The organism is bacterium, from assembly GCA_030018315.1.
GTDB lineage: Bacteria > Hydrothermota > UBA3073 > JACQXS01 > JAGMCI01 > JASEGA01.
The window spans coordinates 1-57,671 of the sequence record JASEGA010000006.1; the positions used below are offsets into that span (position 1 = coordinate 1).

General features: G+C 38.2%; 61 protein-coding genes and 3 pseudogenes (1 of these 64 running past the window's edge). 21 read left to right on the top strand and 43 right to left on the bottom strand.

Features of this window, described 5'->3' with window-relative positions; genetic code table 11:
* Nucleotides 1-234: 234 nt before the first annotated feature.
* The 19 genes and pseudogenes from QMD71_03155 to QMD71_03245 all read right to left on the bottom strand — a co-directional run bounded on the left by QMD71_03155 (nucleotide 235) and on the right by QMD71_03245 (nucleotide 10,782).
* Entirely contained in the window at nucleotides 235-447 is a 213-nt protein-coding gene (locus tag QMD71_03155) for a hypothetical protein (GenBank protein MDI6839846.1), read from the bottom strand.
* A gap of 149 nt (nucleotides 448-596) precedes the next feature.
* Nucleotides 597-761, bottom strand: coding sequence for a hypothetical protein (locus tag QMD71_03160; protein ID MDI6839847.1), 165 nt, complete (start codon nucleotides 759-761; stop codon nucleotides 597-599).
* Nucleotides 762-829: 68 nt separating this feature from the next.
* Nucleotides 830-1,756: a hypothetical protein gene (locus QMD71_03165; protein MDI6839848.1), complete on the bottom strand. Its 927-nt coding sequence runs from the start codon at nucleotides 1,754-1,756 to the stop codon at nucleotides 830-832.
* A gap of 200 nt (nucleotides 1,757-1,956) precedes the next feature.
* Nucleotides 1,957-2,514 (bottom strand): nitroreductase family protein, encoded by a 558-nt coding sequence (locus QMD71_03170; GenBank protein MDI6839849.1) that lies wholly within the window; start codon nucleotides 2,512-2,514, stop codon nucleotides 1,957-1,959.
* 34 nt (nucleotides 2,515-2,548) lie between these two features.
* Entirely contained in the window at nucleotides 2,549-3,334 is a 786-nt protein-coding gene (locus QMD71_03175; GenBank protein MDI6839850.1) for an enoyl-CoA hydratase/isomerase family protein, read from the bottom strand.
* A 3-nt stretch (nucleotides 3,335-3,337) separates the two neighbouring features.
* On the bottom strand, nucleotides 3,338-3,805 hold the full coding sequence (locus tag QMD71_03180; GenBank protein MDI6839851.1) for a hypothetical protein: 468 nt from the start codon (nucleotides 3,803-3,805) through the stop codon (nucleotides 3,338-3,340).
* Entirely contained in the window at nucleotides 3,802-4,029 is a 228-nt protein-coding gene (locus tag QMD71_03185) for a hypothetical protein (GenBank protein ID MDI6839852.1), read from the bottom strand. The genes QMD71_03180 and QMD71_03185 overlap by 4 nt, the downstream gene beginning before the upstream one ends.
* Before the next feature lie 12 nt (nucleotides 4,030-4,041).
* Nucleotides 4,042-4,512, bottom strand: a complete 471-nt coding sequence (locus tag QMD71_03190; protein MDI6839853.1) for a DUF3795 domain-containing protein — start codon at nucleotides 4,510-4,512, stop codon at nucleotides 4,042-4,044.
* Nucleotides 4,513-4,649: 137 nt separating this feature from the next.
* Nucleotides 4,650-6,000 (bottom strand): annotated as a pseudogene (locus QMD71_03195) (carboxyl transferase domain-containing protein).
* A 217-nt stretch (nucleotides 6,001-6,217) separates the two neighbouring features.
* On the bottom strand, nucleotides 6,218-6,550 hold the full coding sequence (locus QMD71_03200) for a nucleotidyltransferase domain-containing protein (protein ID MDI6839854.1): 333 nt from the start codon (nucleotides 6,548-6,550) through the stop codon (nucleotides 6,218-6,220).
* Entirely contained in the window at nucleotides 6,523-6,918 is a 396-nt protein-coding gene (locus QMD71_03205; GenBank protein MDI6839855.1) for a HEPN domain-containing protein, read from the bottom strand. The genes QMD71_03200 and QMD71_03205 overlap by 28 nt, the downstream gene beginning before the upstream one ends.
* A gap of 24 nt (nucleotides 6,919-6,942) precedes the next feature.
* Nucleotides 6,943-7,332 (bottom strand): Zn-ribbon domain-containing OB-fold protein, encoded by a 390-nt coding sequence (locus tag QMD71_03210; protein ID MDI6839856.1) that lies wholly within the window; start codon nucleotides 7,330-7,332, stop codon nucleotides 6,943-6,945.
* A gap of 1 nt (nucleotide 7,333) precedes the next feature.
* Nucleotides 7,334-8,481: pseudogene (locus tag QMD71_03215) on the bottom strand (thiolase domain-containing protein).
* A gap of 2 nt (nucleotides 8,482-8,483) precedes the next feature.
* A complete protein-coding gene (locus tag QMD71_03220; protein ID MDI6839857.1) occupies nucleotides 8,484-8,816 on the bottom strand; it encodes a HEPN domain-containing protein in 333 nt (110 codons plus the stop codon).
* Nucleotides 8,813-9,001 carry a nucleotidyltransferase domain-containing protein gene (locus QMD71_03225; GenBank protein ID MDI6839858.1) on the bottom strand — a complete coding sequence of 63 codons (189 nt, stop codon included), beginning with the start codon at nucleotides 8,999-9,001 and terminating at the stop codon, nucleotides 8,813-8,815. The genes QMD71_03220 and QMD71_03225 overlap by 4 nt, the downstream gene beginning before the upstream one ends.
* Before the next feature lie 21 nt (nucleotides 9,002-9,022).
* Nucleotides 9,023-10,069 (bottom strand): hydroxymethylglutaryl-CoA synthase, encoded by a 1,047-nt coding sequence (locus QMD71_03230; protein MDI6839859.1) that lies wholly within the window; start codon nucleotides 10,067-10,069, stop codon nucleotides 9,023-9,025.
* A 10-nt stretch (nucleotides 10,070-10,079) separates the two neighbouring features.
* Nucleotides 10,080-10,367, bottom strand: coding sequence for a HEPN domain-containing protein (locus tag QMD71_03235; protein ID MDI6839860.1), 288 nt, complete (start codon nucleotides 10,365-10,367; stop codon nucleotides 10,080-10,082).
* Complete coding sequence (locus tag QMD71_03240; protein MDI6839861.1) at nucleotides 10,313-10,465, bottom strand: HEPN domain-containing protein; 153 nt, start codon at nucleotides 10,463-10,465, stop codon at nucleotides 10,313-10,315. Before QMD71_03240 ends, QMD71_03235 begins: the two co-directional genes overlap by 55 nt.
* Nucleotides 10,462-10,782 carry a nucleotidyltransferase domain-containing protein gene (locus QMD71_03245; GenBank protein MDI6839862.1) on the bottom strand — a complete coding sequence of 107 codons (321 nt, stop codon included), beginning with the start codon at nucleotides 10,780-10,782 and terminating at the stop codon, nucleotides 10,462-10,464. Before QMD71_03245 ends, QMD71_03240 begins: the two co-directional genes overlap by 4 nt.
* A 119-nt stretch (nucleotides 10,783-10,901) precedes the next feature.
* Between QMD71_03245 and QMD71_03250 the strand changes: the two genes are divergently transcribed.
* Complete coding sequence (locus QMD71_03250; protein ID MDI6839863.1) at nucleotides 10,902-12,140, top strand: kelch repeat-containing protein; 1,239 nt, start codon at nucleotides 10,902-10,904, stop codon at nucleotides 12,138-12,140.
* A 105-nt stretch (nucleotides 12,141-12,245) separates the two neighbouring features.
* Here QMD71_03250 and QMD71_03255 read toward each other — a convergent pair whose 3' ends face one another.
* The 12 genes from QMD71_03255 to accC all read right to left on the bottom strand — a co-directional run bounded on the left by QMD71_03255 (nucleotide 12,246) and on the right by accC (nucleotide 26,280).
* Complete coding sequence (locus QMD71_03255; GenBank protein ID MDI6839864.1) at nucleotides 12,246-12,833, bottom strand: nitroreductase family protein; 588 nt, start codon at nucleotides 12,831-12,833, stop codon at nucleotides 12,246-12,248.
* Between the two features lie 46 nt (nucleotides 12,834-12,879).
* Complete coding sequence (gene mce / locus QMD71_03260; protein MDI6839865.1) at nucleotides 12,880-13,287, bottom strand: methylmalonyl-CoA epimerase; 408 nt, start codon at nucleotides 13,285-13,287, stop codon at nucleotides 12,880-12,882.
* A gap of 109 nt (nucleotides 13,288-13,396) precedes the next feature.
* Nucleotides 13,397-14,707 (bottom strand): acetyl-CoA hydrolase/transferase C-terminal domain-containing protein, encoded by a 1,311-nt coding sequence (locus QMD71_03265; protein MDI6839866.1) that lies wholly within the window; start codon nucleotides 14,705-14,707, stop codon nucleotides 13,397-13,399.
* A complete protein-coding gene (locus tag QMD71_03270; GenBank protein MDI6839867.1) occupies nucleotides 14,704-15,825 on the bottom strand; it encodes an alanine dehydrogenase in 1,122 nt (373 codons plus the stop codon). The genes QMD71_03265 and QMD71_03270 overlap by 4 nt, the downstream gene beginning before the upstream one ends.
* Nucleotides 15,826-15,917: 92 nt before the next feature.
* Nucleotides 15,918-18,881, bottom strand: a complete 2,964-nt coding sequence (locus tag QMD71_03275) for a DEAD/DEAH box helicase family protein (GenBank protein ID MDI6839868.1) — start codon at nucleotides 18,879-18,881, stop codon at nucleotides 15,918-15,920.
* A 2-nt stretch (nucleotides 18,882-18,883) separates the two neighbouring features.
* Nucleotides 18,884-19,306, bottom strand: a complete 423-nt coding sequence (locus QMD71_03280) for a hypothetical protein (protein ID MDI6839869.1) — start codon at nucleotides 19,304-19,306, stop codon at nucleotides 18,884-18,886.
* The gene (locus QMD71_03285) at nucleotides 19,303-21,480 is read right to left on the bottom strand and encodes a DNA methyltransferase (GenBank protein MDI6839870.1); all 2,178 of its coding nucleotides are present in this window, start codon (nucleotides 21,478-21,480) and stop codon (nucleotides 19,303-19,305) included. Before QMD71_03285 ends, QMD71_03280 begins: the two co-directional genes overlap by 4 nt.
* A gap of 531 nt (nucleotides 21,481-22,011) precedes the next feature.
* Nucleotides 22,012-22,227, bottom strand: a complete 216-nt coding sequence (locus tag QMD71_03290; protein MDI6839871.1) for a hypothetical protein — start codon at nucleotides 22,225-22,227, stop codon at nucleotides 22,012-22,014.
* 35 nt (nucleotides 22,228-22,262) lie between these two features.
* Nucleotides 22,263-23,846 (bottom strand): methylmalonyl-CoA mutase family protein, encoded by a 1,584-nt coding sequence (locus QMD71_03295; protein ID MDI6839872.1) that lies wholly within the window; start codon nucleotides 23,844-23,846, stop codon nucleotides 22,263-22,265.
* A gap of 7 nt (nucleotides 23,847-23,853) precedes the next feature.
* Nucleotides 23,854-24,174, bottom strand: a complete 321-nt coding sequence (locus tag QMD71_03300) for a four helix bundle protein (protein MDI6839873.1) — start codon at nucleotides 24,172-24,174, stop codon at nucleotides 23,854-23,856.
* 68 nt (nucleotides 24,175-24,242) lie between these two features.
* Entirely contained in the window at nucleotides 24,243-24,737 is a 495-nt protein-coding gene (locus tag QMD71_03305; protein ID MDI6839874.1) for a biotin/lipoyl-binding protein, read from the bottom strand.
* Between the two features lie 43 nt (nucleotides 24,738-24,780).
* Entirely contained in the window at nucleotides 24,781-26,280 is a 1,500-nt protein-coding gene (gene accC / locus QMD71_03310) for an acetyl-CoA carboxylase biotin carboxylase subunit (protein MDI6839875.1), read from the bottom strand.
* A 378-nt stretch (nucleotides 26,281-26,658) separates the two neighbouring features.
* Here accC and QMD71_03315 point away from each other — a divergent pair, with 378 nt between their 5' ends.
* Nucleotides 26,659-26,940: a hypothetical protein gene (locus tag QMD71_03315; protein ID MDI6839876.1), complete on the top strand. Its 282-nt coding sequence runs from the start codon at nucleotides 26,659-26,661 to the stop codon at nucleotides 26,938-26,940.
* Between the two features lie 98 nt (nucleotides 26,941-27,038).
* On the opposite strand, the gene QMD71_03320 is transcribed toward QMD71_03315, so the two are convergent.
* From QMD71_03320 to QMD71_03355, 8 genes and pseudogenes are all read right to left on the bottom strand, one after another.
* Nucleotides 27,039-28,589, bottom strand: coding sequence for an acyl-CoA carboxylase subunit beta (locus tag QMD71_03320; GenBank protein MDI6839877.1), 1,551 nt, complete (start codon nucleotides 28,587-28,589; stop codon nucleotides 27,039-27,041).
* A gap of 62 nt (nucleotides 28,590-28,651) precedes the next feature.
* Nucleotides 28,652-28,756: pseudogene (locus tag QMD71_03325) on the bottom strand (transposase).
* 83 nt (nucleotides 28,757-28,839) lie between these two features.
* Nucleotides 28,840-29,391: a T9SS type A sorting domain-containing protein gene (locus tag QMD71_03330; GenBank protein MDI6839878.1), complete on the bottom strand. Its 552-nt coding sequence runs from the start codon at nucleotides 29,389-29,391 to the stop codon at nucleotides 28,840-28,842.
* A 49-nt stretch (nucleotides 29,392-29,440) separates the two neighbouring features.
* A complete protein-coding gene (locus QMD71_03335; GenBank protein ID MDI6839879.1) occupies nucleotides 29,441-30,292 on the bottom strand; it encodes an MBL fold metallo-hydrolase in 852 nt (283 codons plus the stop codon).
* Nucleotides 30,289-30,684 (bottom strand): cobalamin B12-binding domain-containing protein, encoded by a 396-nt coding sequence (locus QMD71_03340; protein MDI6839880.1) that lies wholly within the window; start codon nucleotides 30,682-30,684, stop codon nucleotides 30,289-30,291. The genes QMD71_03335 and QMD71_03340 overlap by 4 nt, the downstream gene beginning before the upstream one ends.
* Before the next feature lie 56 nt (nucleotides 30,685-30,740).
* Nucleotides 30,741-31,034 carry an OB-fold nucleic acid binding domain-containing protein gene (locus QMD71_03345; GenBank protein MDI6839881.1) on the bottom strand — a complete coding sequence of 98 codons (294 nt, stop codon included), beginning with the start codon at nucleotides 31,032-31,034 and terminating at the stop codon, nucleotides 30,741-30,743.
* Nucleotides 31,035-31,078: 44 nt separating this feature from the next.
* Entirely contained in the window at nucleotides 31,079-31,357 is a 279-nt protein-coding gene (locus QMD71_03350) for a hypothetical protein (GenBank protein ID MDI6839882.1), read from the bottom strand.
* 84 nt (nucleotides 31,358-31,441) lie between these two features.
* Entirely contained in the window at nucleotides 31,442-33,055 is a 1,614-nt protein-coding gene (locus tag QMD71_03355; GenBank protein ID MDI6839883.1) for a methylmalonyl-CoA mutase family protein, read from the bottom strand.
* A 370-nt stretch (nucleotides 33,056-33,425) separates the two neighbouring features.
* Between QMD71_03355 and QMD71_03360 the strand changes: the two genes are divergently transcribed.
* From QMD71_03360 to QMD71_03385, 6 genes are all read left to right on the top strand, one after another.
* Nucleotides 33,426-34,673 (top strand): ATP-binding protein, encoded by a 1,248-nt coding sequence (locus tag QMD71_03360; GenBank protein MDI6839884.1) that lies wholly within the window; start codon nucleotides 33,426-33,428, stop codon nucleotides 34,671-34,673.
* A gap of 4 nt (nucleotides 34,674-34,677) precedes the next feature.
* On the top strand, nucleotides 34,678-36,051 hold the full coding sequence (locus QMD71_03365; protein MDI6839885.1) for a sigma-54 dependent transcriptional regulator: 1,374 nt from the start codon (nucleotides 34,678-34,680) through the stop codon (nucleotides 36,049-36,051).
* Nucleotides 36,052-36,365: 314 nt separating this feature from the next.
* Nucleotides 36,366-36,656: a hypothetical protein gene (locus QMD71_03370; GenBank protein ID MDI6839886.1), complete on the top strand. Its 291-nt coding sequence runs from the start codon at nucleotides 36,366-36,368 to the stop codon at nucleotides 36,654-36,656.
* Between the two features lie 34 nt (nucleotides 36,657-36,690).
* Complete coding sequence (locus QMD71_03375; protein MDI6839887.1) at nucleotides 36,691-38,883, top strand: POTRA domain-containing protein; 2,193 nt, start codon at nucleotides 36,691-36,693, stop codon at nucleotides 38,881-38,883.
* Nucleotides 38,884-38,894: 11 nt separating this feature from the next.
* The gene (locus QMD71_03380) at nucleotides 38,895-40,661 is read left to right on the top strand and encodes a sialidase family protein (GenBank protein ID MDI6839888.1); all 1,767 of its coding nucleotides are present in this window, start codon (nucleotides 38,895-38,897) and stop codon (nucleotides 40,659-40,661) included.
* An 84-nt stretch (nucleotides 40,662-40,745) separates the two neighbouring features.
* Nucleotides 40,746-41,381, top strand: coding sequence for a DUF4390 domain-containing protein (locus QMD71_03385; GenBank protein MDI6839889.1), 636 nt, complete (start codon nucleotides 40,746-40,748; stop codon nucleotides 41,379-41,381).
* Between the two features lie 308 nt (nucleotides 41,382-41,689).
* On the opposite strand, the gene QMD71_03390 is transcribed toward QMD71_03385, so the two are convergent.
* On the bottom strand, nucleotides 41,690-41,920 hold the full coding sequence (locus tag QMD71_03390) for an Lrp/AsnC ligand binding domain-containing protein (GenBank protein MDI6839890.1): 231 nt from the start codon (nucleotides 41,918-41,920) through the stop codon (nucleotides 41,690-41,692).
* 106 nt (nucleotides 41,921-42,026) lie between these two features.
* Between QMD71_03390 and QMD71_03395 the strand changes: the two genes are divergently transcribed.
* From QMD71_03395 to QMD71_03425, 7 genes are all read left to right on the top strand, one after another.
* Nucleotides 42,027-43,142 (top strand): acyl-CoA dehydrogenase family protein, encoded by a 1,116-nt coding sequence (locus QMD71_03395; GenBank protein ID MDI6839891.1) that lies wholly within the window; start codon nucleotides 42,027-42,029, stop codon nucleotides 43,140-43,142.
* Between the two features lie 45 nt (nucleotides 43,143-43,187).
* Nucleotides 43,188-44,348 (top strand): acyl-CoA dehydrogenase family protein, encoded by a 1,161-nt coding sequence (locus tag QMD71_03400; GenBank protein ID MDI6839892.1) that lies wholly within the window; start codon nucleotides 43,188-43,190, stop codon nucleotides 44,346-44,348.
* A gap of 12 nt (nucleotides 44,349-44,360) precedes the next feature.
* Nucleotides 44,361-45,503, top strand: a complete 1,143-nt coding sequence (locus QMD71_03405; GenBank protein ID MDI6839893.1) for an acyl-CoA dehydrogenase — start codon at nucleotides 44,361-44,363, stop codon at nucleotides 45,501-45,503.
* Nucleotides 45,504-45,749: 246 nt separating this feature from the next.
* Entirely contained in the window at nucleotides 45,750-46,061 is a 312-nt protein-coding gene (locus tag QMD71_03410; protein ID MDI6839894.1) for a hypothetical protein, read from the top strand.
* Nucleotides 46,025-47,044 (top strand): hypothetical protein, encoded by a 1,020-nt coding sequence (locus QMD71_03415; GenBank protein ID MDI6839895.1) that lies wholly within the window; start codon nucleotides 46,025-46,027, stop codon nucleotides 47,042-47,044. The genes QMD71_03410 and QMD71_03415 overlap by 37 nt, the downstream gene beginning before the upstream one ends.
* Before the next feature lie 51 nt (nucleotides 47,045-47,095).
* Nucleotides 47,096-47,440 (top strand): FlgD immunoglobulin-like domain containing protein, encoded by a 345-nt coding sequence (locus QMD71_03420; protein MDI6839896.1) that lies wholly within the window; start codon nucleotides 47,096-47,098, stop codon nucleotides 47,438-47,440.
* A 146-nt stretch (nucleotides 47,441-47,586) separates the two neighbouring features.
* Nucleotides 47,587-48,078, top strand: coding sequence for an MGMT family protein (locus QMD71_03425; GenBank protein ID MDI6839897.1), 492 nt, complete (start codon nucleotides 47,587-47,589; stop codon nucleotides 48,076-48,078).
* A 32-nt stretch (nucleotides 48,079-48,110) separates the two neighbouring features.
* Here the strand turns inward: QMD71_03425 and QMD71_03430 are convergent, their stop codons facing one another.
* The gene (locus tag QMD71_03430; GenBank protein ID MDI6839898.1) at nucleotides 48,111-48,308 is read right to left on the bottom strand and encodes a hypothetical protein; all 198 of its coding nucleotides are present in this window, start codon (nucleotides 48,306-48,308) and stop codon (nucleotides 48,111-48,113) included.
* A 100-nt stretch (nucleotides 48,309-48,408) separates the two neighbouring features.
* On the opposite strand from QMD71_03430, the gene QMD71_03435 reads away from it, so the two are divergent.
* Together QMD71_03435 and QMD71_03440 are read left to right on the top strand one after the other, a co-directional pair.
* A complete protein-coding gene (locus tag QMD71_03435; GenBank protein ID MDI6839899.1) occupies nucleotides 48,409-49,191 on the top strand; it encodes an electron transfer flavoprotein subunit beta/FixA family protein in 783 nt (260 codons plus the stop codon).
* A gap of 1 nt (nucleotide 49,192) precedes the next feature.
* A complete protein-coding gene (locus tag QMD71_03440; GenBank protein ID MDI6839900.1) occupies nucleotides 49,193-50,188 on the top strand; it encodes an electron transfer flavoprotein subunit alpha/FixB family protein in 996 nt (331 codons plus the stop codon).
* 47 nt (nucleotides 50,189-50,235) lie between these two features.
* Here the strand turns inward: QMD71_03440 and QMD71_03445 are convergent, their stop codons facing one another.
* Nucleotides 50,236-51,381, bottom strand: coding sequence for a T9SS type A sorting domain-containing protein (locus QMD71_03445; GenBank protein ID MDI6839901.1), 1,146 nt, complete (start codon nucleotides 51,379-51,381; stop codon nucleotides 50,236-50,238).
* Nucleotides 51,382-51,500: 119 nt separating this feature from the next.
* Here QMD71_03445 and QMD71_03450 point away from each other — a divergent pair, with 119 nt between their 5' ends.
* On the top strand, nucleotides 51,501-53,318 hold the full coding sequence (locus tag QMD71_03450) for a helix-hairpin-helix domain-containing protein (protein MDI6839902.1): 1,818 nt from the start codon (nucleotides 51,501-51,503) through the stop codon (nucleotides 53,316-53,318).
* A gap of 98 nt (nucleotides 53,319-53,416) precedes the next feature.
* Here QMD71_03450 and QMD71_03455 read toward each other — a convergent pair whose 3' ends face one another.
* Nucleotides 53,417-53,929: a lysophospholipid acyltransferase family protein gene (locus tag QMD71_03455; protein MDI6839903.1), complete on the bottom strand. Its 513-nt coding sequence runs from the start codon at nucleotides 53,927-53,929 to the stop codon at nucleotides 53,417-53,419.
* A 208-nt stretch (nucleotides 53,930-54,137) separates the two neighbouring features.
* On the opposite strand from QMD71_03455, the gene mltG reads away from it, so the two are divergent.
* From mltG to QMD71_03470, 3 genes are all read left to right on the top strand, one after another.
* On the top strand, nucleotides 54,138-55,106 hold the full coding sequence (gene mltG, locus QMD71_03460; GenBank protein ID MDI6839904.1) for an endolytic transglycosylase MltG: 969 nt from the start codon (nucleotides 54,138-54,140) through the stop codon (nucleotides 55,104-55,106).
* Nucleotides 55,107-55,187: 81 nt separating this feature from the next.
* The gene (gene bamA / locus QMD71_03465; GenBank protein ID MDI6839905.1) at nucleotides 55,188-57,446 is read left to right on the top strand and encodes an outer membrane protein assembly factor BamA; all 2,259 of its coding nucleotides are present in this window, start codon (nucleotides 55,188-55,190) and stop codon (nucleotides 57,444-57,446) included.
* Nucleotides 57,410-57,671, top strand: partial view of a hypothetical protein gene (locus tag QMD71_03470; protein MDI6839906.1) — the start only. Its footprint extends 863 nt past the window's final position; 262 of the gene's 1,125 nt are visible here — the first part of the coding sequence; its start codon is at nucleotides 57,410-57,412; its stop codon lies off the right edge, out of view. Before bamA ends, QMD71_03470 begins: the two co-directional genes overlap by 37 nt.

Consider the following 57,671-nt stretch of genomic DNA (forward strand, 5'->3'; position numbering starts at 1 on the left):
GGCAAGAGATATAGAGCATAATAGAGAATATGAGGACATTCTTGCTGAACAATAAGGAGGACATTCTACCTTAACAGTAACAGAAAAAAAGTGAATTTTTTCTCAATATTTCTAACAGAAACCTTCTTAGTTATCTAAACTCCATATCAAACCTTATTCCGCTTGGAAAGTCTCGCGTTCTTAATCTCATTTATGATGCGATATTTGAGATGAAAGGAGGTCATCTCAAAGCCCTTATTGTATTATTTCAACAATGAGTTTTCTAGTAAAGAATTTTAAACCCTCTTTTTCTTCCAAATTTTCTCTTACTTGATGAAAAGTAACAAATACTTTTTGGTCATCTATCATACAAGTAGCTCCCATCCGGATCTCACCAGTATGAGTTTTTTCGTCAATAACATAAACAGCAATAGCAGGCAAAAGTCCAATGATGCAACCACCTAACACAAAAAGCCAATCAATAGGGTCTTTTTACGATAAAAGTAGTCTTCTACCCGTAAAATCACTTTTGGGGAAGTATTTTTCTTCGAGACAGAAATGTTATAATCCTCTAAGGCGTAGTTTATTATATTCCTTAATCTCATAACATCAAGTTTTCAAGTATTGTCTGTTATTTCTAATTGAATTTCTTTAGTTTGTATAGGTTTAACTCGTGGATAAATTTCAAAAAGAGTAATCGCGGAAGGTTCAAGTATTCCCAGTAGTGTATTGAGAATAATACAGAATCCCAATAATCCGACTATAAGAACAATCTTCTTCATAATTTCACCTCCTATAATTTCTCATGCTTCTTACGATTACTCCCAAAATTTCAAATTCTTTATTTTGACTACTCGTCTGTACTTTTCAGTTTACTGCCATCAAATAACTCATCTGATAGCCCGGTATTGATTTTTGCATCCCTGGTTTTTATCACTGTCTCAAATTCACCTCTTTCAACCATACTTTTTAACGCTTCCCTCTGCGGTTGGAGCATTTTCTCTACCATCTCACGCTGCTCTTCTGGCAATTCTTGCGGTCCTTTTTCCATCTCCTGTAACTCTTTTTGCATCTCTTCCCTTTCTTCTTCAGAGATTTCTGGTTTTCCCATCCCACCAATAGATATTACAGTTTGATATGGGATAAGCATCCCATCAAGTTTACGGTAATCTTCCAGCCTAACAGTGTATTTTATATTTTGTGGCTCCCCTTCTTCATCCAATTGCTTCATCTCACATTCTATTTTCCTAACAACCCAGTTATTTGCATCTACCCATAACTTGCCGCTGATTTTTTCGTCAGGGAGTTCACCTTTCTCCTTACTATACATTTCTATCAGTTGACGCATATCTTCTATCTTTAAAATATATGTCTTATATTCACCAATTTTACCCATACCTTCATATTTAGGGTTAACAAGAGTTGCGAATTGTTCATATATCTGGTAAGGATTACGGCTTGCTTTCTTATTTTTGGGCTCCCCGGATACAGAGTCAAGCCACCATTCATACACACCATCATAGATAGTGACAAATTTCTTACCCATTACCTCAGTCTCTGACCTTGTCTTGTATATTGGCTTACCAGCCAGAATTGCACGCTTCTGATAAAGTGTATACATATCTGTGACAATAGTAATATCATTTACACCTTTCATTTGTTTCTCGTATGCAGTTATCGCATTCTGTATAATCTCACCCGCTGTATATTCTTTTGCTAATGCAAGGATAGGCAGTATGCCGACAACTGCTATTGTATAAAGTATCTTCTGTTTCATCTTTACCTCCTATACTAATCGGTTAAATTCAACCTTCTTCTCATAAGGGATGAGAGAGGGGTTGTTTATCTCTTCATCCCCACTTTGCCACAATAAAATTGAGACAGCTCCAATTACTACCATAAGCCTCGCCTCCTTTAAAACTCATTTAACTGACTTTCTCTAAAATCTATTATTCCTCATTTTTATCCGAGAGTCTTCTACGAGTTTCCATATTTGTCCCAATAAAGTATCTTTTCTATACCAAGCCTTTCTTTTTCATGTTCTTTTAATTCTTCCTCAGGATAGCCAAGAGTAATTAAAGCTACAACCTTTGTACCTCTTGGTATTTTTAATATGTTTCTAACTGCACGCTCATTAAACCAACCAATCCAGCAAGTGCCTAACCCGAGCTCAGTTGCCATCAAAACCAGATGTTCTACCGCTATCCCCATATCAAGTAGATGATACTCAATCCCCTTTATACCAGCACCTACTCTGTGTGTAATAAAACTTAAATCAGCACACGCCACAATTATAATAGGCGCAGTCTTTGCCCATGCATTTGAGACTACTATTCCACCTAATGCGTTTTTTGTAATTTGGTCTTTAATATCTTTATCCTTGACTACAACAAACCGCCAGCATTGTGAATTGCAGGCAGATGGTGCAAGTCTTGCCGCCTCTATAATCTGCTCTATCTTATCATCTTCAACAGGCTTATCAAGATACGATCTGACGCTACGCCTCTTCTTAATAATATCCATCAACACTGCCATAAACTTTTAGACTAATAACTCTTAGACTTTTAGACTATTTACTCCACTTTGGCTTCCTTTTCTCAAGAAATGCTGCCATCCCCTCTTGTCCCTCTTCAGATACACGCAACGATGCAATAACTTTAGCTGTATATTTCTTGACTTCATCAAAACTCATCCCCGGTACATTTCCAAGTAACTCCTTACATACAGCTATTGCATTTGGACCACTTGAAAGTAGTTGGCTTACCAAATCATCCACTGCCTTGTCAAGCCCTTCTAGCGACACTACCTGATTAACAAGCCCCGCCTCTAAAGTCCTATCTGCAGTCAGCCTCTCACCTGTAAGAAAGAACTCTCGTGTCCTGCCTTCACCGCATTTCCTGATTACATACGGTGATATACAAGCAGGGATGAGACCGAGCTTGACTTCACTGAAGCTAAACTTTGCATCACTTGATGCAATTGCAATATCACATACAGCTACAAAGCCAGTCCCTCCACCAATAGCTGCACCATTAACCCTTGCAATAACTGGCTTAGGTAAAGAGTAAATAAGATAAAATAGTTCTGCTAACTCCAATGCTTCATTGAGGTTTTCATCAAACGAGTAATCTTTAACCCTTCTCATCCAGTTCAAGTCTGCACCCGCACAGAATGACTTACCTTCTCCTGTTAGCACCGCAACACGAACATCGTTTCTTGTCTTTATGTCTTTAAATACCTGTGTCAGTTCTTTAATCATCACCTCATTAAATGCATTATGGACTTCAGGCCGATTAAAAGTAACCCTTGCTACAAGCCCTTCTACTTTATAAGTTATAGTGTCAAATGTTCCCATACCTTATATAGTACTTTTTATCTTATTCAACCAATATACATCTGCTTTATCCCTTTCTCTGTATGAATTCTTTTTGCTCTCTATAAGTTTATCAATACTTAACACCGGAATTTCAACACCTTCTACTTTTTCTATCACTGTATCCTGGGTGGATGTTTCATAATTTATATTCCATAAAGTAGAGATAAGGTCTATCTCAGTCTTCCCTACAATCTTTACAGTTTGGCACTTTTTAAACTCGTCTTCTTTTAGCTCTCTTACTCTTGGATAGATATCTTTCAGTGCTTCCTTTATCCGGCGAATGTTCTCAGCCGCAGGCTCTATAATGAAATCACAGTCATTTGTAAACCTTTCCTGCTTGGAAATTTCTTCAATCCCATGTAATTTACACGCATATGCACCACAAACTATGTATTTAACATCGTATTTGTTAAATCTTTTGCATACCTCTAAGAAACTCTTATCTATCATTTCTTAGTAAGTTCTTCCCACGCTTTCATAACTCTACGGAATTCATCTTCCTGCTTTTCCTGTAAGTTCTTATACCGATAAATACCAGGGGGATAAGGTTTGACTTTTAATCGCATATATTCATATCTGTCAATTTCGTCTATTCTATTTTTTGTTATCCTATGGCTTAATTCCCATCTATTCTGTTCTTCTACTGTTTTAAATCTGTGAATTGAACTACTCATTTTTCTGCTTTCCTAATCCCGCAACTTATTTCCGCACCAGTGACAATTCTTGAAATCAGAGGAGATGATAATTGGATTACCACATTTTAGACAACGCCATTTTTTATCCTGGTCCAAAAGCCATTCTTTAACTTTTCCTTCTTTAATCATCTGGAGATTTCTCCTCAGGTCCATACCTATCCCATCGCAAATCTTGGCAAATTTATCAAATATTTGACAAGTACCGTATTCAACACATTCATAGCAAAAGTTTAGTTTTCTGGCATTCAAACATTTTAAAACCTTACAATTACTACCCCATTCCTTGTCATAAGACCATCCATAAACACCTATCGCCTGACAGCCTTCGCATCTAACTTCTTCAGGAGAACAATTATGCCTTTTTGCTATTTCTTTTTGGAGTTCTTTTGAATCTTTATATGCCCGATAAATCTCACAGATTCCACAGTAGAGACCGCATCTACCTATAAGATTTCCATTCACCAATTTTCACCTCCTTTATTTCTTGGCATTTCGCATAACTCAGTGATAAACGCATTGCGATTATCACTCTCCCGCTCAGTGGGATTATACACAATTAGGCTTATTTTTCACCTTCCCTGTGCAATCTGTATCTTCATTCACATTCTAAATACTCCAAACTTATGGTCCGGAATAGGTGCATTAAGGGACATTGAGATGCCTAACCCAAGCACTGTCCTTGTATCAACTGGGTCAATTATTCCATCATCCCATAGCCTGGCAGTTGAATAATAAGCACTGGATTGCTCCTCATACTCTCTTAATATAGGCTCACGCAGTTTTTCTCTCTCCTCATCAGTCAATTCCTTACCCTCTTTTTTAAGTGCTTCTATCTTCACATCTAAAAGAACATCAGCTGCCTGCTCACCACCCATCACACATATTTTAGCATTCGGCCACATCCATAATAACCTCGGTTCATATGCTCTGCCACACATCCCATAGTTGCCTGCCCCATAAGAGCCACCTATAATAACTGTAAACTTGGGCACATCTGCATTAGCGACTGCATGCACCATCTTAGCACCATCTTTGGCTATACCTTGATGCTCATACTTTTTACCTACAATAAAGCCAGTTATATTTTGTAAGAAAACAATATGCTGGCTCGCCAGGCTCTAAGCGCTCAAGGTCAAACTTCTTTGGTAGAGGTAGATTCTGGACAATATTTCTTGTTATCTCCAAAGCATGCTCATCATTAACCGCATAGTGGTCAGTAACACCCGAAATCCGACAGTGAACATCAGCACCACCAAGCTCCTCAACAGTTACTACCTCACCAGTAGCCGCCTTAACAAGCGGCGGCCCCCCAATATAAATTGTGCCCTCCTCTTTTACAATAACTACTTCATCACTCATCGCCGGCTGATATGCACCGCCAGCAGTACAGAAGCCCATAACTGCTGAAATCTGTGGTATGTTCATTGCCGACATGCGTGCCTGATTGTAAAAGATACGTCCAAAGTGGTATTTATCAGGAAAAGTGCCTGCCTGTAATGGTAAAAATATTCCACCCGAATCTACGAGATATATACAGGGGAGCCTATTCTCCATCGCAATCTCTTGCGCTCGTATATGTTTTTTAATAGTCTCAGGCACATAAGTGCCACCCTTAACAGTGGCATCGTGTGCAACTACCATAACTTCTCTGCCATGAACTACACCTATTCCTGTAACTATACCTGCACATGGGTGCTCGTTGTTATACATACCACAACTCGCAAGTGGTGATAATTCAAGGAATGGTGTATTTGGGTCAAAAAGTAGTTTCAGCCTATCCCTGACAAACAGCTTACCACGTGCCTTATGCTTCTCATGCATCTTAGAGGGCCCACCTTTTTTAACCTCAGAAAGCCGTTCCTTTAACTCCTTAACAAGCGACTTCAGGTGCTCCTTGTTTTCATTAAACTCTGAACTATTTGAATTTATCTTTGACTCTATCTTATACATAGCAACTCCCTGTTAAATTACAACATTAAATAAGTTTTTACTCAACGAAGTAGTAATTTAACTTACTCTAAACCAATCTGCTAAACCCACTGTAGTCAATGGGACTAAAATATCCGCTATCATACTTAAACTAATACTACCTTATACCCGTAGTATAAAATACCTGTTTTACCTTCCTCTTGAATCTTCCCATTATATCACCTTAATCTCTCTGCTTTCATCTTTCATAAATTATCTCCCCCCCTTTAGCATATTGAGAAATGGGAGAAACACCTTTTTTGAAATCTTCTGGCGACATAGTAATGATGTCGAGTGGAATTAAAAATTTATCCATTAACTTCCATTCTATATCTCCTAACATCCTTGCTCTTTCAAATATTCCTTTGCCACTAAAACTTTTGGAGATTATAACTATGTCAATATCGCTATCTCCTCTGTAATTCCCTCTCGCATAGGAACCGAATAAAATTATCTTATCTATCTCAAACCCACTGTTTTCTAATAGATTTTTCAAATACCCTATTATTTTTTCAATCTTTTCTTTAGCCATTTTAATATCTCCTTAGTGTTTTTGAGAATATCGTTCACTTTTTGTTTATTATATTCTTTTAACAAAACTCTCAATTCTTCGGGATATCTTGTAGGAATGCTAACACGATTAAGTTCTGTGACAAACTCTTTTAAGTTATCTGGAAGTGATAGTTCTATCTTTTTAACCAAATAAATAAGGTTATGAACTTTTGGTGGGAGCTCGTTTAATTTCTGAGTATACAATCCTTTCAACGCTTTCTCAATAGATAAATGGCACATAAAAACTGTATAAATATATCTGCCTGTCTTAAACATTGCTTCCGCTGTTTCTACATCATACTCAGCCTGCTTAAACCACTCATTAGGCAGTTTTAATTTTTTACCCATTATTTTAGCTAACTCAATTAGAACCTACTTCAATACCGCCTTATACCCATAGCACAGGATACCGGTCTTACCTTCCTCTTGAATTTTACGAAATACAAGTTTCACTTTCTTGCCAATTTCAACAGCTTCTGGCTTACAATCTACAACTTGTGTCGTCAATCGGACACCATCGTTTGTCTCAATTACTGCAATAACATAAGGTATCTGAGTTGCAAATTGCTCAGGTGCCACTCTGACTACTGTAAAAGTAACTATTTTACCTTCATCACTTAACTGCACAGTTTCAAACTCTTTTGACCTACATTTAGGGCAAATAAGACGGGGTGGAAAAAGTATCTTACCGCATTTCTTGCATTTACCTGCCTCTAATCTATATCTTTGCGGTATCTCTCTTGTATATCTTGGTGATGGCATATCAATAAACTCTAAATATATGGACTACAGACGATGCACCTGAGCCACCCATATTCTGAGTAAGCCCTATTTTGGCACCTTTAACTTGCCGCTTGCCAGCTACACCACGTAGCTGTTCTACTATCTCAACTACTTGAGCTACACCAGTAGCACCTACAGGATGACCTTTAGCTTTTAAGCCACCAGATGGATTAACAGGAATTTTGCCGTCCAGTGCTGTATATCCCTTTTCTGTGAACTCGCCACCCTTACCTTTTGGGACAAACCCTAACTCCTCAATAATACATATCTCAGCTATTGTGAAACAGTCGTGAACTTCAGCTCATCAATATCATCTGGCTTTAAGCCCGCCTGCTTAAAAGCTGTCTCACCCGCAACTCTAACTGCTTTCAATGAAGTTATATCCTCCCTTTGATGCAAAGCAATAGTATCAGTAGCTGCACCTGAAGCAAGTATCTTGACAGGTTTATTAGTGTATTTTTTTGCAACCTCAAGTGGACAGAGTATAACACAGGCAGCACCATCTGATACAGGTGAGCAATCCATCAATGTAAGCGGGTCTGATACCAGCGTAGACTTCACAACTGTATCTACTGTAATCTCACGCTGGAATTGTGCATTTGGGTTAAGTGCACCATTCTTATGATTCTTAACTGCCACAAGGGCAAGCTGCTCCCTCGTCGTCCCATACTTATGCATATGAGCTCTCGCAATCATTGCATATAAAGCTGGAAAAGTCATACCTTCATAAACCTCATACTCCTGGTCAGCAGCCGTTGATAATGCATAAGTTACATCTGCACCATCAGTCATCTTCTCTACACCACCTACAAGAACTATATCACTCATACCAGAAGCCACATCCATAAACCCATGCCTCAACACCATACCACCAGAAGCACAAGCAGACTCAATCCTTACGGCTGGAATAGGGGTAACACCTAAATAATCAGCCATCAGTGCTCCTACATGCTCCTGACCTACAAATAAGCCAGCAGTCATATTACCAACATACATAGAATCTATATGGTCAACTCCTGCATCATTTATCGCTTTGAGTGCTGCCTCTACAAATATATCACGAATTGACTTAGTCCAGAGCTCACCAAACTTTGTCATCCCAACCCCTATAATTGCTACTTCACACATACTTACCTTCTTTCTACTCCGCTACCTTCAAAAAAGTATTCTGGGTATCTTAGTTCCGTAGCATAGATAGTGAGTTCGTGAACTCTAAAGTCTCGTAACTTATCGAAATCTATATCAATTTCTTTGCATAAATTAATTATTTCAGATAAGTCATGAGTTTTTCTAAAAATCTTTCGGTGAAACACAAGGTATGCTTTGAGATACTTCTCAATGCATTGTTGACAATGAAAACAGATTGTATCAGTAGCAGGTTCTTGAGTATTTATTTCGTCTCGGGCAACTTTTAAGTCATTTTCCGCCTTCTTTATCCATTTCTTAACATCCTCTTCTTTCATATCTCTACCCCTTCTTTATGTGCGAAAAATGAAATACAACCAATACTGTTTTTATTAAGGAAATCCCAATCACTGCCTTGGTTGTAATCGCCTCTTGCCATACTGCCGAAAAGAATGATTTTTACTATTTCTAAGCCGTTTGTTTCTATCACTTTCCTAATTACTTTTACAGCAGTTTCTAACATATCTTTCGTCTTTCCCTTTAACTACTCATTCATTATTATCTTTCCCCTAAATTTAGCATACTGACCATAATCTAAGTATATACGGTTGGTCTCAAGCAGTTCCTTAACTTTGACTGCTTTATCCCTTACTTCATCAATTCTATCTGTAACTTTAAACACAAATGCATCACTGCCAGCACCTGACCCAAATGAGACAAGTAAAATAAGGTTGCCCACTTTTGCTACATCAAGGATAGCTGAAAACCCAGTAGGTGAAGACCCAGAGTAAGTATTACCCATCAATGGCACTATCCAGCCAGGTTCAATCTGCTCCTCTGAGAAGCCAAGTCTCTTGCCAACCTCCCTCGGAAACCTACCGTTTGGCATATGGAATACAGCATAAGTAAAATCACTTGGCTTAAGACCCGTCTTTTTAAAAATGCCATTACCTGCCCCCAATATATGCTTGAAGTAAGCAGGCTCACCGGTAAATCTGCCACCATGGCGTGGATAGAATGCACCTTCTCTTCGCCAAAAGTCAGGTGTATCAGTAGCAAAAGAATAAGTATCTATAACTTCTGCAATTACTTTATCTTTACCAAAAATGAAAGCTGACCCACCAGCAGAAGCAGAATATTCAAGTGCATCACCAGGTGCACCCTGTGATGTATCAGCCCCTATTGCTAATGCATACTTCATCTCATTTGCTTTAACAAGACTATATGCAACATACATTGCCTCAGTCCCCGCCTTACACGCAAACTCATAACTCGCTATGTGGACTTCAGGAGTTATACCAAGAGCCTCAGCCACCACTGTCCCCGATGGCTTCACTGCATAAGGATGAGATTCTGACCCTACATACACTGCACCTATTTCTTTTGGGTCAATATCTGCACGCTTAATAGCATTCTTAGATGCCTCAACTGATATAGTGATTGTATCCTCATCAATGCCTGGAACAGTCTTCTCTTTTAATAAGAGCCCACGCTTTACAGCCTCAGGGTCCATCCCCCATTGTTTAGCAATATCATCTACCTTAATCCTATATCTCGGCAGATACGAGCCATAGCCTACAATTCCAACCATTTTATTTATTTTACTCTAATTTTATCATTTCAAGATAATTTTTCAACTTCTCAACAAAATTCTTTGCTGTTTCTAACAAATCTTTAGCTTTTTCTTTAGTAAATGTAAAACCTCCACTATAATCTCCAACAACTCTCTTATCATAGGCGTCATTAAGTGCTTTTCCCAAATCTTTTTCAAAAATTCCTGTTTTTACAAAATGCTCACCAAACAAACTTATCACGCCTTTATGGGAGGAGGCACTCAAACCTTTAGGAAGAAGCACCGCTTCCGCCATAAAAACATTGCATAATAACACCTGGAAGCACAGGAATCATAATCCTCAATATTTGAAGTATGTTCGGCTGTGATTAGGAATTTCTCTGCTTTTTCTATAGGATCTCTTATTTCTTTCAAACTCTTACACCTTCTTTCTTTACATTCAACATCAATGGGGAATTGTAATTTTCAAAGAAATATTCGGGAACTGCTATAACCGAAACAAATTTACCTTCTTCAAGAAGCATGTCAAACAAAAGGTCACTCAAGCCTCTTCTAACCTCAAAAGGATTAAGGGACTCATCAACCACTACAAGTATATCAACATCTGAATCACTTACAGCTTCCCCCCTTACATGAGAACCATACAGTATGATATGTTTGATCTTTCCTCCATACATCTTTAACAAGTGCCCTTTTATTCGATTCACTAAATCTTTTACTCTCGCATCCATTTTCTTCACCTCTTAGCAGGGTTCAGTATACCATTTTATTCCAATTTTATCATTTGTCAAAAGAAAATTTCTTGACTTTTATAAAATAGTTAGTAAAGTTATTTTAATAGGGGGAAGAAATGAAAAGAGTATTTATAGGGATAATTTGTTATTTTATAACAAATGGATACGCTTTTACACAGGGTATGGATTGGGTATGTGCGACAGACAGTGCACCATGGCATGGAAGAGCATTCCATTCATCAGTTGTATTTGATAACAAGATGTGGATTATAGGCGGTGGGTGTGAAGAGGGTGGGATGGTATTAAATGATGTCTGGTATTCTTCTAATGGAGTCAAATGGGTATGTGCTACAGAGAATGCTGAATGGCTGCCAAGATGGGGACATACATCAGTTGCATTTGATAATAAGATTTGGGTTATTGGAGGACTTGATGCTAATTTTGAGTTTAAAAATGATGTCTGGTATTCTTCTGATGGAACTAAATGGGTATGTGCTACAGAGAATGCGGAATGGTCGCCAAGGATTGCACATACATCAGTTGTATTTGACGACAAGATTTGGGTTATTGGTGGATTTGGCTTTCCTTTTGAGTTTAAAAATGATGTCTGGTATTCTGCTACCGGAGATAGTTGGACACTTGCTACAGATAGTGCTGAATGGAATCCAAGAGCTGCACATTCATCAGTTATATTTGATGACAAAATTTGGGTTATTGGTGGATTTGACACCACTTTTATGGTTACAAACGATGTCTGGCATTCTACTAATGGAATTAAATGGGTATGCGCAACAAATGACGCAGAATGGAGTGCAAGATATAGTCACTCATCAATCGTATGTGAGGATAAGATTTGGGTTATTGGGGGAATAGATGACTACGAGTATATGAACGATGTTTGGTACTCAGATAATGGAAGCAATTGGTTATGTGCAACAGAAAGTGCACAGTGGTCACCAAGATATGCACATACATCATTAGTATTTGATAACAAAATGTGGGTCATTGGAGGTGAAGAAATAATAGGAGACAGTGTGAGTTATCCAACTGATGTATGGTATTCAGTTATTGCAGGAATTACAGAAAATAATGTCCAATCAGATAGACTCTATCTTAATGTTACACCAGTTATTGCAAGAGACTATGTAAAAATAAGATACAAAAATAACGGGGATGTAAAAATATTTAATATATTAGGGAATACGGTAAGGAACTTTAAAACCGTAGACGACAGAGATGAAATAATTGTAGAATTAAAAGATAACAATGACAAAAGATTACCTCAAGGTGTATATTTTATTCAACTTAAAACCAAAGCTACCAGTGCAACTGCTAAATTCATAATCATGCAGTAGCGTAAGATATTGATAGCTCAATAAACTTAACAACTCCCATTTATCAATTAAACTTTTTATTTAACTTTTTGTAATTTGGATTTTGTAATTTGGCATTTATCCGCCTTAGGCGGATTTACCGTATCTATCTTTATACACAAATGTAGATAGTTCCTTCCTCAGCGGTGGCTCCGGATATTCAGCCGGATAGCCGACTGGCATAAGCTCAACTACAGCAATACCATCTGGGACACCAAGTATTTTAGCTGCCTCTTTTGCATCAAATGCACCTACATGGACTGTACCAAGTCCATATGAATATGCGGCAAGTGTCAGATTTTGCAGTGCTAATGCGACATCAAACATAAACCAGTCCCCTTTATCTGTCCTCGGCTCACCTTTATAGAAGCCAGCCTTCTTAAGCTCGGCACAAGCTACAAGAACAACAGGTGCCTCAACAATACCGGGACGGGCAGGATTACGCTCAGATAAAGTAGTAACAAGCCTCTCCTTTACTGATTTATCTCTTACTACAATAAACTCCCAGCACTGAGTATTTGCCCATGAAGGTGCCCAACGAGCAGCTTCAAGTAACTCATTTAGTAAATTATCAGCAATATCATCAGGCTTATACTTCCTTATACTACGCCGCTTCTTAATTGCTTGCATTACATCTCCACAGGTCATACGACCCGTATGGAATCCTTCGGACATAATCCCTCCTTAAACTTTTAGACTTTTAGACTATTAGACTTTTAATTTACTTCTCACATAGCTCAATAAGTACACCATGAACAGCACTCGGGTGCAAGAATGCCACCTTCTTAGTAAATGCACCCTTACTTGGTACTTCGTCTATTAATTTAATACCCTTAGATTTAAGCTCAGTTAATACTTTTTCAATATCTTTGACTTCAAAGCATAAATGATGTAACCCCTCCCCTTTCTTTTCTAAAAACTTCGCTATTGGACTATCCTCTCCTATAGGTTCAATAAGTTCAATCTTAACGCTACCTGCATCTCCACAGGATCCTTCGGAAAGCACAGCAACCTTAACCTTCCGATAATCTACTTTAGCAAACTTCTCAACTTTAAGTCCAAAAGAAGCCCAAATCTTAATCCTATCCTCAATACTCCTCACCGCTATCCCAATATGGTCAAGTTTCATCTTTCACCTATCGTAGGGGTTTGATTTATCAAACCCAAACTTATTGGGCACGATAAATCGTACCCCTACATTTAAAAACAAAATGCCATGAATGTGCGAACTCAATTAACTATAGCAATTTTCTTTTCTTTGCTTCCTCTTCAAGCCATGGCCTAAACTTTGGGTGTGCTACTTTAATTAAGGACTCAGCACGCTCTCTTAAGTTTTTGCCATGTAAGTATGCGACTCCATACTCTGTAACCACATAATGGACATCCGCCCTTGTTGTTACCACTCCTGCACCTAACTTAAGTGATGATACAATCCTTGATACTTCACCCCCTTTAGCTGTTGATTGTAATGCAATTATAGGCTTACCACCTTTGGATTGAGCCGCACCACGAATAAAATCTACTTGACCACCAAACCCAGAATATATCTTAACCCCAATTGAGTCTGCACAGACCTGACCCGTCAAGTCTACTTCAATAGCAGAGTTTATTGCAACCATCCTTTCATTTTGTGATATTATAAACGGATGGTTTGTATAATTTGCGGGATGTAGTTCAAATACAGGATTATTATGTGCATATCCATATGCTCGTTTTGACCCCAATATAAAAGTAGCAATTACTTTGTAAGGGTGTAAAGTCTTCTTTGCACCAGTTATTATTCCAGCTTCAATAGCCTCTATTATACTGTCAGATACCATCTCAGTATGTATACCGAGGTCTCTTTTATCTTTCATTGCCTTAAGGGCAGCATTTGGGATACCACCTATACCAAGCTGAAGTGTGGAACCATCCTCTACAAGGTCTGCTATATGAGCGCCTATACTCTTCTCTGTATCAGTTAACTCTTTTACAACTAATTCGGGTAACTCCTCTGAGACTTCCACAATTTTATCCACCTGAGACACATGAATAAACGAATCACCAAGTGTCCTCGGCATCTTATCATTAACCTGTGCTACCACAAGATTAGCAGTCTCAGCCGCCGCCTTAGATGCTAAACACTCAACTCCAAAACTCATAAATCCATGCTCGTCAGGAGGTGAAAGATGCAAAAGGGCAACATCAGGTTTCATAGCACCTGAGTAAAACAGGTCCGGTATCTCGTATAAGAATACAGGAATATAGTCAGCACGCCCCTCATTTACTACTTTCCTATCTGCAGGTCCGACAAAAAGTGAGTTGTGTCTAAAGTGACCTTCCATATCAGGCTTTGAAAGCGGGTCTTCACCAAGCAAAAGGACATGGGTTATCTCAACATCATATAGCTTATCTTTACGCTCGGCGAGTGCATCCAGCAACTTTAATGGAGTAGCTGCATTCCCACTTATGTACACACAGTCGCCACTCTTTATCACAGAGACTGCCTCTTCAACAGAGACAAGCTTCTTCTTGTAATCGTCAAACCAGCTTGAGGTCGCACCTCTCATTTTATGTACTCCTTCTTTATACTTCCTTTATAAATATAAACCCCTCTATTAAGAGCCGAATCCTCTTTTAACGCTTTATCTATTCCAAACTTAACTATATTCTTAAGGTATGGAAGAATTGCCCCGGTTAGCGCATGAGTTGAAGTCCTCGCTACAAGTGTTGGCGTATTAGGCATACAGAAGTGGATTACACCTTCCACTGTATACACAAATTTGCCAGCCGGTGCAAGCTTAGCTGTCTCAACACACCCACCTTGGTCTATGTCAAAATCTATAATTACCGCTCCTTTCTTCATAGATTTGACCATATCTTTAGACACAAGGATAGGTGTCCTTTCACCGACCACAAAGACTGCACCTATCAAAACATTGGCAAATTTGACAAGTTTCTCTATGTTATACTTGGTAGCAAAAAGTGTAGTCACCTTGTGTTCCATATGACAAGCAATATCTTCCAACTTGTCACGACTTATGTCCATCACATATACATTAGCACCAAGACCGGCAAGACTCTTAGCTGCATTACAACCTAATGTGCCACCACCAAATATGACAACCTCAGCCGGTGGGACACCGGGTATGCCACCAAGCAAGATGCCACGCCCACCACTTGAGGACTCAAGAAGCCTTCCCGCTATCTGCGGTGCAAGCTTACCTGCTATCTCACTCATCGGGATAAGGACTGGAAGCTTACCATCATCCTTCTGAATTATCTCATAACCAATAATTGTAGTCTTTTTATTAATAAGCACATCTATCAGTGCTTTTGGGGCAGCTACAAGATTAAAAAAGCCCATTATAACTTTACCTTCATCTCCACAGGTCATACGACCCGTATGGGATCCTTCGGAAATAATTTTATACTCCAACTCTTGCGGCTCCCTCACTTTAACGATTATTTCAGCCCTCTTATAGACCTCGTCTTTAGAATACACAATCTTAGCACCTACAGTCTCATAATCAACATCTGTAAACCCAACACCAGAACCAGCACCACTCTCAACATAAACAGTTGTGCCAAGCTCAATAAGCTCCCTCACGCCCATGGGAGAGAGTCCTACCCGATACTCTGGTATATCCTTAAATATAGGCAACTCCTTCGGTACCCCTATAATCATTTAAACCTCCTCACCACTTTATGACTTTTAGTCTATTACACTTTTAGATTTCCTTATTAAAAATCAAACCTGACACCAAAGATTCTCATTAATCATGCCATCGCTTCTAACATCTTTTCAATGTTATCAAACCAATATTGTTTATACTCAGTAAGAGCTTTCGAAACGTCCTCTGGTCTTAGGAGCAATTTTATTCTGACTTTGAATCCGTTGTGATTAAAAACCCTTTCTTCTCCGTTTTCCTCGAATAATGCTTTATACCCATCAATTTTCCTGTAAGCACTTGTATGTTCTGTCCCCTTTGGATCAACAAAAACAATAAAGTAGTTATCTCCTTTCTTTAACCAGAAAATAAAATCTGGGTAAAATCTGCTGATTTTATTCACATTAGGATTATAATACGGAATATAAATTTCGTCTAAACTTTCATCCAATTTGCTAAACAACCACCAATCGAACATTTTAAATTTGTTAGCATTTTTAACTAAATAATTTTCCAAATCATTAATGAACTTTACCTCGCTTGAAGTCTTGATAACGTGCTTGATGTAATCTATCTTTTCGTCATCAGACAGTATAAGTGGAAGGTAGTAATGATTAGCAATGTACTTAATTCTCAGTTGTTTACTTTGATACTCTACTCTTTCCTCTCTGACCATCCGAGCAGATTCCTTGATACCTTCCGTGTATTGTTCTAAAGTAATTTCCCTACGCCCGTATTTCTCCTTCAACTCTCTTTCCAATACAGAGGGGTCTTTGAATTGGCGGATAGCTTCAATTTTCTTTTGTATTTCGTTGATATCTTTCAAATACACCCTGATATTCTTAAAATGTTTTATCTCTTTCTCTAATTCTTTAAGCCCTTCAAATTCCTCTGGAACGACACTGAGGTAATCAAAAAATCTTTGAATAAGCAAATCTACATTTTTAAAACCTTTTTCACCAAACTTAAAATTGCTTTGATTATTCAATCTCCTTCTTAAAAGTTCTATTTTTATGGGTTCTGTGTTATATCTCATCAAGAATACTCTGTCATCTGGGACAAACTCATTAAATTTATTAAGTACCTCAAAATCCTTAGTGGAAATCTCAAACTTTATTGGTTCTTCGGTCTTCAAAAGAGGATAATTTGCTGATTTGTATGTTGGCACCAGCAATTTATGTTTTCGAGCCTCATCATTCACAAAGAGAGAAAGTTGAGCCTCCCCCTCTCTTTTTCTTTCTCTCTCCAACTCCTGAACTACTTTAGCTAAAGCACTCCTGTTTGTTGCAAAAATAAATAGAGTTTCTATTGGTAAGACTTTATTTTTGATTTTGTTGAATAACTCCTCCCCATCTATCTCCTTTGCATTGTAAACTTGTAATAACCTCTTTCTTTTGTCCCTTATTGGTTCAATTCTTACTCCTCTCCCAACAGATTGTAAAATAAATTTTTTTGCATCCTCTCCCATTCCTATATTGATAAAATTGATTACATTGGGTCTATTAGAATCCCACCCTTCATAAAAACCACGAGAGCCCATCAAGATATTGATCTCAGAATTTTCTCTATTCAAATTTTCAAAATAACTTTCATCTTCAAATCTTTCTTGAACTTCGTATCCTGCAAGTTTTTCTTTTAGCCATCCTGATATATCACCTATTTTTATCAATGCAAAATGTTTATCGCTTGTCTTTAACTTAAACGCCAGCTCCTTCTTATTGGATGGTCTTCTTAAGATTTCAATTTCTCCACCTGATTTTGAGTTGTAAACATAGTTCAAAATATCTTCTTTTGTAATGTTTTTAAAAATTGTTTCGTCTATTTTTATTTTCCTGCCATCTTCAAATATAAACTCAGGCTCTTGCTTTAACTCATCCCATAGTTCGTTAAGAGCATTCTTAAAAACTTCTTGTTCAATCTCTTGTTTTCCAATTTTTTCAAGTTCTCTAAAAAACAGCTTTAGGTCAGCATCTTCCTTATTAACAGAGTTGACAAGGGTCAAAAGCAATGGCTTATGATATAAATCTGATCGGATATTCTTAATATCTTCATAAAATTTTTTCACATAAGTCAGAAGGATTAATGATTTTAAGACTATCTTCTGCTTCTCATCACCGCTATAATCTTCCTCATTTCTAAATGCCCTTATTTCTTGCTTTAAAATAGTAATGTGCTTTCCGTATCCAGAATTTATAAAACTTGATAGGTTAAATTCAAAAGCACATGTGATAACATCTCTTGGGTCTATAAAGGTTGCTGAGGAATTAAATAGAAACCCCTGTCTTGATAGGATGGAATAAATATGCTGTCTTTTTGACTCTTCCTTATCTCCTTTATGTGCCTCATCGAGAAAAATATACCATTTCCCATCGTTGTCGTAATTTTTGAAGTCTATAATTTTTTCTTTCTGCTCATCACTTAAGTTATCTGAGCGGTAATAAAATACGGTAATCCCGAATAATGTTGGTTGTCTTTTAACCTCAGGATAATCTTTGAGCTCTTTTAGAATTATTCTGGGTTCGTTTACATAGTTGAATTCATCTACATGGTGTTTAAGTTGCCCTATTAAGTCGTCCCTGTGAGTTAAAATTAGAATATCGTATAGTGGAATTTCTTTTCTTTTAATTAACTCTGCTAAAATTTGGATAAGTTTAATGATAACAAGGCTCTTTCCACTTCCTGTTGCCATCCAAAAACACATCCGATTGATAAGATGCTCATAAGGGATTTTCCCATCTTCTCGAGGATAATATCCTGTAAGAAGGTTATAGATGTTCCTTTTCCTCTTATCTAACTTAATATCTAAATTTTCATCTAATCCATTATCTTTATACCAGTTGAAAAACTTTTGTTTTCTTTCTTGATAGATTTCTAATCTTTCACCGTCTTGATAATCTACAAAATCTTCAAAATACTTCCAGATAACCTTTACAGCATTTTTAACTGCCTCTTGCTGATAATCCCAGAGTTTCTTGTTCTTGGAAAAACTCTCCAAATCAAAAGAATTCCAGTTAGCAGGTAAATCTTCAAATCTTAAATCTTCAATTATGTCCTGTAAGAATATTCTTACCATTTTTACCACCAGATTAAAGGTTTAATGAGTTTGTAATCTAAATTTTTAAGGTCTATTTTTTCTCCATCCTCAAATTCCACTTCATCAGCAGATATTCTCTTTATCCACTTTCCTAAAATGTTAGAAAGTGTCTCTGGAACGTCTATGTTTGGATAAAGTTTTGATAAATCCACCTTTACTTTATTATTCTCATAATCTATTTCTAACGCAGAAAGCATTTTCAAATCCCGCATAAAAACATATTGATTGTATGGGTCTTCATAAGGATTTTCAAATAAATCTGAATCCTCATATTTCGCTCTCCTTAAAGTATCCTCGTATTGCTCAAGTTCGTAGTATTTGAAAAATCCTCCACCTTGCCAGTTTACTTCTTTGGAGATACCACAAGGTTCATGATTGCCTTTACCTGCCAACACTTCTTTCATTCTCGGAAGAATAGTATCATAAAAATAGTTGCCCATTTCAATCCCAAGCCATTTCCCCCTAACTTTTGCATTACTGCGGTGGTCGTTCCAGAACCCAGGAAAAAGTCCAATATTAAATTTCGTTTTTCGTAATTCGATAGCTCCATTACTTTATTAATAAATGCTTCGGGTTTTTTACCGCTTCCAAAATAAGCAGGACCTTCATATCCAGTTCTATTGAATTCATTAACCATATCAAAATAGTTTGGATAAGGTATCTCTTTGATTTCACGTTTATTTACTGGAATCCCTTGAAAATAATCACCATTGTTCCTTTTTGATGACTTATCAGGGATACAAAAATAACGGTAACCTAATCCATCATTTCCCATCTCATGAACTTTAAATAAGTAACCTCTATAATTTTCAAAATTCGGTTCGAGATACTTTACATAAAATCTCCCACTAGAATTCCCTTGTCGAATAGACCCTCGTATATTGATTCTTTTTAGCTGTTTTTCGCCTGGATTTAGCTGTACAAATTCATATGAACCAGGTTTAAATACCTCCACTTTTTTACTGCTGAAATTCAGAACTAAATCTGCTCTCTTTTGTTCTTTTACTTGCCAAATGTATTCATTTATTGATGTATTCTCCTTTTTTATTTTTTTAATCATATGATTTTTACTTTTTCTATAATATAAAAGATTCTCTACAACTTCATGGACTTCCTTGTCACCTTTCAGTATTCTTTCTTCATGTCTAACTTTAATAACAAAATTTGCCAGGTAATTAGCGTCAGTAAATACCATATCTGTAATATGCTTTAAGTTATAAAGTTCATTTTCATTAATACTTACACAGATATTTCCTGTATCTCTTAGAAATTCTTTTGCCATTTGTAGCCTATTTAATATCATTGTTAGCCAAGTAGAATGTTGAAACTTGTCTTTATAAATAAATTCATCACTGCCAGTATTATAAGGCGGGTCAATGTAAATCGTCTGCACCTTTTCTTTAAACTTCGGCAAGATCGTTTGCAATGCTTGATAGTTTTCGCTTTTTATCAGCCAGCCATCTAAGGCGTTATCTAAATCGTCAAACAAGCCTAAAATTTCAAGTTCTAAATCCTTAAAGTATTTTGTATCAATTGGCAGATGCTGGTATTTAGAATTTAGAGATTCTTCGCTATCGCTCAGAATGTCAGAAGAGGCGAAGTTATCAGCCACAATCCCTAATTCTTTCCAATCTTTTACCTGTTCATTAAAGTTCTTGTGATTTAATATTTTCTCTACAACTTCAATGCTTTTATCTGCTATCTTATCCAGAGTTATCACATAGTTTGAGTTTAAAGCAAACTTTGGCTTATTCCAGATTTTTACAAGCTCGTCTTCAAATTGAGAAATAAAATTAATTATCTTAAATGCTATATCTTTTAAGGTTTGTAATTGTTTTATCCTTTCTTCTGTCCAATCGCTTTCACCAGAGAAAACATACTGATAAAGCCAGATATTAAATTGCTCTTTTAAAAATTCTTTTGCATTTTTGTTGATGAAAAAATCTACCTCGCTCTGCTTCTCAAAAACTCTAAAAGCATTCTCTAATATATCATCCGTTATTCTTATCCCTTCTTTCTTTAATGTCTTCAAAATCTCATCAATTTTTGTTATCTTACCTCGCTCAGAATAAGAAACATTGAAAACAATTATCCCATCATTCCTTTTCTTTTTAAATTCAAAAATTATCTCTTTTTTCTCAAAGGCTTTCTTATGCTCTAATCGTGAGACATCAAAGAAGAATTTGAAACCGTCTATTTCTACTTCCAGATTTTTAAACAACCTATCAGTTTTGACATAATAAAGCATATGCGTTTTCCAGAAGAGCATCGTATCTTTATCATCGGTATATACATTCTCATAGACATTTTGATGAATTGGGGTATATCTAAAATAAATAGAACCGCTTTCTGAAAAATAACGATTGAAGAAGGTGTAGAGTTTATCAAAAAGCTCTTCTCTAAATCCTGGAAACGGATTTAATGCCTCTTCTAAGTCCTTTTGAAGTTTTGGAAAGATACCTTTTTCATAGTATCTTGATTTAATCCTCATCAAATTGATGTATCCAGATTCTCCTTCTACCTTTGCACCTACAAAGATGTCTTTTAATGCGTTATAGAATTTTTCTTCCTTAGTCATTTTTACCTCCTTTTATCATTGCGCCGGGCATTTCATAAACGGATTGCGGATAAGGGAAGTTCAGATTTTCCGAATTTGGCGGAGCGAGGCATAGTCGTATGTCCGCTGTTGTCCGAGTGCGATGGCATCGAGCAATCCAAAGGATTGCGAGAGTTCCGAACCCTGCTCATATTTTCCCCTCTTTTTCAATGAGAGAGAATATCATTTTAGTTGAAATTCCCTTAATATCTCCTATCTCTTTCAACCTCATATCCATTTTTATATTTTTATCGCCCCTCTCGTCCAATCACTCCATTATTTTAATATAATCACTAAAATCCCCTTGTCAAGTTAGAAATTCTTAATACTCCAATTTTTCTCATTCCTTAAAAATCAGCATATACAAGGAGCAAACTCCATAATCTCCTGCACCTCCAGTATTTAGATTTTAGGAGATACCTCATAAATTTCAACTAAAATTAGCACACCTTCTGGTTTCTATGTCAACTACTTCAAAATTGTCCGCCTCTTTTTCTTCTTCAGCATGGCGTGTCAACTCATAGTGACCGCCTCGTATTTTCTCTCTTTAAGACTCCGTGCCTGCACCTCAAGATGCTTATACCGCTCAAAATCTGCAATATCCTCAACTACTCCTTCTTTCCATTTATACCTCCTTTTACTCAAACATATTAACAAAATTTCGTGAAGAGAAAACTTAGAGGTCTCACCTTTAATCCACACATCACTATCATTTTCTTGCTTCGTCATTCGACATTCGCCCTGAATCAAGTTCAGGGTCGTCATTAAAACACAAACTTCTCTTTGTATTCACCAAACACTTCCCTTAATACACTACAGATCTCACCCAATGTAGCGTAGCACTTGACACAGTCAATGATTGGTTCCATAAGGTTGCCATTATCTTCTGTTGAACCTCTGCCCTGAGCAGAGCGAAGGGAAAGTGAAGCATCTCGAAGAGTCTTTAAAGATGCATTCACTTTACGATTATCCCTTGTTGACTTCAACTTTTTTAGTCTTACTATCTGCTCTTCTCTTACCTTTGGGTCTACTTTCAGTATATTTTTAGTGTAGTCCTCTTCACCTTCTACAAATCTGTTAACCCCAACAACTACTTTTTTACCACTCTCAATTGCTTTCTGGTATTCATACGCACTATTATGAATTTCATGCTGAAAGTAACCAATCTCAACTGCCTTTAAGGCGCCACCAATTGAGTCTATCTTGTTTATATACTCCATAGCTTTTGCTTCAATATCTTTAGTAAGCGATTCTATATAATAAGAACCACCAAGTGGGTCAATAGTGTTAGGGACACCGCTCTCATATGCAATTAGCTGCTGTGTCCTCAATGCAAGCCTAACCGCTTCTTCACTTGGCAATGCGAGTGCCTCATCCATTGAATTAGTATGTAAACTCTGTGTGCCACCAAGAACAGCAGCAAGTGATTGGAATGCAACTCTTACAGCATTGTTTTCGGGCTGCTGAGCAGTCAATGTACAGCCGGCAGTCTGGGCATGAAATCTCAGCATCCATGACTTTGGGTCTTTAGCATTAAATCTTTCCTTCATTATCTTTGCCCATAGCCGCCTGGCAGCACGAAATTTAGCTATCTCTTCAAAGAAATCGTTGTGTGCATTAAAGAAGAATGATAGCCTTGGTGCAAATGAGTCTACGGTAAGCCCACGCGCAATAGCTGCCTCTACATAAGCTATAGCATTAGCAAGTGTAAATGCAAGCTCCTGTACTGCAGTTGCACCTGCCTCTCTTATATGATAACCGGAGATTGAGATTGTATTCCATTTAGGTAAATATTTACTACAATACTCAAATATATCTATTGTAAGCCGCATTGATGGGACAGGTGGAAATATATATGTGCCACGTGCAATGTATTCCTTTAATATATCATTTTGAACAGTGCCCGAAAGTAGCTCCCTTGATACACCTTGCTTATTAGCGACTGCTATATACATTGCAAGTAGTATAGGAGCAGTTGAATTTATTGTCATTGAAGTGCTTACTTTATCAAGAGGGATGCCATCAAATAAAGCCTCCATATCCAAAAGTGAATCAATAGCGACACCAGTTTTACCAACTTCTCCCTCAGAAAGTGGATGGTCTGAGTCGTAACCCATCTGAGTCGGTAAATCAAATGCTACTGATAGCCCTGTCTGTCCCTGTGCAAGTAAATATTTATATCGCTTATTAGACTCCTTTGCACTCGCATAGCCAGCATACTGACGTATAGTCCATAGTCTACCACGATACATATTAGGATAAATACCACGTGTAAATGGATACTCACCAGGAAACCCAATGTCCCTTAAGTAATCTAAATCTTTTATATGTTTAGGAGTGTATAACATTGAAAGTCTAAAAGTTCTTAACTTTTGAGATTAACACATTTAACATTTTTATTATTTCATTTAACAAAGCTATCTGGTCTCTCACTATACTCTTATCAAGAAAACTAACCTCCCTACATTTAATATACCAATCTCGACTCTCGGTAGCTTCCCCTTTTGCCACTCCTAAGTGATAACTAAATTCTTTACGACTTTTTCTACCAAACTCCTCTGCTATGTTAGCACTGATAGAACCGACAGCTGATATAAGTTGATTAGCAATTATCTTTGCCGCAACAGTTGCTGGAAACTTCTCAACATCTTTAACAGCAAGGGCAAACAGTTCCACAGCCTTCTGCTAGACAACTAAGTCCTGAAACTTTCTCACCCTCTCCATACTTTTAGACTCTTAGACTCTTATTCTATTATTACTAATGTATCGCCCCCATTTACCGTCATCCCCTGTTTGACAAGTACCTGCTTAACAAGCCCATCTCTTGGTGCCTTCATCTCATTTTGCATCTTCATCGCCTCAACTATCAAAAGACCACTACCCGCTTTTACTGTATCACCTGGCTTTACCCCTACTTCTATAACTAACCCTGGCATGGGAGCAGTGACCTTAACTTCACCAACATGAGTAATCTCAGGCTTGAGTTTAGTGAGTGCTTGTACTTGCTCATCCTCAACACTTACCTTGAATCTCTCACCATCTACCGAAATAGTATTCTCATCCTCAATAATAACATCATACGACTTGTTATCAACTATCAGTGATAAATGTGAATTACTGCCAACCTCCACAACAGTAGCTTTCATAGGCTTGTTATCTATATAAACTTTGAATCCATTACCTTCTTTTTCTAACTCAACTTTGAACTCCTTATCATCAACTTTAGCAATATATGCCATTTATACTGTCTTACTTTTAGACTATTAGACTTTTAGTCTATTATCACATCTTTCTCAATTCTGCCTGCCTCGCTGCAAACTTCCATGCACTGTAACGGGATTCGGATACTTTTGGGATAACTGAAACTTTCTTCTCTTTTAATGTCATCGCAATGGTTGCCCCTATAGCGGCAATGGGCTGGTTTGTCTTCTTTAATTCTGTGCTACCAAGCATCTTATCTACAAATGTTGTATTATACTCACCACTTATAAAATATTGATTATTCATTACAAGCTGATGAAATGGTATACTTGTCTTAATCCCTATTATCTTATATTCAGAGAGTGCTCTCCTCATCCTTGATATAGATTCATCTCTCGTAGGTGCCCATACAAGTAACTTTGCAATCAACGGGTCATAAAACATAGGAACTTCAAATCCAGCAAATACTCCACTATCTACTCTAACACCAGGTCCATTAGGCTCTATTAACTCAACTATTTTACCAGTTGATGGCATAAAGTTATTATCCGGGTCCTCAGCAGTTATCCTGCACTCTATAGCTGCACCTGATAATTTTACATCCTCTTGCTTAATTGATAGACGCTCACCTGCTGCTATCTTAAGCTGCTCCTTTACAATATCTATTCCGGTGACAAGCTCAGTTACAGGATGCTCAACCTGTAGCCTTGTATTCATCTCAAGGAAGTAGAAGTTCCTGTCTTTGTCTACCATAAACTCAACTGTCCCCGCATTTGTATAACCTGACGCCTTAACTGCCTTGACTGCAGCAGCACCCATCTTAGCTCTAAGCTCTTTAGTCATCAAAGGTGAAGGCGACTCCTCTACTAACTTCTGATACCTACGCTGAATAGAACACTCACGCTCACATAGATGGACTGCATTCCCATAGTTATCGGCAAGTATTTGAAACTCTATATGACGAGGAGAGTCAAGATACTTCTCAATATATATTGTTGGATTACCAAATGCAGACTTGGCTTCTGACATCGCTTGCTTCATAGCTGGCTTAAGCTCAGACTCAGACTTCACTACCCTCATCCCTTTGCCACCACCACCAGCAGCCGCTTTTATAAGAACAGGAAAACCTACTTCATTCACAACCTTAATGGCTTCAGCTTCACTTGTAAGCCCTTTACTGGAACCGGGAGTCACAGGCACTTTAGCTTTAGTTATCGTCTTCCTTGCTTCAATTTTATCACCAAGTAGCCTTATAGCTTTGGAGTTGGGACCAATGAATATTATATTATGAGACTCACAAGCCTCTGCAAAATATTCGTTTTCAGCTAGAAAACCATAACCTGGATGAATAGCGTCAGCATCCGTCTTCTTAGCTACTTCTATAATCTTGTCTATCTTAAGGTAGCTCTCAGCTGCAGGTGCCGGCCCTATCTCATATGCCTCATCTGCATACCTTGTATGCAATGCACTCCTGTCAGCTTCTGAATAAACTGTAGCTGTAAGTATACCAAGCTCCTTACACGCCCTAAGTACCCTTATTGCAATCTCACCACGATTCGCTACTAAAACCTTCCTAATCATTTTTCTTCGTTTCCTAATTTCTAATTCCTATTTTCCAATTTCTATTTCCCAAACTATACACTCACTACTCCTCAAATGTCAAGCTTTTTCCACCCTTCTTTAATCACAAGATGACAACAAAATTGTCATTGTGAGCCCCAACAACGGCGGGGCGTGGCAATCTCATCAGTTAGAGAAAAATGAGATTGCTTCGTTTCACTCGCAATGACATTTCTGGTGAAATCCCGTGGTTCACCACGACCTTCACGGTTCGACTGAGCTCACCGAAGTTCGGTTAGTTTTACAGAGAGGCGCTTGGGCCATGTGCTGTCAGTTTCGGCATCAGGTTTGATTCAGGAAGTGGCGAGGTCTATTTTGCGAAAGGCACAGTTATAGGAATTGAAGAAAGCAAATCCCAAATCCAAAATATCCGCAGGATCCTGTGGATTGGAGGCATATCCTAATCCATTTAGGGATAAAACAGTGATTAGGGTTCAGGGATTAGGTAGGGGTTTGATTAATCAAACCCCTACACTACAAATTTATGATTTAGCTGGCAGAATAGTTAAGTCGTTCCCACTAATCACTAGCCACTTATCACTATCCACTGCTGTTTACTGGGACGGAAGTGATAACGATGGCAAGAAGCTCGGTACCGGAAAAATGCTAATTTTGAGATAGACCTCTGGTTAGCTGTCTATAAAAGTTTTTTCAGTTCACACAGTTGAACTCTAAGAACTTAATATAATCTTACATTTTGATACTTTATTTTTGAATTTTCATAACGGTATATTACCGTGCTTTCTTGCCGGATTTGTATCACGCTTGTTATCAGTTAACTCAAGTGCCTCAATTAGACGTGGCCTTGTATCCCTTGGCCTTATGACTTCGTCTATGTAGCCCTTACTCGCAGTTATGTATGGGTTAGCAAACTTCTCAGTATAATCAGATACAAGTTTACTCTCTAATGCTTTTGGGTCTTTAGCTTCTTTCAGCTCTTTTCTATAAAGTATCTTAACTGCACCCTCGGGTCCCATAACTGCTATCTCACCAGTTGGCCATGCAAAGTTGACATCTGCCCTTGTATGCTTTGAACTCATAACACAGTATGCACCACCATAAGCTTTACGCGTTATCACAGTCATCCTTGGTACAGTTGCTTCACAGAATGCATAAAGGAGCTTAGCACCATTCTTTATTACACCACCCCACTCCTGAGCAGTTCCTGGAAGGAAACCTGGCACATCTACAAATGTAACAATTGGTATATTAAAGCAGTCACAAAATCTGACAAACCTTGCCCCTTTTATTGCCGAATTTATATCAAGCACACCTGCAAGTACTGATGGCTGGTTTGCTACTATTCCTACAGACCTACCACCAAGTCTTGCAAACCCAATAATAATATTTTTAGCAAAGTGCGGTTGGACTTCAAAGAAGTCACCATCATCTACTACCTTTCTTATTATCTCGCTCATATCATAAGGCTTTATAGGACTATCTGGTACAATATTATCAAGTGCATCATCTATACGGTTCGGATCATCTCTACACTCAACTAAAGGTGGGTCTTCAAGATTATTTTGTGGTATATAGCTGAACAGCTTTTTAATTAACTCTATACACTCCACTTCACTCTCTGCTGCAAAGTGCGCAACACCAGATTTCTCATTGTGGACCATAGCACCACCAAGCTCCTGAAATGTCACATCCTCATGTGTAGCTGCCTTCACAACATCAGGGCCTGTCAAAAACATATAAGAAGTCTCCTTTACCATAAATACAAAGTCAGTTATAGCAGGTGAATAAACTGCACCACCCGCACACGGTCCCATAATAGCAGAAATCTGTGGCACTACACCTGATGCAAGCACATTGCGTAAGAATACATCTGTGTAGCCTGCAAGACTATCTACACCTTCCTGAATACGAGCACCACCTGAATCCTTTATCCCAATAATTGGACAGCCATTTTTCATCGCCATATCCTGTAGCTTACATATCTTTTCAGCATAAGCCTTAGAAAGTGAGCCACCAAATACAGTGAAGTCTTCCGAGAATATATACACTAACCTACCATTTATTTTGCCATAGCCAGTAACAACACCATCCCCGGGTATCTTTTTCTTGTCCATATCAAAGTCAGTACAGCGATGAGTGACAAACATATCAGTTTCTCTAAAACTGCCTTTATCAAGCAATAGGTCTATCCGCTCCCTTGCAGTAAGTTTACCAGCGGAATGTTGTTTATCTATTCTCTCTTTGCCACCACCAAGTAGAGCCTGCTTCTTAAACTCATCAAGCTCTTTAAGTTTATCATTTTCTTTCATAATCCCCCCTTAATATAACCACATTTAATATCATTGGATTATTTGCATAGTTCAAAATACAGCTCCTGATTTTTAGTACATATAGTCACAAAATATGCACCAGCTTGAGAATAGTCATACTCCTTTAGCCTAATGGACCGCCGTTTGTATTTTGTAGAATTCACTATATTTTTGCCTCCATTATTACAGAGTCAAATAGAAAGCAATTTAAGTTTACCTTCCTCTTTATGCCAACTTTTGAGTTTTAGTATTATCTCACAACAATTATTTTCTTTGTTATACTTTTATTACCAGTAGTAAGCTTGCAAAAGTATACACCTGAGTCAACAAATTTTCCAGCTTCATCCTTACCATCCCAAGAAACAGCAGTGATTAGTAAGAAGTGATCAGTGATAAGTGGAAAAGACTTAACTAATCTACCAGCCAGATCATAGATTTGTAGTGTAGGGGTTTGATTAATCAAACCCCTACCTAATCCCTGAATCCTAATCACTGTTTTCCCACTGAATGGATTAGGATATACTTCTAACAATTCGTCATTCGTCATTCGGATTTCGGATTTTACCGTCTCTTCTACTCCATAAGCATCAACCTTTATAAGATATACATCAGACTCTCCTGCCCCATATGACCAAGTAGATCCAGCTATAATATAGCCACCGTCTCTCGTCTGTGCCACTGAGTAACCGAAGTCCCAATGAGTTCCGCCATATGTCTTTTCCCAGCCAGCAGATACTACATTAGCCAAACCTGGTAACCCCAATATAGTCACTATTACAGCCTTAGCAATCAACCTTAACATACTGCACCCCTTCTCATTGATTTAGACTGAAAAATGAACTCTGTCTACCTCAATGAATAGGATTCAATTTAAGCTTGCCTTCATCTTCACTTAAATACCCCATCCCAATTTTTGGGTCATGCTCAAATATAAGTAGCCAGTGTTCTTTAACTGCTATATTTAATAACTCTCTCTTCTTTTTCATTGTCTCTAATGGATACAAGTCATAACCCATCACATAGGGTAGTTTGATATGTGATGTTGTTGGAATCAAGTCAGCAAGATATAAAGCTTTTCCACAGGATCCTTCGGAATTACCATGTGACTCAATTAACACAACTTGATGTCCTGCTGTATGCCCACCAGTCACAATAGTTTTAACACCCGGCACAATTTCTGTATCCCCATCTATTAGATTAAGTAAACCAGCCTCTTCAATAGGGACCAAATTCTCTTTTAAATAGCTGGCACGAGTACGCTCATTTGGGTTGATGGCAGCATCCCACTCACCACGTTGTATTACATATTTAGCATTCGGAAATGATGGAACAAGCTTGCCATTTTCAATCCTTGTGTTACCGCCACAGTGGTCAAAGTGGAGGTGTGTATTTATAACAACACCTATAGAGTCGTGGCTAAGTCCAAGCTTTTGTAAAGAGTCATTTAAATTACAAGTCTTATCTACCCTATACATACCCTTAAATTTTTCATCCATTTTTTCGCCAATCCCTGTATCTACAAGTATATTTTTATCACCTACTTGTATCAATAAGCAATTAAGACCAAGCTCAATCCTGTTTTCACTATCTGCAGGATTAAGTCTGTTCCAGATGACCTTAGGCACTATACCAAACATAGCACCACCATCAAGCCAAAACTTGCCATCTGAAAGGAGTTCTAAATTAGACTCGCCAAATCTCATTTCTTTACCACCCCCTTTATCCACTTCACTATTTCAGTAGTTGGAGTCCCGGGTCCAAATAGCTTTTTAACGCCTTGTTTCTCAAGTGCCTCCATATCTTCTTTTGGAATTATGCCACCACCACAAACAACTATATCAGCTGCACCTTTAGACTTAAGTAGTTTAACAATCTTTGGGAATATAGTCATATGGGCACCGGATAGGATTGATACCCCTATCACATCTACATCCTCCTGAATCGCAGCCTCTACAATTTGCTCAGGTGTCTGGTGCAGTCCAGTATATATGACCTCCATCCCCGCATCTCTTAAGGCAGCAGCTACTACTTTTGCCCCCCTATCGTGACCGTCAAGCCCCGGCTTCGCTACTAATACTCTTATCTTCTTTGCCATAATACCCCCTATACATTACATGCTTAATATTTTATCTTAATCATTACAGCCTTCTTTTATACAGTAATTATTTGACCATCCCTCCCTATATTCAAATCAGGCTTGCCACCAAAAGTTTTAGCAAATGCATTTGTTAGTTTAACATTATCACCTTCCTTTACCAAATCAATCTGCTGTCTCCAGAGGCTGAGACTAATTGAACCTGTCTCATCCTCTAATGTAGCTGTAACTACATCAGCAGGCCCAAATCTTGTTTGAACCTGCCTCCGCCCACTTATCTTAACTATCCGACCCATTACCTCAATATTACTCATCCCGGGTTGAATATCGCAAATTTTTACCTGTGGCATAATTCACCTCCAACTTTATCCTGTTATCTAAAACCCAACCCCAATTAGTGCGATGGAAAGTATATTTTTGCTTTCTCTTTAATATTTTTTTCTAAATTTAGGTATTTTTCGAGCATTGCTGCAAATTCAGGCTCTATTTCAATTTCTTTGGTCTTTTTGGATTGCCTTGGCTCTTTTAATTTGAATACATTCAATCTATCGTTAACCAGATTAAATCCAATTCCATAGTGTGGAATAAATATTTCTTCAATTTCATGAGAAAAGCCGTGACTCCACGCCAGCGCTCCATCATAAACATCGGTCTTATATTTTAAAGCTTTCATAGTTATACCTCCAATTGTGAGCTTAGGGTGAGCCACCTTTACCTAAAAATCAAACCTGACACCGATTACCACATAATTCCAATATTACCAGAATATCGGTGGCTCTTCGTATTCACCAAATTCTTCACGCAAGACATCACACATCTCACCAAGTGTAGCATAGACTCTGACAGCATCCAATATCTTAGGCATCAGATTATCACCACCCTTAGCTGCATCCCGTAATTCACGGAGTGTCTCCTTTACTTTAGTTGTGTTCCTTTCCTTCTTTAATTGCTTAAGACTTTCTATTTGTTGCTTTTCTACTTCGGGTGGTATCTTAAGTAGCTCTATCTTAGCTGGCTCTTCTTCTACGAACTCGTTTACACCTACAATTATTCGCTCTTTTTTTTCTATCTCTTTTTGGTACCTATGTGCAGCTTTTGCTATCTCAAGCTGGAAGAAGCCTTTCTCAATTGCTGGAATCACTCCGCCAAGGGCAGAAATCTTATCAAAGTATTCATAGGCTTGGTGTTCTAATTTATTTGTTAATGCCTCAACATAATAAGAGCCACCAACTGGGTCTATAGTATTGGCAACACCTGTCTCGTATGCTATGAGTTGCTGTGTCCTCAGTGCTATTCTCACTGCCTTCTCTGTCGGTAAAGCATAAGTCTCATCCATTGAATTTGTATGCAAAGATTGAGTTCCACCTAAGACTGCAGAAAGTGCCTCAAATGCTGTCCTTATAATATTATTTTCAGGCTGTTGTGCAGTTAAAGTGCAGCCAGCTGTCTGTGTATGGAATCGCATAAGTAATGACCTTGTGTCTTTAGCCCCATATTTATTACGCATCTCCCTCGCCCATATACGACGGGCAGCTCTATACTTAGCAATCTCTTCAAAGAAGTCAATATGTGAATTGAAAAAGAATGAAAGCCGAGGTGCAAACTTATCCACTGGAAGACCAGCCTTCATCCCATACTCTACATATGTAAACCCATTTGCTAAAGTAAAAGCAAGCTCTTGAGTAGCAGTTGAGCCTGCCTCCCTTATGTGATAACCGGAGATAGAAATAGTATTCCACTTTGGGACATAGTCTGAACAGTATGCGAGTATATCTGTAATAATACGCATAGAAGGCTCAGGTGGATATATCCATGACTTTTGTGCCTGATACTCTTTAAGGATGTCATTTTGGATAGTGCCTGTCAGGACTTCGGATGGTACACCTTGTTTCTCACCTACTACTATATACATAGCAAGTAGCATAGCAGCAGGTGCGTTTATAGTCATTGATGTAGAGATACGGTCAAGTGGTATACCATCAAATATTATCTCCATATCACGAAGTGAGTCTACTGCTACACCACAACGGCCAACTTCACCCTGTGAGAGTGGGTGGTCTGAATCCCTGCCATAAAGGGTAGGAAAGTGAAATGCAACAGAGAGACCAGTCTGCCCCTTGCTTAATAAGTATTTGTATCTCTTATTTGTATCACGAGGAGTGCCGAAGCCAGAAAACTGACGCATCGTCCAAAGTCTGCCACAATACATTGTAGAATAGACACCTCTTGTAAACGGATACTCACCAGGGAAACCGAGTGCCTCCGTATAATCAAGGTCCTTAATATCCTCTGGAGTATACAAAATTTTTACTGGCTCACCTGACACTGACTTAAATTGAGACCTCTTATCTTTTAGATTCTGTGTATCCATCTTTTCCTCCCGAGGAGATGCTTCACTACGCTTGCCCTGAGCCTGTTGAGATTCTTTCCTTCGCTACGCTCAGGATCAGAGTGACAGGCGAAAAGTTCAGCATGACATACATCATTTTTACACCAAAAAACTCAAAAGTCAAGAAAAAGCTGCTTTGTTGAATAATTCACTTTACAAAACTTGCAACACCTTGATTGACACCGATTTATGAGATTCTTCACTTCGTTCAGAATGACAAGGTCAAAATTGTCTAAAACCGAGTCAAAGGTTGAAAATCAAAGGTGCCAAAAATATTTATTCAACAAAGCAAGAAAAAGCAAAAATTATCAAATTTATTGACTTTTTGTAATGAGGTATTAAAATTAAGTTTATGCCATATTTTATCGTTGCAGTTGGACTTGCTGTAGTAATTACTCTCCTATATCTTTTGCTCCGAAGATATACTCCAAAATTTAGGTCAAAATTGATACTCATTTTTATTTGTTTTTTGCTTATACCAACTATACCACTTACTTTCCTGACCTTAAATCTGCTTACGAGGAACATAGATGTGTGGTCAAACAAGAGAATAGTAAGTGCACTTGAAGACTCATTTACTATATCAGAAAAGCTTAAGGAGACACAAGGAGAGGAAGGATTAGATTTAAAGACAAGGAATAAAATACAAAACATAGTAGGGGTGCTTCAAATTGTAAAGCAGTTACAGTTGTTTAAAAAGTCGATTAAAGTAATACTATGGCTTTTATTTTCTGTCGGTGTGATTATGTTGGTTGTTGCAGGTGTAGTTATTGCTTCAAGACTGAGTAAAGGGATTGAAAGACCTATTCATAACTTAGTTCAGGGGACACAGAAAATTACACAAGGTGACTTTGGTTATCAAATTCCTGTAGAATCAAAAGACGAAATTGGGAATCTAACCGACTCCTTTAATAAGATGAGTAAGGACCTCGAGACACAGCGAGAAGCTCTTAAAACTACAGAGCGATTAAAAGCGTGGCAAGAGATAGCAAGAAGAGTATCACATGAGATAAAAAACCCACTCACTTCTATTGGAATTTCTATTGATAGGTTGACTCCAAATTTAAAAGAAGAAAGAGATAAGGAATGTTTAACTACAATAAAAGAAGAGTTAGAAAATTTACGGCATCTTGCAACCGAATTCTCAGAATTTGCAAGAATGCCAGAGCCAAACTTTGTGCGATGTGATTTAAATGAGATTGTAAAGAGTGTAGTTGAGCTTTATAGTGGAGAGCAAAAAATAAAAGTGAATTACTTTAAAGATATTCCTGATATTTTTATTGATAAGAACGGTATTAGAAGGGTGCTTACAAATTTGATAAAAAATAGTATAGAAGCAGCTGGCCAGATATCTGTATCCACATCAGTGGATAACGAGTGGGCAATAGTTACAGTAGCCGATACCGGGAGTGGAATCTCAAAAGATGTTTTAGCTAAAATATTTGACCCCTATGTAACTACAAAATATAAAGGGACTGGACTTGGCTTCACTATAGCAAAAAAGATAATAGTAGACCATCAAGGAGAGATAACTATAAATTCAGAAGAAGGAAGAGGCACAATAGCAGTAGTTAAGTTACCAATAAAGAAGAAGGTCTAAAAACATGGCAGTCCGTATTTTAGTTGTAGACGATGAACCTAATATCAGAAAATCTATAAAAGGATTACTTGAAGATAAAGGCTACGAACTCGAGACAGTTGCTACTGGTGAGGATGCACTTTTTTGTATAGAGAAAAACAACTTTGATATCGTCTTACTTGATATTGTCTTACCCGGAATTGATGGGATTCAGGTACTTGAAAAGATTAAACAAAACAAACCTTATCTTCCTGTAGTTATGATTTCAGGTCAGGCTACAATTGATAATGCAGTAAAAGCGACTAAACTTGGTGCTTACGATTTCTTAGAGAAACCAATAATAGGCGAAAAACTGCTACTCCTCATAACACATCTTCTTGAGCATGAAGGGCTTAAAAGACAGGTTGCCAAGCGATACACAATGGTTGGGTCAAGCAATGCCATAAAAAAACTTTACGAAGAGCTTAAAAGAGCTGCCCAATCCAATAGCCGTGTCCTTATTCATGGTGAGAGTGGCACAGGCAAAGAACTTGTAGCTCGTGCTATACATGACTACAGTCCTCGAAAAACACAGCCTTTCATAACAGTAAATTGTGCTGCTCTCCCTAAAGAACTTATAGAAAGCGAGCTTTTTGGCTACGAGAAGGGTGCATTTACAGGCGCTATTACAAAGAAAGAGGGTAAATTCATTTTAGCAAATACTGGCACTCTATTTTTGGATGAGGTAGGTGATATGAGTCTTGAGACACAAGCTAAGTTGTTGCGAGTGCTGGAAGAGGGTGAAATAGAGCCATTGGGTGGCAAAACGCCGATAAAAGTGGATGTAAGAGTTATCTCTGCTACTAACAAGAATCTGGAGTATGAGACTCAAAAAGGAAATTTCAGACAAGATCTACTCTTCAGAATAAATGTAATCCCTATTTTTGTGCCTCCGCTACGGGAGCGAATTGAGGATATAGGGATTCTATCTAAATATTTTATTAAGTTATTTTGTGAAGAAAACGGTAAACGGTCAAAAGATATAGAGTCAAGTGCTATAAAAGAACTTGAAAAATATAACTGGCCAGGTAATGTAAGGGAGTTAAAGAATCTTATGGAGCGTCTTGTAATTATGGTACCCAGAGATACGATTACTGTAAACGATGTAGTCTCACTATCCCGACCTGTCGGGATAGGAAGCAAGGAAATGATTGTAGGGCAAGGCTTTAGCCTTGCAAAAAATGAAGAGTTGTCACTTCGGCAGAGAGTAGATAACTTTGAGCGCACACTTATCCAGCAAGCACTTATAGCAGCTGACTGGAATATTAAGAAGGCAGCAGCCATACTTAAAACTGACCGTGCTAACCTTTATCGTAAGATTAGAGAGTATGGTCTAACTGATTGTAGGGGTAATTCATGAATTACCCCTATAACATTAGTGTCAGACTACAACACCTTTGTGTCAAATTGCTACACAAATAAAAGTTTTAGATACTCTTAAATATTTTACATAAAACACTAAAAACCCATCCCCACAATAATTCAGGGAAATAGCTACCAAATTATTGCCCAAATGTCACAGAAGTTGCTATGTTAAGAAAGAGGGTGATTGTAATGAAGAAGAAGTTAGAAGTAGCGGCAGTTGGGATTGGAGGGTTAGTTCTTTATACCCTCGCTATGGGGATAATGCTTTTTATTAACGCACTAATATTGGTGCGTTAAAGGAGGTGAACTATGTTTATATTAAAGAGATTTTGGTGGCTACCCGTTATCCTATTCCTATCAACTGGATTGGAGGGTCGTGCAATTAATCAGGATGTAGTTACTCAATCTATAAGGAATTGTGAGCTAAAGGATACAGGTGTTAGTGATAATGTAGATGGATGGGTTGGCTGTTCTATTGATAAGATAGAGTTTGACAAAAATAGACTCACTCTGAAGCAGAAGGTTGAACCAACAAAAGTAAGCTTAATGAAGTTTCTCTCTTACACTTTAAGTGGGGTAGTAATTTTTTTACTAATGTAGAGGAGCAAAAGCATCGTTTTAAAGGAGGTGAACAATGTTTAGCTCAAATAAATTTTGGTGTCTAACCATTATCTTGCTTCTATCTAATACATTAAATGCAAAGGTTAGACAAGGGATAGCACAGTCTACAGGCAATGTTTATGTTGCCACTGAGGATACAATCAAAGGAGATGTTAGGTGTGAGGTAGGTAACATAGTTATCGATGGTGTGGTTGATGGTGATGTTGAATGTGAGATTGGTGAAGTGAAAGTCAATGGGATTGTGACTGGTGATGTAAGAGTTAAGGTTGGCGAGATTTATAATTATGGAGAAATAATGGGTAATACTACAGTGTCTATTGGTGAGGTCTACGGAGCTGAAATCGAGGAAAAAGGAGATGTAAAAGCTGCTAAAAAAGTTTTAGAAGGTATAGCATTCAATTTCCCGATAGTTAGCATAAAAGTGTCGGGTATGGTAAATGTTCCTGGGCAAGTAATTCGTGATACAATGGCTATACATATAGGTGATACCGTTGATATTGATAAACTGATAAGAACTAAAAAGAACATAGAGGCACTACAGTATTTCAAAACTGTAGCTCTTAATGTAGTCAGAGAAGACAAAGGTGTTAGACTTGAGGTTAAAGTTGAAGAAAATCCTAAGATTGAGGAAGTAAAAATAGAGGGAAAGTCAGTATTTTCAACTGATGAGCTACTTAAAGAATTAGCAATCCCTATTGGGGAAGTGTTGAAAGGGAGTGTTGATGAGAAAAAGAGGGTCATTGAGTCAATGTATCACAAGCAAGGATATAAGTTAGCCAAGGTAACAACAGCTTGTGAAGGCGGGGTACTCACTTTTAAGATTGACGAAGGCTACATTGATAAGATAGAAATCACAGGGAATAAAAGGATATCTACCAAAGCCATTTTTGAGACACTTGCTATAAAAGAGGGTGATTTATACAATGAGGATAAAGTCAAAGAAGCTGTGAAAAGATTAGAGGAACAATTTCCAGTAAAAGTGAGAGAAAAGCATAAAGTGAAAGCATTAATTGAAGGAGGTAAAGAAGGAGAGGCTGTTGAGAGACATAAAGTAAAGGTATTTAAATTAGGGACTGGTGAAGAGGGAGAAGAGTCAATTGAGGAAGCTCTTAAATGTGTAAAGCATGAGAAAGGAGTAGAGAAGGCGTATACAATTTATGAGGAAAAAGGTAAAAATGTGCTAAGAATCCCTATCGAAGAGAAAGACTTTGCAAAAACTGACTTTTTTGATTTAAGATACAACCGAGTTGAAGGCTTATGGTGGGCTGCTAATTTTGAGACAAGAACTTTTATGCCTAATGATTGGAAGCTTAAAATTATGGGTGGCTATGCCTTCACTCCTAAGCTATGGGAATACAGAGGTAGCATAGAGAAGCCATTTTTCTATCCGCATACCTTTACTATCGGGGGTGAATATCGCAATATTGTAGATACACAGGATAGCTGGATTATCAGTGAGGGTGAAGAGACAGCATCATCATTTTTCTTAAACAGAGATTATTATGATTATTACACTAGACAAGGTGCTGGTATTTGGCTGTCACAGGTGGTGATTCCCAAGCACAAAGTAAAGATTGAATACAATGCAGACAAATACGGAAACATTGAGGCAAGTGATGTATGGACTATGTTCAATAAGGACAGGCCTACACGCGAAAATCCACAAATTGATGAGGGCTATCTTAAAAGTATCGCTGTAGCTTATAGTTGTGAGATTGGTAATAAAACGCACAGTATAAAATCATGGATTGGAGTTGAAAAAGCAGGAGACCAGTTAGGTGGTGACTTTGAGTTCACTCGCTACATACTGGACTTACGAAGCTATAATGAATTATTTGCTTCTAATTTTCTTGACTTCCGAGTTAGAATAGGGTATTCTAATAATACATTACCTATGCAAAGGAGATTTTACCTTGGAGATGTTGGCACTTTACATGGCTACTACTATAAAGAGTTCTCTGGCAATACTATGTTTCTTGGTAACATAGAGTATAGACTTGGGAGCAAGACACCTCAACTCGCCATTTTGGCTGATGCCGGTAATGCATGGGAGAGAGGGGGTGACTTTAGTTTATCCGAGTTAAAGCCAAGCATTGGATTAGGGATTCAGAGTTATGGCGGCGGATTTAGAATCAGTGTACATAGACGACTGGATAAGGAAAATGCTCCTTTAATAACATATGTTAGGTTTAGTAAAACTTTTTAGAGGAGGGTAAGATGAAAAGAGTGTATATTTTTATTCGCAGAATCCTGTGGATAAGTTTGCTTCTTATTTCTAACGTGATAGAGGCAAACTCGAAAGGATTAGGTGATCCCAGCAAAGGGTTTGGTATGCTTAACCTTCAATTGAGGCAAATTTTTCAATCCGATAGGTTAGGATATGAGCCTGCCCCGACTTGTCGGGATTTGGCAATCTCACAGTATAAGGATGGCGATTATACTTTTAGCAAGAACATTCAGGTAAACGATGATCCAGCAGGTACAGCAGAGCATTTCACAAAGATTGGAGGAGCTAATATCATTGTAGCACGTGGTGACACGCTATATATTGTGTGGTCAGATGCTCGTGAGGGTACAACTGGGTCACAGATTTACTTTGCTAAAAGTATAAATGGTGGACAAAGTTTTCTACCAAATGTTAAAGTAGGCGATATGCCGCCAAATACAGCGATTATGTTTTTTCCTTCTATAGCAGTAGATGCTATTGGGAGAATCTATGTAGCATGGTCAGATTCAAGAAACTCATCAGGAGATACGGCTACTTTTGATATATATTTTGCAAAGAGTGATGATGGTGGTTTGACTTTCAGCCAAAATAGATGTGTAACTGACACGAGTAGCAGAGAAATTCAGTATGGGGTGAGCATAGGAGTGGCTGGTGATAATGTTTACATTGTATGGGCTGACGCGAGACACTGGGATGGTTCTGGTGACCCTAAATTTCATATCTATTCTGATAGAAGTAGAGATGGTGGACTCACATTTAGTAAAGATATAAAAGTTGACGACTTTCCTGTTGACGTTCCGCCATACGGTGAGATTTTTCCATGTATTAATGTATTAGATGATACTGTATATGTTATATGGTCTCACTTGAATTTAGATGCGTTGGAGTGCGACATTAGGCTTGACAAGAGCGTTGATGGTGGTGTGACATTTGGAACTGACATTAAGGTTACGGTATCTGGATTAGCGCAGATTTTCCCCTCTCTTACAATTGATAAGAATAGAGCCATCCACATAGCCTTTTATAATGTGAATCTTACAGGTCGCTGGCAGATTCTGTACGCAAAGAGTACAGATGGTGGTGCTTCATTTAGTCAAATTACGGAAGTTACAGATACAACATTTACTTATAATGGTATGAGTATAAATATAACTACTGATACAGACTGCAACCCATATTGTGTGTGGGAAGACTTAAGAGAGTCACTGAACATTTCTCATCCATACTTTAGCTATAGCGATGATGGCGGTAATTCATTTAGCAAGAATGTGCGAGTAGTGGATAAACCGGGTACAATAGGTGATGTTGACCAGTTTGGAGTTGGATTAGCAGTAGATGATAACAAAAATGTCTATGCAGTGTGGAGTGATAGACGCAACCATGCACAATGGTACGATATATATTTTGCTAAAGGAACACAAGCAGGAATAGAAGAGAGCCAAAGCTCAAAGCTCAACCCCGACCTTGTCGGGACAAAACTGGAAATCTATCCTACCCCATTTAGACAGACAACAAGTATCAGCTATCAATTGCCAGCAAGAGGTCGTATTTCACTAAAGGCTTACAATTTAGCGGGTGGGTTAATTGAAGTACTGATAGATGATATAAGAGATTGTGGGACTCATACATTAGGATGGACTCCTGAAGGATTCTCAACTGGAGTATATTTCTTGAGACTTGAGTTCTCTCCATTTTCACAAAAGGATGAGTTAGTCAATGACTTTGTAACCACAAAAAGGGTAGTGATACTGAAGTAAAAGATACTTGAGGAGTAGCGAAAGTTTTTTAAACTCAATTTTTGTTATAAAGTTTACACAATCAAAAGTTTAGAAATTTAATAGGTGAGTAGTATACTATTTACAGTTTCCTTTATTATTTTACAAAGTGGTGCACAAAATCCAAATATATCCATCGTTATTACACAATCTAAAAAGGAAGTATTTGTTAATCTTGAAATAGATAATTTATTCACTTATGAGATACTTGAGGGTATAAACAGAGGGTTTACTTCCTGCATTGAGTATACAGTGGATTTGTGGTGGGATAGAGCCCTATGGCTTGACCAGCTGATACAGCGAAAGGAGTTTGCTTTTTTTATAAATTATAACCTGTGGGATAAAGAATACAAGGTAACGGATATTTATGGAGCCATTAATAGGTTTACTAATTTTACTGATGTATTGGATAAAGTATGTGTGCAACCCAATGTCAATATTTGTGCAACTAATATATTGGACATTAATAAGACTTATTATGTAGCAGCAAGAATTGTCCTAAAGCCTTTGGTGACCGAAGACTTAAATGAGATGCTTAGTTATGCGATGGGTGAAATACGGGAAGCAAGAAAAAAGGAGAAGACGAGTCTATTTACATACCTTATAGGACAGGCGAGAAATTTTGTAGGCTTAGGAGATAAAGTAATTACGGGAAAAAGTGAACCAATCAAAGTAACTCAAGAAGAGAAACATAGTAACTAAAAGGCAGAGACAAACCCTGCCTCTACATTCCTGTCTGCCGACAGGCAGGGCGGAAATAAACGGTAACTGACTACTCCTTCGTAATCCAATTTTAAAACAAGAAAGCTATTTCCAAATATAGACTTATGAGACTGTCCGATAATTTAAAGATTGCTACTAAAATGGTAGTTATCCCGATAAAATCGGGAACCCGCATAAAATATGGTGGTCAGGAGACCACCATATTTGAAGGAGGAACTAAAACCTATTGAGATGCTTCACAGAGCCTGCCCTGAGCCAATCCGCCTGAGGCGGAGAAGGGTTCAGTATTAAACTATTATAGAAGTAGTTGTAGAACGCACACCGTCTATCTCATGTATCTTTTCGGCAACTACTTCACCAAGTTTTAATAGGTCATCAGCTTGCACGCGGACTATTACATCATAATATCCTGTAACTATATGAGCTTCTTTTACATCAGGAAGCTTCTTCACCTTTTCTAAAACCTTATCAACTTTTCCTGCATCCGTGTTTATAAACACATAAGCTGATATTGCCATTTCTTACCTTTTTCTTGCTATGTATATTTACATTATAAAAAGAATAACTATTTTGTCAAGGAAAAAGGTTGACAATGTTTAAAATCTTAATTAGAATAAGAGGACAATGGAGCTAACTCAGGAACAAAAGCTTATCCAAGATATGGTAAGAAAATTTGCATCATCTGAACTACTCCCAGTAGTAGCAGAACTTGACAAAAGTGCTACTTATCCACATGAGATAATTAAAAAGCTTGCCGAACTCGGCTTCCTTGGAATAACTATACCTGAAAAGTACGGTGGTGCTAATCTTGATACGGTCAGTTACTGTATAATTATTGAGGAATTGTCAAGAATTTTTGGCTCAATTGGGACAATCCTTATAGTAAATAATGCACTTGTAGCTTATCCTATCCTTAAGTATGGCAATGAAGGACAAAAGAGTCAATGGCTTACTCCACTTGCAAAAGGTGATATTATAGGCGCATTTGCAATTACAGAGGGGACAGGTTTTAACTTCTCTGATATAGAAACTAAAGCAACTAAAATTAATAATGGATATGGAATTTCAGGCAAAAAGGATTTTATCCCAAATGCTGAGGCTGCAAAGCTATTTGTCATATTTGCGAATACTGAAAATGGGGTAACTGCTTTCCTTGTTGATAGGGAGAGTGCAGGACTTAAGGTAACTGAAAAAGAAGATACACTCGGTATAAGGTCAGCCGGTATATGTAATTTAGAATTCAATGAACTTAAAGTTAGTGCCAATGCTATACTTGGCAAGGAAGGCGATGGCTTAAAGATAAGCGAAGAAGCAATTAATCTTGCAAGTATTGGAACAGGGGCACAAGCAGTAGGAATTGGACAGGCAGCACTTGATGACTCTATAAAATATTCTAAAGAACGACACCAGTTTGGTCGTCCAATATGTGAGTTCCAACTCGTCCAGGATATGCTTATAGAGATGAAAATAAAGGTAGAGGCTGCAAGGCTACTCGTATACGATACTGCTATTAAATGTGACTCAGGTAGTAGCTTTGGACAAGATGCCGCTATTGCAAAATTATTTGCTACAGATGCAGCTATGGTTGCAGGAATCAAGTCAATACAGGTATATGGTGGTTATGGATATACAAAGGATTACCCAGTAGAACGATACTTTAGGGATGCAAAGGTTATACAAGTATGGGGTGAGTCTTCAATAGCACAAAAGATTAAAATAGCAAAAGCATTGCTAGAATAAAAATCAAATTGATTTTTGATTTTGAGGGACGGGTAGTCCTGTTATATTATCACGATACTCAGTAGACACCATAAAGAGTTCCAAGAAAAAGTAAGAAGATTTGCTCAAGAGGAATTAGCCCCAAGAGCACAAGAAATTGATAAAAAAGGAGAATTTCAGTTTGATATTTTTAAGCGGATGGCTGAATTAAACCTTTTAGGGATACCTATTCCTAAAAAGTATGGTGGTGCAGGGCTTGACACACTTTCTTATACTATTGCTGTAGAAGAGGTAGGACGTGTCTGTGGCTCTACAGGGATAACACTTGCTGCTCATACATCACTTGGCTGTTATCCAATTTATATTGCTGGAAATGAAGGCCAGAAGAAGAAATGGCTTATCCCATTAGCAAAGGGTGAAAAGATAGGCTCATTTGGACTTACTGAGCCAAATGCAGGCTCAGATGCTGCTGCTACTGAAACTACTGCAAAACTTGAGGGTAACAAATACATAATAAATGGGACTAAAAGATTCATAACATCGGGTGCGATAGCAGATATAATAGTATTTACTGCTACACAGGACCGCTCAAAAGGAGTGCACGGTATATCTGCATTTGTAGTTGAGAAAGGGACACCCGGATTCTCAGCAGGTAAAGAAGAGGATAAACTTGGGCTACGTGGCTCAGTTACTTCTGAACTTATATTTGAAGATTGTGCAATTCCGTGTAAAAACTTGCTCGGTAAAGAGGGTGATGGCTTCAAAATATTTATGCAAACACTTGATGGCGGTAGAATATCAATAGGCGCACTTGGAATTGCACAGGGAGCGCTTGATGCCTGCATTGAATATGTGAAAGAAAGTAAGCCCTCTAACCTGCCTAGCCAAGTCAAGGTGGGTAAACCACTGTATAAATCACAATTCGTTCGAGGTAGAATAGCTGATATGGTAACAGAGATTGAGGCGGCACGTGGTCTAATTTACAATGCAGCTATACTTAAAGACAGCGGGAAACCGTATACTAAAGAAGCGGCTATGTCGAAACTATACGCATCAGAGGTTGGGATGAGAGCTACAACTATGGCAGTTGAGTTACATGGGATAATGGGACTTACAAAGAAATACGAAGTAGAGCGATTTATGCGAGATGTTAAGCTTATGGAGATTGGAGAAGGGACATCTGAAATACAGCGTGTAGTCATTGCAAGAGAAATACTGGGTAAATGAAAAGGGGGGAAGATGAATTTTGATTTAACTGCTGACCAGAAGATGCTACAGGAGACAGTGAGAAAGTTTGCTAAGACAGAACTTGAGCCTGTAGCAGCTGAACTGGACAAGACACAGGAGTTTCCGTGGCTGAATATTAAGAAGCTTGCTAAACTTGGGCTACTTGGTGTGATAGTGCCAGAAAAGTATGGGGGTGCAGGATTTGACTTTGTATCTCTTGCAATAGCGATTGAAGAGATATCAAGAGTTTGTGCCACTACAGGCGTGATTGTAGCAGTCAATAACTCACTTACTGCGTATCCTATTTATCAATTTGGGAATGAAGAACAAAGAAATAAGTGGCTACCCCCACTATGCAAAGGTGAAAAACTTGGTGCTATCGGGATAACTGAGCCAAATGCAGGCTCTGATGTTGCGAGTATGGAGTCAACTGCAAGACTTGACGGCAATTCCTATATACTTAATGGGACAAAGAGATTCATTACAAATGCAGGTGAGGCAGGTATATTTGTTGTCTTTGCGTATACTAATAAAGAAATGAAACACAAAGGAATAAGTGCATTTGTAGTTGAACGGGATACACCAGGATTTACACTCGGAAAGCACGAAGACCTTATGGGTATACGAGCAACTGCTAACTGTGAACTTATCTTTGAAGATGCTAAGATACCAAAAGAAAACTTACTTGGTAAAGAAGGTAATGGCTTCAAGATATGTATGCATACACTTGATGTGTCAAGAATAGACATAGGAGCGCAAGCAGTAGGCATAGCTCAAGGTGCGCTTGATTCAGCACTGAGCTATTCAAAAGAGCGTAGGGCTTTTGGTCAGCCAATATGTGAGTTTGAGATGGTCCAGTCAATGCTTGCTGATATGGCAACACAGATACAGGCGGCAAGGTTACTTGTGTATTATGCGGGCTTCTGTAAAGATAAAGGGATGCCAAGATTCTCAAAAGAAGCCTCTATGGCAAAATGGTTTGCATCTGAGGCTGCAGTGAATGTCACAAGAAAGGCAGTCCAAATCTATGGCGGCTATGGATATACTAAAGATTATCCGGTAGAGCGATACTATCGTGATGCTAAGATACTTGAGCTTTATGAAGGGACATCAGAGATACAAAAGATAGTGATTGCAAGAGACTTGTTAAAATAAAGCAGTTGTTAGAAGAGAGAGAAATTGAGCAGCTTAAATATCTTCTGAAATTTTAGAGAAGAAACGTTTAGAGGCAGGTCTCCTGACCTGCCTCTAAACGAAAATTTTGGTTGGGAGACCAAAAACTACCCAAGTAGATTAAAGGAGGTGATGTGTATAATTGGATAATAGAAGTTGCTGTGGCATAGAGGCAATGGTAGGGCAAGGCTTTAGCCTTGCAGGAGTAAGATAAGTACGAAAAGTGGAGTGTCCCACCGTAATGGGACAGAGAATAGACTTGATGCCCCGCACAAGATCAACTATCAAGGCTGGCTTGCAAATGCAGAGGATACTGCTGGGGTGACAGGTAGTTTTGATATGGTGTTTAGACTATATAATGTACCAACAGGAGGCAGCTCTTTATGGGAGGGAACACAAACCAGTGTTGTAGTGGATAAGGGGATATTCAATGTATATCTTGGAAATGTTAATCCTATACCTGCAACTCTATTCACTGGAGTACCCTTTATCTTCAGATTCAGGTGGGGAGTGAAGTTCTATCTCCAAGGAAGAAGTTAGTCTCTGTTGGCTATGCAATGAAAGCAAAGAATGCTAATAATGCTATCTATGCAGATACTGCTAATTATGCACAAAACTTGATTGGTAAAGTCTCATATGCTGATTCAGCTGGACACATTGTACCACCTGATTCTGTAATCGGAGTAGTATCCAATAATGCACTACTTTACATCAGAAATGACGGTATGGGAGGGTATGGACTCAAGATACGTGCCTCATCGGAGGGCATCCATATAGATTCTACATATTATGGAGTTTATATTTACAGTCCAGTATTTGGGGTCAAGATTGATATGCCAATTTACGATGGTCTCTGTATTGACCAAGCAGGCAACAATGGAGTCTGGATTAATGGAGCGGGTGGAGATGGGGTTTATGCTGTGGCAACACAGCGTGGAGGATATTTTTATAACAATAGCACTGGAACAAACTATCCTACTCTTTGGGTTAGAAATGCATACAATAGTACAAGCAGTGAAAGAATTGCTAACTTCTATGCAGGAGTACCAGAAAAACTAAGATTCTATTTCCAGGGAGATGGTAATGCTTATGCAGATGTTGGATGGAATACATTCAAGAAAAACTCTAAAGGGAGTTATGAATCATACTCAGCAGTTGAGTCGCAATATAAAGAACTTATAGCTCATAGGACTGGTAAACTTGTAAATGGTGAAGCTTATGTTAAATTTGATGCCTCATTTGCTGAATTTGTATCTGCTCAATTACCAATTGAGATTACACTGACTCCAGTTGGTTCTTATAGTGGACTATATGTTGTGGAGAAGGATAAATATGGCTTTACTGTCAAGTCAGGTGCAGGTGATAATAATTGTGAATTTTCATACCTTGCTATTGGGAGAGAGAAAGGCTGCGAACAAAGAGCAGTGGTTGGTAACATTGATGAAGAGGAGAGACAGGCTCAACTTATGGATGAAATGAAGAGAGCTGAGCATGAGAGGAGGATGGAGTCAAAGAAATATTAAGACATCCTAAATCTATGTAATATTGAACAAGCTGGCTTCTACTCGTATCCAATGGGACCTGTTGTTAGTATAGAAGAAACTGAATTATTTAACCCAATCCCAAAGGTATTCAGCTTATCACAGAACTGGCCTAATCCAACAACCGGGCTCACAACCATCAGATATGGACTTCCAAAAGAGGTATCACCTCAAGATAGCTATGTAGATATCAGAATATACGACATTAGTGGCAGAGTGGTAAGAAGATTAGTAAATGGTTTCCAGCCTGCCGGCTACTATACTATCAACTGGGATGGCAAGGATGATGAAGGTAAATCGCTACCGTCTGGCATGTATTTTTACCATCTTGAATCCGATGGTTATACGGCAGCTAGAGTACTCGTCCTGATGAGATAAGATGTAATTCACACTAAATGTAGGAGCAACCCTTGCGGTTGTTTTTTGGAGTGCAAAATCGGTGATTTTGCAACAACACCGTTGTTGCATTCCATATTAAAAAATCATATTTTTGACAGTACTCATTTTATATCTGGAGGTGAAACATGGGTGATAAATTTAAATCACGCACGTTTTGGCGAGAAAAATTAGAAAAAGAACTCCCAAGTCACGGTAAATTAGTTGATATTCCGCCAAAGATGCAAAAAAGATTTGGTATAGGTAAAATGCTTATCCCTAAGCCTCTTGATGTAGATGCTCTAATACGCAAGATTCCGGAAGGAAAGCTTGTCACAGTAGAGCAAATTAGAGAGCGGTTAGCTAAGGATTATCATGCTGATACTACTTGTCCACTGACAACTGGAATTTTTATCAGGATAGCAGCTGAGACATCGGAAGAAGACCTAATAAATGGAGAGAAAAAAATAACACCGTATTGGCGGGTAATCAAGAGAGATGGTAGCCTAAATGAAAAATTACCCGGTGGCATAGAGGCACAAGCGACGCGTTTAAGGCGGGAAGGACACTTAATTGAACCGGGAAGGGGAAAGAAGCCGCCTAAGGTGAGAGATTTTGAAAAATATTTGCAAAAGCTGTAATTAGTAATCAGTCTATTTTCCTGTCCCCAATTTTATCTCTTCCCATAAATAAATATAAGCCATGATAGTGTAACCACACACCAAATAATGAAAATACTAAACATCCCTCCTCTTATTAAACCATCCAAAAACCCTACAAAGAAAATCATACCTAAAAGAATTACGACGCATACTGCCAAGAATACCCTCATTTCTACTATAAGTTTATTTAAGATATTTTTATAATCCATGCCCTTTGAAAAGTCAAGCAAAAAGTAGTTGTGTGGTGCCAAAATTATTTATTGACTTTTTATTGGTATTTTGTTATAATACACACAATTGTTAGGGTGAATGATGGACATAATTGTTTGTATAAAGAGAGTGCCAGAAACTGCAGAGTCAGAGATTAAAGTAGATGCCTCTGGTAAGGATATAATAAAGGAACGGCTTACTTTTGACATCAACGAATCCGATAACTACGGCCTTGAGGAGGCAATCCTACTAAAAGAAAAGTTTGGTGGCTCAGTTACATTAGTGTCAGTTGGGCCACCTGAGGTCGAAGATATACTCCGAATGGGGCTTGCTAAAGGTGCAGATACAGCAATAAGGGTGACAGATGAAAAGTTTAAGGAGCTCGATGCATTTGCGACTGCAAAGCTACTTCAGTCTGTGGTCAAAGTGGCTTGCAGTAAGTTTGATATTATTTTTACTGGCTGTATGGCTAACGATGATGGATGCTCTCAAGTTGGACCTACACTTGCTGAATTACTCGGTATCCCACATGCTACATTAGTAACTAATATTGAGATAAAAGAGAGTATAGCTAAAGTACAGAGGGAACTTGAAGGTGGCTTACTTGAGGTTTTAGAAATAAAACTACCCGCCCTATTCACTATTCAGACAGGTATCAACGAGCCAAGATATGCTTCTCTCATTGCTATAAGAAGGGCAGCGGCTAAAGAAATCAAAGTGATTGATGCAAAAATGTTAGGAATTGATGAATTAGCGACAAAAACAAGAATTGATAGCTTGTTCCCACCCCCTATTGGGAAGCGGGCACAAATTATAGAAGGGACACCAGATGAAGTAGCAACTAAAGTTACAGGTATATTTAAAGAAAAGGGATTGGTGTGAAGTGACAAAAAGGGTATTTGTATTAGTTGAACATAGACGTGGTGAAATTAGAGATATAACTTATGAATTACTTACTAAAGGAAGAGAACTGGCCAGTAAATTAGGAGGTAGCACCTCAGGAGGTGAACTCGTTGCTTTACTATTGGGATACAATGTAGAAAAGTTTGCAGATAAGATTAAATCACAATCGCATAAGGTGTTTGTCATAGAGGATGAGAAGCTTAAAAACTTCAATGCTGAGTCATACCAAATTGTCCTTTCTAATATATTAAAAAAAGAAAAACCATCCCTTACACTTATTGGTCATACTGCATTTGGGATAGACCTTGCACCTGCTATTGGGACTGAACTTAATATACCAGTTGCTACAGATTGTATAGGAATAGATGTAGAGGACAATAACTTAATTACAATACGCCAGATGTATGGTGGCAAATTGAATGCAAGATTATGTTTCAGTAAGAGTGAACAATTTGTGATAACAGTGCGACAAGGAGCTTTCGTACCACAAGAAGCGAATTTGAATGGAGAACTCGTAACTATACAATCACCACTCACACAAGAACCTGATTATAGAAAGTTTGTTGAATACCTTGAAGCAGTAGTTGGTGAAATAGATATAACAAAGGCAGATATTGTTGTAGCAGTAGGCAGAGGGATAAAAGAGCAAGGGAACCTACATTTAGTTGATGAGCTTGCCAAGTCACTTGGTGGCGTCCTTGCCTGCTCACGGCCAATTGTAGATGCAGGCTGGCTCCCAAAGGATAGGCAAGTGGGTTCATCTGGTAAGACAGTGAAGCCAAAGCTCTACATAGCTGTCGGAATATCGGGTGCATTCCAGCATATTACAGGGATGAAAGGGGCAGATACTATTGTAGCTATAAACAAAGACCCAAATGCACCTATATTTAACGAGGCAGATTACGGGATAGTAGGTGACTTATTCAAAGTAGTACCTGCAATTAAAGAAAAAATAGCTGAATTAAAGCCAAGCTGACCAAGGAGAAGACAAGTTACTACTTAAAGCCCTGGTGTTCCTAATTTTTAGTTTCCATTTAACATAACTAATTTCTTGAAGCTAATGGACTTCCCAGTCTCTAACTTACAGAAGTAAATGCCTGATGCAACTCTATTCCCAAAATCATCCTCTCTATTCCAAACAACCGTGTATACTTCCGTGTTCTCCTTCTTATCTATTAGAGTTTTTACCAATCTACCAGCCATATCATACACTCTTACACTAACTGGCATTTTAGGAGTCCCATTTAGGATTTGGAATCTGATTTCTGTCATTTGAGCAAATGGATTAGGATAGACTTCAAGTTTTGGGTTTTCTTTCACTCCCACATAGGGGTCAGTATTAGTAAATTCATATATGCTGCCATTTCTATGTGTAGCATAGATTCGGTTTGTATCATCATTTCTACCTCTACCAACAGTCAAATCAGCAGACGCACCTGTAACAGCGTCAACAACAGTGTCAACCCATGCACTACCATCCCATGAGTGCTCACGGATATTACCAAATTGTGCTGTAGTGTATACTCGTATTTTACTGTTTTTACTGTCACTCTTTGTTCTACCAAGCCATAATCCGTAACGGCTGAGCATAGGCGCACTTGGGCATATGTCAACCTGTTGCCAATTCCCTGCAGAGTATGTGAGTTCATAAACATACCCCCCTCCACAAGAAACATAAACTCTGTTCACTAAATCATTCCTACCAGAGCCAACAGCTGCTTTACACAACCGATACGAGGGTAAAGTGATGACTGACTCCTCATAATAGGAGCTATTCCAACTGTACTCTCTGAGGTATGGAGAATGCCCATCAGGACAATAGACTCTATTCATATCATACCATCGTTTCGTCCATTCCCCAATTGCAACTGCTGCAAAAGCTGTATAGGGAGGACCCAAATTAGCCTTTAAATAAGTCCATTCGTATATATGACCATTGAACCCCGATACATACACCCTTTGTATACCATCATTTCTACCATCTCCCACCACTTGGTAAAGCCAACCAGGGCATGTCCCTATTCTTACTGCGTTCCAACCACACCATACGCAATTGAAGAGAGTAACAACTGATATCATCGCTATCAATATCAACATGAGCATCCTCCTTCCTGCCTTGACGCGAGGCAGACGAGACAGGAACTCACTCATTGTGCTAAACTTTTTCATTTTACCCCCTTTAAATTTGATTCACTTTATACTTAATGTCAAGAAAAATTACTTTGTTTTGATTCAACAAGCAGCATCTTTTACTTGACCTAAACGAACCATAGGCTATACTTTACTATATGATTTTACTCATTTTGAGGTGCTACCTCCTTCTCCTTATTGGACAGGAATTTGATGCTCCTGCTGTGTCTGACCCTTTAATAGAGGAGCTACAAAGTTTGGAGTCCCATCCGATTGACATTAACAAAGCTAAAAAGGAAGATTTTCTTAAGATATACTGGGTTTCACCTGGGCTTGCAGAGTCCATTATTAAGACGAGAAAAGAAGTTGGCAGCTTTGATAAGATTGAGGATTTGAGAAAGGTACAGGGTGTGACAGATGAGCTTTTAGAGTGCATCCGTCCCTATATAACGGTTAAACTACAACGGCAACAAATTTTGGAGGTTAGACCTCAAATTGAACTCAGGTCAAGGGTTCAACAGACTTTTCCTAAAGTTAAAGGTAATTGGCCGGGTAGCCCAATAAAATCTTACCAGAGGCTTAAATTAAGTAGTAAAAATATTTCTGGATTTGCACTTCTTGAGAAAGACCCCTACGAAGCATCGTATTCAGACTTTGCCACTTATGGAATAATGGTGCAGGCGCTCCCAATGGCTCAAAAGATTATACTTGGCGATTACAGGCTTGAATTTGGTGAAGGTCTATTGTTTGGCTTTCCTCCTATTGTTACTTTCAAGCAGCAGGGTGTAATTAAAGGGAAAGAGCGGGGACTTCAACTATACACTATTACTGGTGAAAATACATATTTACATGGTGTAGCAGTAGAGTCCAAATCCTATCGTGGGATTAAGAATTTCGTAATCCTATCAAATACAAAAATTGATAATGGTGGTGGCGTATCGCAATACGCCCCTACCATCTATGATTATGAAGGAGACCACTCAACTGAGTCAGGCGAAGCTAAAAAAGACAGAGTAAGAGAGTGGCTGATTGGGACAAGATTTGAGTACCATGGTCCAATTAAACTTGGGCTTACATGGTATAAAAATACGCATTTCTTAAATCCAGAAGAGGTTAGACCTCAAGGCACTAAAATAGGGACTCATAGCTTATGGAGTGTGAGTAGTTCAACCTCATTAGCTGGATTTGAGGTGTTACCTCTTAACTGGTTTAGTGAATTTGGCTGGTGTGATAAAAGTTGGGCAACAGTGCTTGGTACAGAATACGGGAAAGAAAAATTAAGACTTGGCACTCTATTTAGATATTATCCACCCGATTTCCCTGTGTTCCATTCGGCACCATTTTCTGACAGCTACAAGCTTGCTGAAAAAGGTAATTATCTATATGGAGCGTATCAGATTTCAAAATACACAAAATTAACAGGCTATACAGATTATTGCACACGATATTCTACTGAGTTACCAACTTTGCATGCTGAACATTCTATTGAGTTACAGCATAAGTTTACACCGCATTTTTGGCTTACAAGTAGATACTCTTTTAAAAAGGTAGAGGTATCACCTCGAGGTGAGTCTGAATGCAAATGGTTTAGATTACAAGCAGATATTGAAGCCGCCAAACTTAATATGAGAGTCAGACTTGATAGAGGCTATGAGGCTGGGTCTCAAGAGGTTAGACCTCAAGGTGAGCTTTTGTACGGCGATATAGGAGTTAAGTTTTCAAAATACTTATCATTTACTACGAGGTTGATTTTATTTGATTCTGAACTCGACAAGTTTGGTCTTTATGAGTATGAGCAAGACTTACCAGGTCTTATGACAAACCAGTTTATAAGTGATAAAGGGACAAGACTATATTTGCTTTTGAAAAATAGAATTGCATCCAGCTACACGGTTACTGTGAAATATGCAATAACATCAAAGATAGCTAAGCCCGTGACACAAAAATACGGCATCCAATTTGATTTAGAGCACTAATCAATTTTGCTTGGTAGAGAGAATAACAACCAATAAAATAATTATAGTGGTGGCTTTTGCAAAATAAAAAGAACCGTCCCCATTATTTAGGGCAGTAATCAGCTTCTCAAATGTTTTATAAGTTCAGTGATTTGCTCAGCAGTTCCCTGATTGGTTTCTTGAATGCCCACTGGAATGATGGGTACTTTTGCTGTATGAGTGAGAAAGAGGGCTCCTCGCTTAACTTCTTGCATCTCTTTTGTTAATCTAACACCACCCTCAGGGAAAATTCCTATCACTTTTCCATTCTTTAACATACTTAATGCTTTTTTGAGCGCTTTTATTGCTTGTACAGAGTCAACTGGAATACAACCTATTCTGGATAAGAATGCTCCGACTACGGGTTTTTCAAACAGGTAAGATGCAACTAAAAATGTAATTTTTTCTTTAAATGAAGCAATTAAAACAAGGCCATCAATCACACTGATATGATTTGATACAATAATATAGGCGCCCTTTCCCAAGACATTCTCTACCCTTCTTATCTTAAGTGAGCAAAATATTATAAGGACTATTCGAGTAGCCAGGCGAACTATGTAATAAAAAACTGGTTTGCTATTTTGGTGTTTCATTTGGAAGATAATACTCCAACTTTGCTATTTTGCAAATAAAATAATAGGCGCCTTGCCCTTGTATGATGCGTGGGATACCCCTCGCGCTGCAAAAATATCCCGGATATACACGGACAGTGACTGGATTTTATGGAAGAATAAAAAATGGGGAAACTCCAAAGGTTTATTTTACTTGACAAAGGCAGTGAATGTCCAATATAATGGATGAGTGCTTTTTTTATTAGTATTTTTTACTTTTACAGTTCAAGGCGATACCTCCCCTAAGCGGTTCCTTTATGGAGTAAATGTAGAACATGGTGAGAACTTGACACAGGTAGCAGAAAAACTTTATGCCCAAGGTATAATAGAACACAAATTTTGGTTTAAGGTGTGGGCTAAAGTTACAAACCAAGACCGTAATATTAAGGCTGGTTACTACATTTTTAAAAAGCCTACCCCAATTCGTGAAGCGTTAAGAACACTTGTTGAGGGCAGGAATGCAGGTATAAGAGTTACAATCCCTGAAGGTGCAACACTTCGTGAAATTGCGTGGCTATTCAGGAGATATGGGGGAGTCAATAAAGAAGAGTTTATTAGGCTTGCACATGACACTTCTTATATAAGAAGCTTTGGTATACAAGCGAGCTCCCTTGAGGGCTACCTTTTTCCGAAGACTTATTTTATTCCATATGGAACGAATCCAAGAGAAGTGATACCATTTATGATTGAGCAGTTTTTTCAAGTCTTTGGTGAAGATTTTTACAATAGGTCAAAAGAAATAGGGTTTACACTTGAGGAGGTAGTAACTTTTGCCTCCCTTATTGAGAAAGAGGCTGTATGTGATTCTGAGAAGCCTATAATATCAGGAGTCTACCATAAGCGGCTTAAGCATAAATGGCCACTCCAGTGTGATGCTACTATTCAATACATTTTACCTGAACGAAAGCCGCGTCTTACTTACTCTGACCTTTCCATCCATTCCTTATATAACACTTATATTTATCAAGGTTTACCTCCCGGTCCTATATGTTCACCTGGGGAGAGTTCTATCAGAGCTGCATTATGGCCGGATGAGACTGATTATTTATACTTTGTTGCACGTGGTGATGGCACACATATATTTTCGAAAACCTTGAAAGAGCATCAAATTGCAAAAGAGAAAGTTAGAGAGAAACAAGAAATGACGAAATCCAAATGACGAATGACGAAAAATGACAGTCTCAAAGAGCGAGATTGCTTCGCTATCGCTCGCAATGACATTTACGGAGTGAAGCATCTAATGTGTAGAACTTTAAGCTGGCTTGTAATTTTTACTTTCTATTTCATACTTCCCACTTTCATTTATGCTGAAATAATTGTAGAGCTTAAAGTAGAGGGGATAGAAAATGTAGCCCCTGGTCTTGTAATTTCAACATCAGGTTTAGAAATAGGGGATGAGTTAACTGTGGAGAGTGTAAGGAATGCTGTCAAGCAAATTTATAGGACACAGTTGTTTAAAGATGTTGAGATACAGTACGAAAAAGAGGGTGGTGGGGTAAAGCTTACTATATTGGTCAAGGAATACCCACGTATATCTAAGATTGGGTTCAAATGGAATAAAAAATTTAAGGATAAGAAGCTACTTGAACTATGTGGCTTAAAAGAGGGTGACATTGGAGTTGAGACATCAATTTTTAATGGAGCAGTAAAGATACGCAAGGCTTATAAGAAGGATGGTTATTATTTGGCAGAAGTTAAACCTGTTACAGAAGAGGTCAATAAAGAGCTCAAGGTGGAATACCTAATTACAGAGGGTAAGCGTGTTAAGATTCGCTCAATTGAAATTATTGGTAATCGTGCTTTTAAAGATGACGAACTTGAAAAGAGGCTAAAAAATAGAGAAAAGAGATGGTACAGGTCAGGTAATTTTAGTGGAGAAGAATTTGAAAATGACCCAGATAAGATTGTTGAGTTTTATCGGAATCATGGGTATCCGAACTGTAAAGTTGTGGATGTGAATATAGTGCCTGATGAAAATAAAGAATGGGTTAGAATATACATTAAGATTGATGAAGGTAGTAAGCTATTTTTGGGTAATGTAGGTTTTGATGGTAATAAAGTTATAGATACAAGAGATTTAATTAAAGAAGTGAAGTTTAAAAGGCTCTCCCTTTATTCAAGTAATGCCTTATCAAAGACATTAGAAGGTATCTATAGTCTTTATGGGAATCGTGGCTACATATATGCAATCGTTGACCCTGTAGAAGAGTTAAGTGACAGTGTTGTAGATATAACTTATAAAATCAAAGAAGGCAAACCGGCAAGGATACATAAGATTATAATTGAAAATAATACAAAAACACACGAAAAAGTTATACGACGCGAACTCACAATATTTCCCGGTGATATACTGTCTCGTAAAGAATTAATAAATTCACAGCGTAAGGTGTTTAATTTAGGGTTCTTCAAGAACATAACCCTTGATACAAAGCCTGCCTCGCCAAGTCAAGGTGGGCAAGCCAATGAGCAAGGGGATATAGACCTTATAATTAAAGTAGAAGAGAAACCAGCAGGCCAAGCCTCTCTTGGTGCCAGTTATTATCCGAAGCATGGCCTTGTGGGTAATCTTGGTTTATCTACTCCTAATTTTAGAGGTATGGGTGAGCTATTATACATCAACTTACAGAAAGGTGAAAAGTTACAGACTCTTGAAGCAGGTTACAACAGGCCATGGCTATTTGATACACCTATGAGTGTAGGGTTAGACGCATTTCATACTTTTGAGAAGCGCCCGTTATATAAAACACAGAGAACAGGTGGCAATGTTAAGGTTGGTAGGCCTATACCAAGACTTACATTCACAAAAGGGTACATTTCGTATAAACTTGAGCGTGTGAAAGCATCAGCTGATGATACTGCTTCGTTAAGTTCTTATATAAAAGAGAGCCTTGGCGACCGTATTAGGAGTGTAGCTACATTTGAAGTTGTAAGAGACTCGCGTGATAATTTCCTTAATCCGACAACAGGGACACGTAATGATGCAGAAATTGAACTCTCAGGCGGTCCTTTAGGTGGTAGTGTAGATTACCATAAGGAGATATTTGAAACTTCTACTTATCACAAACTTTTTTGGCGTTTTGTGCTTGGCTTAAGGGGTAAGTTTGGCGCTATAGATGGATACAGAACACCGGCTGATGTCCCTTTATATGAGCGGTTTATACTTGGTGGTATAGGAGAATGGGGGCTAAGAGGGTACAGGGACTGGTCAATAGGACCTGAAAGGGATGGTGAAGTAATAGGTGGCAGATTTGCATCCTTGTTCACAATTGAGACTAAAATTTCTTTTGAAGAAAATCTTTATCCACTTGTATTTTTAGATGCCGGTAATACATGGGAATGTTTCAAAGAGGCTAATTTTCAGGACCTAAAGCGGGGGGTGGGGGTTGGGTTTAGGATAGAGATACCAATGATGGGACTGGTAGGGTTTGATTTTGGCTATGGTATAGATAAGAAACCAAGAGGATGGGAGTTCCATTTGCAGATGGGGAAGCTGTTTTAAAAACATTGATGAATACAGATAATCCTAAACTAAATTTTTTCATTTTTCATTTTTTATTTTTCATTTTGTTATCCGGTTGTGGCAAGAAGGAGCCGATTGGGTATGAGATTGTGAAACCGAGGGAGGGTGAAATTAGACAAGCGCGGGGTTTCGTGGTTAGGTGGAATAATTATTCAGAGTTTGCATCTATGAGTAGAGCTACAGAGTTATTTGCGGGAGAGGAGT

Coding starts and splice junctions, on each gene's coding strand:
- QMD71_03160 (MDI6839847.1), bottom strand. CDS start 761: ATGAAGAAGATTGTTCTTATAGTCGGATTATTGGGATTCTGTATTATT.
- QMD71_03165 (MDI6839848.1), bottom strand. CDS start 1,756: ATGAAACAGAAGATACTTTATACAATAGCAGTTGTCGGCATACTGCCT.
- QMD71_03170 (MDI6839849.1), bottom strand. CDS start 2,514: ATGGCAGTGTTGATGGATATTATTAAGAAGAGGCGTAGCGTCAGATCG.
- QMD71_03175 (MDI6839850.1), bottom strand. CDS start 3,334: ATGGGAACATTTGACACTATAACTTATAAAGTAGAAGGGCTTGTAGCA.
- QMD71_03180 (MDI6839851.1), bottom strand. CDS start 3,805: ATGATAGATAAGAGTTTCTTAGAGGTATGCAAAAGATTTAACAAATAC.
- QMD71_03185 (MDI6839852.1), bottom strand. CDS start 4,029: ATGAGTAGTTCAATTCACAGATTTAAAACAGTAGAAGAACAGAATAGA.
- QMD71_03200 (MDI6839854.1), bottom strand. CDS start 6,550: ATGGCTAAAGAAAAGATTGAAAAAATAATAGGGTATTTGAAAAATCTA.
- QMD71_03205 (MDI6839855.1), bottom strand. CDS start 6,918: ATGGGTAAAAAATTAAAACTGCCTAATGAGTGGTTTAAGCAGGCTGAG.
- QMD71_03210 (MDI6839856.1), bottom strand. CDS start 7,332: ATGCCATCACCAAGATATACAAGAGAGATACCGCAAAGATATAGATTA.
- QMD71_03220 (MDI6839857.1), bottom strand. CDS start 8,816: ATGAAAGAAGAGGATGTTAAGAAATGGATAAAGAAGGCGGAAAATGAC.
- QMD71_03225 (MDI6839858.1), bottom strand. CDS start 9,001: ATGTTAGAAACTGCTGTAAAAGTAATTAGGAAAGTGATAGAAACAAAC.
- QMD71_03230 (MDI6839859.1), bottom strand. CDS start 10,069: ATGGTTGGAATTGTAGGCTATGGCTCGTATCTGCCGAGATATAGGATT.
- QMD71_03245 (MDI6839862.1), bottom strand. CDS start 10,782: ATGGATGCGAGAGTAAAAGATTTAGTGAATCGAATAAAAGGGCACTTG.
- QMD71_03250 (MDI6839863.1), top strand. CDS start 10,902: ATGAAAAGAGTATTTATAGGGATAATTTGTTATTTTATAACAAATGGA.
- QMD71_03255 (MDI6839864.1), bottom strand. CDS start 12,833: ATGTCCGAAGGATTCCATACGGGTCGTATGACCTGTGGAGATGTAATG.
- mce (MDI6839865.1), bottom strand. CDS start 13,287: ATGAAACTTGACCATATTGGGATAGCGGTGAGGAGTATTGAGGATAGG.
- QMD71_03265 (MDI6839866.1), bottom strand. CDS start 14,707: ATGAGAGGTGCGACCTCAAGCTGGTTTGACGATTACAAGAAGAAGCTT.
- QMD71_03270 (MDI6839867.1), bottom strand. CDS start 15,825: ATGATTATAGGGGTACCGAAGGAGTTGCCTATATTTAAGGATATACCA.
- QMD71_03275 (MDI6839868.1), bottom strand. CDS start 18,881: ATGGTAAGAATATTCTTACAGGACATAATTGAAGATTTAAGATTTGAA.
- QMD71_03280 (MDI6839869.1), bottom strand. CDS start 19,306: ATGAAAGAAGTGTTGGCAGGTAAAGGCAATCATGAACCTTGTGGTATC.
- QMD71_03285 (MDI6839870.1), bottom strand. CDS start 21,480: ATGACTAAGGAAGAAAAATTCTATAACGCATTAAAAGACATCTTTGTA.
- QMD71_03290 (MDI6839871.1), bottom strand. CDS start 22,227: ATGACGAAGCAAGAAAATGATAGTGATGTGTGGATTAAAGGTGAGACC.
- QMD71_03295 (MDI6839872.1), bottom strand. CDS start 23,846: ATGTTATACACTCCTAAACATATAAAAGATTTAGATTACTTAAGGGAC.
- QMD71_03305 (MDI6839874.1), bottom strand. CDS start 24,737: ATGGCATATATTGCTAAAGTTGATGATAAGGAGTTCAAAGTTGAGTTA.
- accC (MDI6839875.1), bottom strand. CDS start 26,280: ATGATTAGGAAGGTTTTAGTAGCGAATCGTGGTGAGATTGCAATAAGG.
- QMD71_03320 (MDI6839877.1), bottom strand. CDS start 28,589: ATGAAAGAAAATGATAAACTTAAAGAGCTTGATGAGTTTAAGAAGCAG.
- QMD71_03330 (MDI6839878.1), bottom strand. CDS start 29,391: ATGTTAAGGTTGATTGCTAAGGCTGTAATAGTGACTATATTGGGGTTA.
- QMD71_03335 (MDI6839879.1), bottom strand. CDS start 30,292: ATGAGATTTGGCGAGTCTAATTTAGAACTCCTTTCAGATGGCAAGTTT.
- QMD71_03340 (MDI6839880.1), bottom strand. CDS start 30,684: ATGGCAAAGAAGATAAGAGTATTAGTAGCGAAGCCGGGGCTTGACGGT.
- QMD71_03345 (MDI6839881.1), bottom strand. CDS start 31,034: ATGCCACAGGTAAAAATTTGCGATATTCAACCCGGGATGAGTAATATT.
- QMD71_03350 (MDI6839882.1), bottom strand. CDS start 31,357: ATGAAAGCTTTAAAATATAAGACCGATGTTTATGATGGAGCGCTGGCG.
- QMD71_03355 (MDI6839883.1), bottom strand. CDS start 33,055: ATGGATACACAGAATCTAAAAGATAAGAGGTCTCAATTTAAGTCAGTG.
- QMD71_03360 (MDI6839884.1), top strand. CDS start 33,426: ATGCCATATTTTATCGTTGCAGTTGGACTTGCTGTAGTAATTACTCTC.
- QMD71_03365 (MDI6839885.1), top strand. CDS start 34,678: ATGGCAGTCCGTATTTTAGTTGTAGACGATGAACCTAATATCAGAAAA.
- QMD71_03370 (MDI6839886.1), top strand. CDS start 36,366: ATGTTTATATTAAAGAGATTTTGGTGGCTACCCGTTATCCTATTCCTA.
- QMD71_03375 (MDI6839887.1), top strand. CDS start 36,691: ATGTTTAGCTCAAATAAATTTTGGTGTCTAACCATTATCTTGCTTCTA.
- QMD71_03380 (MDI6839888.1), top strand. CDS start 38,895: ATGAAAAGAGTGTATATTTTTATTCGCAGAATCCTGTGGATAAGTTTG.
- QMD71_03390 (MDI6839890.1), bottom strand. CDS start 41,920: ATGGCAATATCAGCTTATGTGTTTATAAACACGGATGCAGGAAAAGTT.
- QMD71_03395 (MDI6839891.1), top strand. CDS start 42,027: ATGGAGCTAACTCAGGAACAAAAGCTTATCCAAGATATGGTAAGAAAA.
- QMD71_03405 (MDI6839893.1), top strand. CDS start 44,361: ATGAATTTTGATTTAACTGCTGACCAGAAGATGCTACAGGAGACAGTG.
- QMD71_03420 (MDI6839896.1), top strand. CDS start 47,096: ATGGGACCTGTTGTTAGTATAGAAGAAACTGAATTATTTAACCCAATC.
- QMD71_03425 (MDI6839897.1), top strand. CDS start 47,587: ATGGGTGATAAATTTAAATCACGCACGTTTTGGCGAGAAAAATTAGAA.
- QMD71_03430 (MDI6839898.1), bottom strand. CDS start 48,308: ATGGATTATAAAAATATCTTAAATAAACTTATAGTAGAAATGAGGGTA.
- QMD71_03435 (MDI6839899.1), top strand. CDS start 48,409: ATGATGGACATAATTGTTTGTATAAAGAGAGTGCCAGAAACTGCAGAG.
- QMD71_03445 (MDI6839901.1), bottom strand. CDS start 51,381: ATGAAAAAGTTTAGCACAATGAGTGAGTTCCTGTCTCGTCTGCCTCGC.
- QMD71_03450 (MDI6839902.1), top strand. CDS start 51,501: ATGATTTTACTCATTTTGAGGTGCTACCTCCTTCTCCTTATTGGACAG.
- QMD71_03455 (MDI6839903.1), bottom strand. CDS start 53,929: ATGAAACACCAAAATAGCAAACCAGTTTTTTATTACATAGTTCGCCTG.
- bamA (MDI6839905.1), top strand. CDS start 55,188: ATGTGTAGAACTTTAAGCTGGCTTGTAATTTTTACTTTCTATTTCATA.